Source organism: Burkholderia sp. Tr-20355, from assembly GCF_017104685.1.
Lineage (GTDB): Bacteria > Pseudomonadota > Gammaproteobacteria > Burkholderiales > Burkholderiaceae > Burkholderia > Burkholderia seminalis.
Genome location: NZ_JAAGPK010000053.1, coordinates 1 through 48,586, shown reverse-complemented (window position 1 = coordinate 48,586; position 48,586 = coordinate 1). Strand labels below are relative to the sequence as shown.

The 48,586-nt window shown below is 66.0% G+C and carries 35 protein-coding genes and 1 pseudogene; 11 read left to right on the top strand and 25 right to left on the bottom strand.

Going from position 1 to position 48,586, the window contains the following annotated elements:
• Positions 1-167 (top strand): annotated as a pseudogene (locus G3N62_RS16490) (CPBP family glutamic-type intramembrane protease); the annotation flags it as partial.
• Positions 168-202: 35 nt separating this feature from the next.
• On the opposite strand, the gene G3N62_RS16485 reads toward G3N62_RS16490, so the two are convergent.
• From G3N62_RS16485 to G3N62_RS16465, 5 genes are all read right to left on the bottom strand, one after another.
• Positions 203-1,183, bottom strand: coding sequence for an aldo/keto reductase (locus G3N62_RS16485; protein ID WP_059556625.1), 981 nt, complete (start codon positions 1,181-1,183; stop codon positions 203-205).
• A gap of 145 nt (positions 1,184-1,328) precedes the next feature.
• Positions 1,329-2,009, bottom strand: coding sequence for a MarC family protein (locus G3N62_RS16480; RefSeq protein WP_034191227.1), 681 nt, complete (start codon positions 2,007-2,009; stop codon positions 1,329-1,331).
• A 127-nt stretch (positions 2,010-2,136) separates the two neighbouring features.
• Positions 2,137-2,937, bottom strand: a complete 801-nt coding sequence (locus tag G3N62_RS16475; protein WP_049036087.1) for an enoyl-CoA hydratase-related protein — start codon at positions 2,935-2,937, stop codon at positions 2,137-2,139.
• Between the two features lie 38 nt (positions 2,938-2,975).
• Positions 2,976-4,298, bottom strand: coding sequence for a phenylacetate--CoA ligase PaaK (gene paaK / locus G3N62_RS16470; RefSeq protein ID WP_124669916.1), 1,323 nt, complete (start codon positions 4,296-4,298; stop codon positions 2,976-2,978).
• A 55-nt stretch (positions 4,299-4,353) separates the two neighbouring features.
• Positions 4,354-5,910: a 3-hydroxyacyl-CoA dehydrogenase gene (locus tag G3N62_RS16465; RefSeq protein ID WP_034187869.1), complete on the bottom strand. Its 1,557-nt coding sequence runs from the start codon at positions 5,908-5,910 to the stop codon at positions 4,354-4,356.
• A 549-nt stretch (positions 5,911-6,459) separates the two neighbouring features.
• On the opposite strand from G3N62_RS16465, the gene G3N62_RS16460 reads away from it, so the two are divergent.
• Entirely contained in the window at positions 6,460-7,548 is a 1,089-nt protein-coding gene (locus tag G3N62_RS16460; protein ID WP_034187870.1) for an ionic transporter y4hA, read from the top strand.
• Between the two features lie 90 nt (positions 7,549-7,638).
• On the opposite strand, the gene G3N62_RS16455 is transcribed toward G3N62_RS16460, so the two are convergent.
• From G3N62_RS16455 to G3N62_RS16420, 8 genes are all read right to left on the bottom strand, one after another.
• Complete coding sequence (locus tag G3N62_RS16455) at positions 7,639-8,772, bottom strand: transporter substrate-binding domain-containing protein (protein WP_124669915.1); 1,134 nt, start codon at positions 8,770-8,772, stop codon at positions 7,639-7,641.
• A 20-nt stretch (positions 8,773-8,792) separates the two neighbouring features.
• Positions 8,793-9,563: a hypothetical protein gene (locus G3N62_RS16450; RefSeq protein ID WP_034187872.1), complete on the bottom strand. Its 771-nt coding sequence runs from the start codon at positions 9,561-9,563 to the stop codon at positions 8,793-8,795.
• Positions 9,564-10,200: 637 nt separating this feature from the next.
• Complete coding sequence (locus G3N62_RS16445) at positions 10,201-11,055, bottom strand: amidohydrolase family protein (protein WP_124669914.1); 855 nt, start codon at positions 11,053-11,055, stop codon at positions 10,201-10,203.
• A complete protein-coding gene (locus G3N62_RS16440) occupies positions 11,052-12,074 on the bottom strand; it encodes an NAD(P)-dependent oxidoreductase (protein WP_124608823.1) in 1,023 nt (340 codons plus the stop codon). The genes G3N62_RS16445 and G3N62_RS16440 overlap by 4 nt, the downstream gene beginning before the upstream one ends.
• Complete coding sequence (locus tag G3N62_RS16435; RefSeq protein ID WP_034187876.1) at positions 12,071-13,153, bottom strand: LacI family DNA-binding transcriptional regulator; 1,083 nt, start codon at positions 13,151-13,153, stop codon at positions 12,071-12,073. Before G3N62_RS16435 ends, G3N62_RS16440 begins: the two co-directional genes overlap by 4 nt.
• Before the next feature lie 8 nt (positions 13,154-13,161).
• A complete protein-coding gene (locus G3N62_RS16430; RefSeq protein WP_124669913.1) occupies positions 13,162-15,048 on the bottom strand; it encodes a TRAP transporter large permease subunit in 1,887 nt (628 codons plus the stop codon).
• 3 nt (positions 15,049-15,051) lie between these two features.
• Positions 15,052-16,083: a TRAP transporter substrate-binding protein gene (locus tag G3N62_RS16425; RefSeq protein WP_034187878.1), complete on the bottom strand. Its 1,032-nt coding sequence runs from the start codon at positions 16,081-16,083 to the stop codon at positions 15,052-15,054.
• 276 nt (positions 16,084-16,359) lie between these two features.
• Positions 16,360-17,268: a LysR substrate-binding domain-containing protein gene (locus tag G3N62_RS16420; RefSeq protein ID WP_034187879.1), complete on the bottom strand. Its 909-nt coding sequence runs from the start codon at positions 17,266-17,268 to the stop codon at positions 16,360-16,362.
• Between the two features lie 113 nt (positions 17,269-17,381).
• Between G3N62_RS16420 and G3N62_RS16415 the strand changes: the two genes are divergently transcribed.
• A complete protein-coding gene (locus G3N62_RS16415; RefSeq protein ID WP_124608820.1) occupies positions 17,382-18,320 on the top strand; it encodes a 2-hydroxyacid dehydrogenase in 939 nt (312 codons plus the stop codon).
• A 76-nt stretch (positions 18,321-18,396) separates the two neighbouring features.
• The gene (locus G3N62_RS16410; RefSeq protein WP_124669912.1) at positions 18,397-19,761 is read left to right on the top strand and encodes an MFS transporter; all 1,365 of its coding nucleotides are present in this window, start codon (positions 18,397-18,399) and stop codon (positions 19,759-19,761) included.
• A 27-nt stretch (positions 19,762-19,788) separates the two neighbouring features.
• Here G3N62_RS16410 and G3N62_RS16405 read toward each other — a convergent pair whose 3' ends face one another.
• Complete coding sequence (locus G3N62_RS16405) at positions 19,789-20,757, bottom strand: LysR family transcriptional regulator (protein WP_034187882.1); 969 nt, start codon at positions 20,755-20,757, stop codon at positions 19,789-19,791.
• 364 nt (positions 20,758-21,121) lie between these two features.
• On the opposite strand from G3N62_RS16405, the gene G3N62_RS16400 reads away from it, so the two are divergent.
• The 4 genes from G3N62_RS16400 (at position 21,122) to G3N62_RS16385 (ending at position 25,390) form a co-directional block, all read left to right on the top strand.
• Positions 21,122-22,297 (top strand): HPP family protein, encoded by a 1,176-nt coding sequence (locus G3N62_RS16400; protein ID WP_124669911.1) that lies wholly within the window; start codon positions 21,122-21,124, stop codon positions 22,295-22,297.
• A 123-nt stretch (positions 22,298-22,420) separates the two neighbouring features.
• On the top strand, positions 22,421-22,834 hold the full coding sequence (locus G3N62_RS16395) for a helix-turn-helix domain-containing protein (protein ID WP_034187884.1): 414 nt from the start codon (positions 22,421-22,423) through the stop codon (positions 22,832-22,834).
• A 20-nt stretch (positions 22,835-22,854) separates the two neighbouring features.
• Positions 22,855-24,642, top strand: coding sequence for a chloride channel protein (locus G3N62_RS16390; RefSeq protein ID WP_124669910.1), 1,788 nt, complete (start codon positions 22,855-22,857; stop codon positions 24,640-24,642).
• 412 nt (positions 24,643-25,054) lie between these two features.
• Entirely contained in the window at positions 25,055-25,390 is a 336-nt protein-coding gene (locus G3N62_RS16385) for a hypothetical protein (RefSeq protein WP_021162025.1), read from the top strand.
• 88 nt (positions 25,391-25,478) lie between these two features.
• Here G3N62_RS16385 and G3N62_RS16380 read toward each other — a convergent pair whose 3' ends face one another.
• Both G3N62_RS16380 and G3N62_RS16375 read right to left on the bottom strand, forming a co-directional pair.
• Entirely contained in the window at positions 25,479-25,799 is a 321-nt protein-coding gene (locus tag G3N62_RS16380) for a pyrimidine/purine nucleoside phosphorylase (protein ID WP_006478890.1), read from the bottom strand.
• A gap of 173 nt (positions 25,800-25,972) precedes the next feature.
• Positions 25,973-26,875, bottom strand: coding sequence for a LysR substrate-binding domain-containing protein (locus tag G3N62_RS16375; protein ID WP_049034222.1), 903 nt, complete (start codon positions 26,873-26,875; stop codon positions 25,973-25,975).
• A gap of 180 nt (positions 26,876-27,055) precedes the next feature.
• Here G3N62_RS16375 and G3N62_RS16370 point away from each other — a divergent pair, with 180 nt between their 5' ends.
• Complete coding sequence (locus G3N62_RS16370) at positions 27,056-28,240, top strand: M20 aminoacylase family protein (RefSeq protein ID WP_124669909.1); 1,185 nt, start codon at positions 27,056-27,058, stop codon at positions 28,238-28,240.
• A gap of 42 nt (positions 28,241-28,282) precedes the next feature.
• On the top strand, positions 28,283-29,602 hold the full coding sequence (locus G3N62_RS16365) for an MFS transporter (RefSeq protein WP_069704662.1): 1,320 nt from the start codon (positions 28,283-28,285) through the stop codon (positions 29,600-29,602).
• 619 nt (positions 29,603-30,221) lie between these two features.
• On the opposite strand, the gene G3N62_RS16360 is transcribed toward G3N62_RS16365, so the two are convergent.
• From G3N62_RS16360 to G3N62_RS16320, 9 genes are all read right to left on the bottom strand, one after another.
• Positions 30,222-30,476 carry a PAAR domain-containing protein gene (locus tag G3N62_RS16360; protein ID WP_124669908.1) on the bottom strand — a complete coding sequence of 85 codons (255 nt, stop codon included), beginning with the start codon at positions 30,474-30,476 and terminating at the stop codon, positions 30,222-30,224.
• Between the two features lie 136 nt (positions 30,477-30,612).
• A complete protein-coding gene (locus G3N62_RS16355) occupies positions 30,613-31,407 on the bottom strand; it encodes a hypothetical protein (RefSeq protein ID WP_206141259.1) in 795 nt (264 codons plus the stop codon).
• Positions 31,392-34,325, bottom strand: a complete 2,934-nt coding sequence (locus G3N62_RS16350) for a glycoside hydrolase family 19 protein (RefSeq protein ID WP_124669906.1) — start codon at positions 34,323-34,325, stop codon at positions 31,392-31,394. Before G3N62_RS16350 ends, G3N62_RS16355 begins: the two co-directional genes overlap by 16 nt.
• A gap of 60 nt (positions 34,326-34,385) precedes the next feature.
• On the bottom strand, positions 34,386-36,890 hold the full coding sequence (locus G3N62_RS16345; RefSeq protein WP_124669905.1) for a type VI secretion system Vgr family protein: 2,505 nt from the start codon (positions 36,888-36,890) through the stop codon (positions 34,386-34,388).
• A 784-nt stretch (positions 36,891-37,674) separates the two neighbouring features.
• Positions 37,675-38,778 (bottom strand): porin, encoded by a 1,104-nt coding sequence (locus tag G3N62_RS16340; RefSeq protein ID WP_034187891.1) that lies wholly within the window; start codon positions 38,776-38,778, stop codon positions 37,675-37,677.
• A 63-nt stretch (positions 38,779-38,841) separates the two neighbouring features.
• Positions 38,842-39,261, bottom strand: coding sequence for a DoxX family protein (locus G3N62_RS16335; RefSeq protein ID WP_034187892.1), 420 nt, complete (start codon positions 39,259-39,261; stop codon positions 38,842-38,844).
• Positions 39,262-39,433: 172 nt separating this feature from the next.
• Entirely contained in the window at positions 39,434-40,711 is a 1,278-nt protein-coding gene (locus G3N62_RS16330) for a cytochrome c (protein WP_034187893.1), read from the bottom strand.
• A 2-nt stretch (positions 40,712-40,713) separates the two neighbouring features.
• Entirely contained in the window at positions 40,714-42,333 is a 1,620-nt protein-coding gene (locus G3N62_RS16325) for a GMC family oxidoreductase (RefSeq protein WP_034187894.1), read from the bottom strand.
• Entirely contained in the window at positions 42,333-42,839 is a 507-nt protein-coding gene (locus G3N62_RS16320; RefSeq protein ID WP_049028374.1) for a sugar dehydrogenase complex small subunit, read from the bottom strand. Before G3N62_RS16320 ends, G3N62_RS16325 begins: the two co-directional genes overlap by 1 nt.
• A gap of 305 nt (positions 42,840-43,144) precedes the next feature.
• On the opposite strand from G3N62_RS16320, the gene G3N62_RS16315 reads away from it, so the two are divergent.
• The coding region (locus G3N62_RS16315) for an MG2 domain-containing protein (RefSeq protein ID WP_206141258.1) at positions 43,145-48,586 on the top strand (5,442 nt) is incomplete at its 3' end.

Here is a 48,586-nt window from a genome sequence, read left to right as displayed (position 1 = left end):
ACGCGGCCGGCGGCTGGCAATGGATCGTGCTCGGCACACTGGCCGGCGCCGGCTACGGCCTCGCGTGGCGGCGCGGCGGCCTGCTCGCAGCCGCCATCGCGCATGCGGGGCTGAACGTCGTCCACTTCGGCCTGTTCACCTACCCGATGCTCGCCGCCGCGCGCTGAACGCGGTGCGCGGCGGCGCCAGCGGGGCCGCTCGATCAGTTGAACCCGGCGACCGCGTGCGGCACGTACGGGCGCTCGAGCGTGGCGATTTCGTCGTCGGTCAGCTTCAACTCGAGCGCGCCGAGTGCGTCGTCCAGCTGCTGCGGCTTCGAGATGCCGACGATCGGCGCGGTCACGCCGCGCTTCTGGGCCACCCACGCCAGGGCGACCTGCGCCCGCGGCACGTTGCGCGCGGCGGCGATCGCCGCAACGGCGTCGACGATCGCCTTGTCCGCCTCGATCGTCGCGTCGTACAGCCGCTGGCCGACGTCGTCCTTCCGCTGCCGTTCCGACGATTCGTCCCAGCTGCGCGTCAGCCGGCCGCGTGCGAGCGGGCTCCACGGAATCACCGCGATGCCTTCGTCCTCGCACAGCGGCAGCATTTCGCGCTCCTCTTCCCGATACAGCAGGTTCAGGTGGTTCTGCATGCTGACGAAGCGGGTCCAGCCGTTCTGTTTCGACATGTGCAGCGCCTTCGCGAACTGCCACGCGAACATCGACGACGCGCCGATATAGCGTGCCTTGCCGGCCTTCACGACGTCGTGCAGCGCCTCGAGCGTCTCCTCGATCGGCGTGCCGTAGTCCCAGCGGTGGATCTGGTAAAGATCGACGTAGTCGGTGCCGAGCCGCTTCAGGCTCTGGTCGATGTCCGTCATGATCGCCTTGCGCGACAGGCCGGCGCCGTTCGGCCCCGGGCGCATCCGGTAGAACACCTTGGTCGCGATCACGACGTCGTCGCGCTTCGTGAAATCGCGCAGCGCACGGCCGACGATCTCCTCCGACGTGCCGTCCGAGTACATGTTCGCGGTGTCGAAGAAGTTGATGCCGGCTTCGACCGCCCGCTGAATGATCGGGCGGCTTTCCGCTTCCGGCAGCGTCCATGGGTGCGTGCCGCGCAGCGGCTCGCCGAACGTCATGCAGCCCAGCACCAGCTTCGACACGTCCAGCCCGGTCGACCCGAATTTCACGTATTCCATTGCACGCCTCGCCACTCAAATTGGGATTGCGGCGACATGCGCGTCGCGCATCCGCCGGACGTCGCATGGTATCCCGCGCCGCGCGAACGCGTACGGCACGCGCACGCGTGCAGGCTGCGTGAAAGGATGAACCGGGACGATCCGGTTACTTGGCCTGGTCGGCGATCGGCTGCAGGAACGCGGAGAAACCGGTCAGCATGATCTGTACGCCGATGCACAGCAGCAGGAACGCCGACACGCGCTTCGCGACCTTGGTCCCTTCGCTGCCGAGGTAGCGCGCGAGCAGCGCGGAGCGGCTATAGACCTGCCAGATCACGACCGCGACGAGCACGGAGACGGCGATCGACACGATGCTCGACAGCATGAACTCCGACAGCTTGTGCGTGCGGTTCGCGTTCAGCGCGATCGCGGTGGCGATCGAGCCGGGGCCGACCGTCAGCGGCACGGTCAGCGGGAAGAACGCGCGCGTCATGATCGCGTTCGCGTCGATCGGCTTGACCGGCGTGTCGCCGCCGCCCGGGCCGCCAGGCCCGTCGGGCTCGTTCAGCATCTGCCAGCCGGCCACCGCAACCGCGAAGCCGCCGCCGATCCGCAGCGCTTCCATCGAGATGCCGAAGAAATGCAGCACCGGCGTGCCGGCAAAGAACGCGACCAGCAGCACGACGAACGAGTTGAACGCGACCTTTCTCGCGAGCAGGTCGCGCTCGTGCTCGGTGAGCGCCTCGGTCCGTTCGAGAAACAGGAACGCGATGCCGATCGGATTGATGATGCCGATCAGGCCGGTGAAGCCGAACAGGATCTCGGAGATAAGGCGGTTGACGATCATCGTGCGAAGCATCGGTCGGGGCTGGGCCGGCAGCGCGCCGGGGGTCACGCATTGTAGAGCAAGCGCCCGCGCCCGAGACGCAATTCGCGGACCGGCCCGTTTCGCCGCCGATCGGGGTCGCGCCGCCTTACTCGGCGCCCGCCTCCCAGGCCGGCGGCCGCTTCGCGAAGAACGCGGCGAAGCCCTCCTTCGCTTCCGGCGTCGCCCGCACGCGGGAAATCGTCTGCGCGGTGAATGCCGCACGCTCGTCCGACGGCGGATACTCGCCGATCGCGTCGAAGAAGCGCTTGATCTCCATCAGCGCGTGCGGGCCGTTGCGGCCCAGTTCGGCGAGCGTGCGGTCGAGCGTTTCGTCGAGCGCATCGAGCGGCACGGCCTGGTGGATCAGGCCGATCGCGACGGCTTCGGCGGCGGCGAGCTGCGTCGCGGTCAACGCGAGCCGGCGCGCCTGGCGCTGGCCGACCGCCTCGACCAGATACGGGCCGATCACGGCCGGCAGGATCCCGAAGCGCGCCTCGCTGACCGAAAAGCGCGCGTGGTCGCTCGCAATCACGATATCGCAGGCGGCGCACAGGCCGACGCCGCCGCCGAACGCGTGGCCCTGCACGCGTGCGAGCGTCGGTTTCGGGCACTGCCGGATCGCGCGCATCATCGCGGCGAACCGCTCGGCGTCGCGCAAGTTCGCGGCCGCGTCGTTCGCGCTCGCCCGCTGCATCCACTGCAGGTCGGCGCCCGCGCAAAATGCGCGGCCGTCCGAACGCAGCACGATCGCGCGTACGTCGTCGCGCCGGCCGAGCGCCGTGAACGCATCGGTCAGCTCGGCGATCATCGTCTCGTCGAACGCGTTGAGCACGTCGCCGCGCTGCAGCGCGACGGTCGCGATGCCGCGCGCATCGACCGTGACGGCCAGGGTCTTCAATCCATCCATCGAACAGGTTTCCTCGGGGTGAACGGCAAATATCGGCATCAGGCGGCCTGGCGACGATCGATCACGCGACGCGCCTTGCCGGTCGCGGTGGCGGGAATGCCGCCGGCCGCCAGCACCGTCACGCCGGACGACACGCCGACCATCGTCTTGATCCGGTGCTGCAGCTCGCGCGCAAGCGCCGCGCGATCGCCGTCGGTGACGGACGCCGCCACCTCGGAGCGCAGCTCGACCGCGAGGTCGAGCCGGTCCATGTGACCGTCGCGCGACAGCGTGATCTGGAACTGGCCCGACAGCTGCGGCAGCGCGACGACGATCTCCTCGATCTGGCTCGGGAACACGTTCACGCCGCGCACGATCAGCATGTCGTCGGAGCGGCCCGTGATCTTCGCGAGACGGCGCATCGCGCGCGCGGTCGGCGGCAGCAGCGCGGTGAGGTCGCGCGTGCGGTAGCGGATCACCGGCATCGCCTCCTTCGTCAGCGACGTGAAGACGAGCTCGCCCTCGCTGCCGTCGGGCAGCACTTCGCCCGTGACGGGATCGATGATCTCCGGATAGAAATGGTCTTCCCAGATCACCGGGCCGTCCTTCGTCTCGACGCATTCGCATGCGACACCCGGGCCCATCACTTCCGACAGCCCGTAGATATCGAGCGCGTCGATGCCCACGCGCGTTTCGACCTCCTCGCGCAGCGCCTGCGTCCACGGCTCGGCGCCGAAGATGCCGATCTTCAGCGACGATTCGGCCGGGTCCATCCCCTGCCGCACCATCTCGTCGATCAGGTTCAGCATGTACGACGGCGTGACGAGGATGATCCTCGGCTCGAAATCGCGGATCAGCTGCACCTGCTTCTCGGTCTGTCCGCCCGACATCGGCACGACCATGCAGCCGAGCCGCTCGGCACCGTAGTGAATCCCGAGACCGCCCGTGAACAGGCCATAGCCGAACGCGTTGTGCAGCGTGTCGCCCGGGCGGCCGCCGGCCGCGCGGATCGAGCGCGCGGTCACGTTCGCCCAGGTGTCGATGTCGCGCGCGGTGTAGCCGACCACCGTCGGCTTGCCGGTCGTGCCGCTCGATGCGTGGACGCGCACGACCTGCTCGCGCGGCACCGCGAAGAGCCCGAACGGATAGTTGTCGCGCAGGTCGTTCTTGGTCGAGAACGGGAATTTCGCGAGATCGGCGAGCGACTTCAGGTCGTCCGGATGCACGCCGGCCGCGTCGAACGTGCGGCGGTAGTGCGGGACGTTGTCGTACGCGTGGCGCAGCGACCACTTGAGGCGCTCGAGCTGCAGCGCCTGCAGTTCGTCGCGGCTGGCGGTCTCGATCGGTTCGAGGGCGGCGGCGGGATGCGTCGGGTGAGTCATCGGGGTGCTCCTCCAATGGAGTGATGTCGTTATCGTGTTCGAAATGGCAAGACGATCACGACCGGAACGTCCGGCCGGCCGCGTGCAGCGCGGCGATGCGCGGCGACACGCGATAACGGTCCTCGCCGTAGCTCGCCGCCAGGTTCGACAGCACGCGAAACACGCGGCCGATGCCGATCGCATCGGCCCACGCGAGCGGGCCGCACGGGTAGTTCACGCCCTTTTCCATCGCGAGATCGAGATCGGCGGGCGAGCACACGCCCTGGTTCACCGTGTCGGCCGCCTCGTTCGCGAGCATCGCGACGGTACGCATCGCGATCATCCCCGGCACGTCGGCGACGCCGACGACGCGAAAGCCCGCCTGCTGGAACAGGCCTACCGCATCCGCATAGGCCGCGTCGCCGCACTGGAGCGCGCGCGTCAGCGCGACGAGCCCGGCCTGCGCGTAATCGCGCGCGAGGTCGACGAGCACGAGATCGGCCACGCCCGTCTGCGCGGCGCGCGCGGTGGCGGTGCGGCCGTCGGTCAGCGCGATCGACGCGCGGCCGGCCGTCGCGAGCAGGTCGTCCTGCTGCATGCCCGCCTGCCGGGCACCCGGGATGCGTTCGGCGAAGCGCGCATGCAACACGGCGGCCGGGCCGTCCTGCGCGAACAGCACGACGTCGGCCGGCGCGGCGCGCGGCGGTTCGAGATCGGGCGCGGGCGGCGTCGCGCCATCTGCATACGAATAGAAGCCGCGCCCCGACTTGCGCCCGAGGAAGCCCGCGTTCACGAGTTCCTGCTGGATCAGCGACGGCGTGTAGCGCGGATCGTTGAAGTACGCGCGGAACACCGATTCGGTGACCGCGAAGTTCACGTCGTGGCCGATCAGGTCCATCAGCTCGAACGGCCCCATCCGGAAACCGCCGGCCTCGCGCATCACCGCGTCGATCGAGGCCGGTGCGCCGCCCTGCTCGTTCAGCACGCGCAGCGCCTCCGCGTAATACGGCCGCGCGACGCGGTTCACGATGAAACCGGGCGTCGATTTCGCCATCACGGGCCGCTTGCCCCAAGCGGCGGCAGTCGCGTAGAGCACTTGCGCCACATCGGCAGCGGTCGCCAGCCCGCTGACCACTTCGACGAGCGCCATCAGCGGCGCCGGATTGAAGAAATGCAGGCCGGCGACGCGCCGCGGCACGCGCAGCCCGGCCGCGATCGACGTGATCGAAATGGACGACGTGTTGGTCGCCAGCATGCAGGCGTCGTCGACATGGCGTTCGAGCGTTGCGAAGATCTCGCGCTTCACGTCGAGCCGCTCGGCCGCCGCCTCGACCACCAACGCGGCGCCCGCGAAGTCGGCCAGCGCGCGCACCGGACGGATCCGGTTGCCCGCCGCATCGGCGTCCGCCGGTTCGAGCCGGCCTTTCTCCGCGAGTCGCGCGAACTGTGCGCGGATGCCCGCGAGCGCCTTGTCGCAGGCCGCTTCGCTCAGGTCGTACAGCAGCACCGTGTGGCCGGCCGCGGCCGCGACCTGCGCGATGCCCGCCCCCATCGCGCCGGCGCCGATCACGCCGACGACGGCCGACGGCGCCAGCGCGCCCGAGTTCACCGATTGTGCAGAGGAAACAGCCATCGCTTGCGATCCGTCATGAAGTGGAGGTGCGAGCGATTATAAACCGACCGGTCGGTATATTTATGTCAGGGCGTGCCCGAATGTGTCGTGCAAGAGACCGTTACGGAGACTGCAAAGATAAAAAATCGAAAGATCGGGGCACTTTTTGTGAACCGAAAGGTCAACGTAAGGGTTCGAATATGAGATAGTGACCCCGGAACGCCTGATAAAATTCGACAAACCGCCGGATTTCAGGGGGAAACCGCGTGTCACGCCGCCACCGCCGTCCATCGCCGGCCACCCTTGCGGGGTCGGAGCCGGGCCTACGGCCCGCGCGTCGTCCCGTGGACTCGCCTCGCCGTCCGCGGCCGGCCGCCTTGAACCGTTTCATCCAGCGACGGGCTTCGGCCCGCCCGCGCCCCTCGCCGCCTCACCGCGGCGAACCCAGGGCAGCGCATTGCGCACTGCCCCCCTTCGGTTTCATCGTCCTCGTTCGGCGGATAGTACGGCCGGGCTTCGTCAACCCGTGACGGCGCGTCGCGCGCCGCCACTCGCACCAGGAAACCCTCCATGCCGCTCTCGTCCAACCAGCTCCCGCGCTGGACCCTCTTGGCCCCGCTTGCCGCCTGGCTGGTACTCGCGCTGTCGCGCGTCGTGCCGGCCGAAGGCCTCGTCATCGCGGTGCTCGCCGCCGCGCTCGCCGGCGCCGTGTTCGCCGCCGTCCATCATGCGGAAGTCGTCGCGCATCGCGTCGGCGAGCCGTTCGGCACGCTCGTGCTCGCGGTCGCCGTGACCGTCATCGAGGTCGCGCTGATCGTGTCGGTGATGCTCGGCGCGGGCCCCGAGAAATCGGGCCTCGCACGCGATACCGTGTTCGCCGCCGTGATGATCATCTGCAACGGCATCGTCGGCATCTGCCTGCTGGTCGGCGCATGGAAGCACGGCGAGCAGGACTTCCAGGGGCGCGGCGCGAGCAAGGCGCTCGCGGTACTCGCGTCGCTGTCGGTGCTGTCGCTCGTGATGCCGAACTACCTGAACGCCGCGCCGGGCCCGTTCTTCTCGAAATCGCAGCTCGCGTTCGCCGGCGTCGCGTCGCTCGTGCTGTACGGCGCGTTCGTGTTCGTGCAGACCGTACGCCACCGCGACTACTTCCTCGCCGCGCACGACAGCGCGAACGAGGCGGTGCACGCGGCAGCGCCGAGCAACCGCACCGCGGTGACCAGCATGATCCTGCTGTTCGCGAGCCTCGTCGCGGTCGTGCTGCTCGCGAAGCTGCTGTCGCCGGCCGTCGAGCATGCGGTCATGAAGCTCGGTGCGCCCGAGGCCGCGGTCGGCATCGTGATCGCCGCGCTCGTGCTGCTGCCGGAAGGGCTCGCCGCCGTCACCGCCGCGCGCGCGAACCGCCTGCAAACCAGCATGAACCTCGCGCTCGGTTCGGCGCTCGCGAGCATCGGGCTCACGATCCCGACCGTCGCGGCCGTGTTCATCTGGGTCGGCCAGCCGCTCACGCTCGGCATCGGGCCGATGGAAACCGTGCTGCTCGCGCTCACCTTGCTGGTCAGCACGCTCACGCTCAGCCAGGGGCGCACGACGGTGCTGCACGGCGTCGTTCACCTCGCGCTGTTCGCCGCGTACCTGTTCCTGTCGATCACCCATTGACGCCCGAAAACGCGCGGCCCGGCGGATCACCTCCGCCGGGCCGCGCTCGTTTACGTCCCTTCACCCGCCCGCGTTCACGTCACGCCATCGTTACCGGACCGGAATCACGAGATGCTGGCCCGCCAGGATCAGGTTCGGATTGGCAAGGTTGTTGCGGCGCTGGATCTCGCGATAGCGCTGGCCGCTGCCGAGCTTGCTCGCCGCGATCATGTTTAGCGTGTCGCCCGCCTTCACCACGTACGTATGTTCGCCCGATGCGGCCGCGGTCGTCACCGTCTGGTCGCTGACGAAGTATTTGCGCAACAGGTCGAGATACTGCGGCGACTGCTTGAGCTTCGCGATCGCGGCGTTCAGGTAGATCAGCAGATCCTGGTCGTCGGCGCGCACGCCAATCTTGTACGCGATGCTCGAGCCGTCGAGCTTGGTCACCGCGAATTTCAGGTCGGTATTCCTGATCGAGCTGACCGCGAACGGATAGTCGTAGATGAACGCGTCGACCGTGCGGCCGTCGATGCTCTTCGCGATGAACGCCGGATCGGAATCGTCGACCTCGACGAAGTGCACGTTCGGATACTGGCGCGTGACGAACGCGCGCACGTCGGGGTCGCCCTTCAGGATGCCGACCGTCTTGCCGACGAGATCGTCGGTCGAGCGGATCGCCGAGCCTTGCCGCACGATCAGCGAATAGCCGAAATCGTCGACGTACGGCACTGAATAAACGACGCCGGCCGGCGAGTTGTCCGGGAACGTCAGCCCGTCCATCGCGACGTCGACCACGTGGTTCCCCTTCGCGTCGGTATCGAGCAGCTGTTTCGGCACGCCCGGATACGTGTCGACCTCGTGGCGCGTATCGACGACGACCGGCTTGCCGCCGCGCGAGAACGACGGATCCGCGAACAGCAGCCGCGCGAATTCGACGTTGAAGCCGTGCGGTGCTCCCTTGTCCTCGCCGAAGAACGGCTCGCTCGGGTTCTGCACCGAGATTCGCACGATGCCGTTCTCGGCAATCGATTTCAACGTGCTGGCCTGCGGCGTGAAGCCGGCCGGCAGCACGTTCGCCGACGGCGGTGTCTGCGCGGACTGCCCGGTGTCGACATTTTGCGCGGATGTCGAGGACGGTGCCGCGTCATGCGCGGGAATCAGCGTCGACAGGCCGCCCTGATGCACGATCCATACGCCGACGAGCACGACCAGAAACGCGATTGCGCCAAGAAGTTTTTTCATGGTTGAGGGCCTGCGGGAAGTTATTGTTGTTTGGACGGCAACTGCGCGGGGTTCGCCGCATCGAGTCCGGGCGCGCGGCCGCCGTTCAGCACCGCCTGCTGCTGCGCCTGCTTGACCTCGGGGTTATCCATCAGCGACGTCTCCATCTCGGAGAACGCCTTGTTGACCGAGCGCATCACCGAATCGACGGCCACGTCGGTCTTGATCTGCTCGAACGTATCGGACGCCTGCCGGCCCGCGAGCTTGTTCATCTTCTGCGCCGCCTGCGACATGTCCCACATCGCCTTCGCGCGGTCGATCGCCGCCGCGAAATTCTTCAGTTCGACCTGCACCTGCTTGTAGCGGCCCTCGCGAAACGCGAGCAGCTGCTTCATCGTGTCGAGCTGCGCGCGAAAGCGTGGCGCGTCGTCCGGGTACTGCTTCTCGAACAGTTCCGTCTTGCCCTCGAAGTTCTTCACCTCGGTACGAAACGCGGTGATGCTGTCCGCGAACTTCTGCGCGTCCTGGCGCTTTTCCGCGAGCTGGTTGATCAGCGTCTCGATCGGATTCGACTGCGCCTCCTCGACGATCATCTTCACCTTCTGGTTCGCGAGCTTCATCGCGACGACCGGCGCCAGATAAATCGCGCCGAGACCGATCACGCCCGCCGTGACCAGCGCGATCACCCCCTTCAGGATGAACAGCGCGGCCGGTGCCGCGATCGCGACGCCGGCGACGATGATCGCCCACTTGATCAGCTTGACCTTGCCACTCCCCGAACTGCCGTTTGCTTCATTCGAAAGCTGCGACATGAGTTTTTCTCCTGGAACCTCGAACCGAACTGCGTACGTGTGCTTTTTCAAGCTCAATCGAAATGCTTCGGACTCCGGTGCCGCCCGGCAGACAGGCAAGCCGGCGGCGCAATGCAAGGATGGGCGCGTGCGGACGTCACGAGACGCCGGTGTAGGCGCCGTTCGGAATGCGGTGATCGGGGGCGGCGTGCGACGGAGCGATGCGGCAGGCCGAACCGGCGCCGTTCATCGTCGCGGCCCGTGCGCGGACGGGAAAGTGTACCGACGTGCGGTACGAAACGGGATGACGGATACGTGACGCGGCGGGCGTCGGGTGAAGCGTCGTCGCGGCGCGCGAACGGATGCGGCGCCGGTATTCCGGTACGAGGGCGTAAAGGCTCATCGTTGTTCTTTTGCGTGTCGCGGGTGCAGGAACCGCGCGGCCGGCGCGTCCCGCTCCAAATGCACGAACGTATCCTGCGCCGACCGGCATTCAGCGTCAAGCGGTCGGCATGGCCCGTGGCTTTCCCGATCGAAAGCGTGCACCGCACGTCAACTTTCAACGCCGTAAGCATGTTGCCGGCACGGCAAGCGCCCGTGCCCAGTCAGGATTGCTTGGCATCGTCCCGCAGCCTGCGGCCGGCCGGTCGACCGGCAGCTACGTCGCGGCGTCGGGCGAGGTGCGCGCATCGAACCCGTAGAGCGCCGCCGGATTGTCGACGAGAATCGTACGGGCCGCCGCGTCGTCCGCGGCACAGGCGTACAGCCAGCCCAGCAGGTTTGCATCGTCGGGCACTGGCGACGCATTCGGGTGCGGCCAGTTGCTGCCCCACACGCAACGCGCCGCGTGCTCGCGCGCGAGCACCGCGGCGAGGCGCGTGACGTCGCCGTAACCGGGCGCACCGGACTGCGACGTTTCGTAAGGCGCGGACAGCTTCACCCACACGTGGCCGCGATCGAGCAGGCGCCGCAACGCGACGAACGCCGGCGCCTCCGTTTCAACCGGCGTCAGGAACTTGCCCGTGTGATCGATCACGACACGCGCCGGTAACGACGCCAGCATCGACCCGACGTCCGGCAGCGTCCGGCCGTCGAGCTGCACGTCGACGTGCCAGCCGAGCGGCGCGATCCGCGCGGCCAGGCGTTCCAGTTCGTCCCAGCGCGCGACGCCACCTGCGAGCGTCATGAAGCGCACGCCGCGGATACCGGCCGCGTGCAGCCGCTCGAGCTCGGCGTCCGGCACGTCGACCGGCACCGTCGCGACGCCGCGCGCCTGCGGGCCGAACGCGGCCAATGCGTCAAGCGTGCAGCGGTTGTCGAAGCCATAGCCGGTCGGCTGCACGACGACCACACGCGTGAGACCGAGCGCCTGTTGCATGCGCCGATACGCGTCCACCGGCGCATGTGGGGGACGGAAGGTCGCCGTCGGCGCGAGCGGATACGCATCGTCGTAGATATGGATATGGCAATCGCACGGGTTCGGCGGCCGACTGCCCGTCGTGTCGTGCGTCATCGCATGCCCCGTGCGGCAGACGCGACGGCCGAACGCCAGCGCTCCAGCCGCGTCGCCTGCGCCGCGTTGACGGCGCCGGTCGGCACGCGCCCATCGAGCAGCGCGGCGAGCTGGTCGACCGTCTCCAGCGCCTGATGCTCGATCGCCGGCAGCGTCAGCCCGCCGATGTGCGGGGTCGCGATGACGCGCGGATGCGCGGCCAGCGCGGGCGTCGGCATCTGGTCCGCCGCGCGGCCGACGTCGAGCGCGCAGCCGGCCAGCCGGCCGCCGTCGAGCGCGTCGGCCAGCGCCTGCTCGTCGACGAGTTCGCCGCGGGACGCATTGATGAAGCACGCGCCCGGCTTCATCGCGGCGAATGCCGCCGCATCGATCAGGTTCGCGGTGGCCGGCGTGGCCGGGGCAAGGCAGACGACGTAATCCGCGTCGCGCAGCAACGTGGCGGAGTCGACCTGTTCGAGCGGCCGCGCATCGACCTGCACGTACGGATCGCTGACGAGCACGCGCATGCCGAGCGCCGTCGCGATCGGTGCGAGATGGCGCGCGATCTGCCCGTAGCCGATCAGGCCGAGCGTGCTGCCGCGCAATTCGCGCCCCATCCGGGGCGCGGGCGGCGCGCCACGATGGTACGCGTCCGCGTAGCCGCCGATCCCGCGCGCGAGGTCGATCATCGCGCCGACCACCCATTCGGCGACGGCCGGCCCGAAGCCGGGGCTCGCCTGCGTGACCAGCACGCCGAACGCGCTCGCCGCGGCGACGTCGACCGTGCGGATGTCGACCGCGCAACGCAGGAACGCGGCGAGTGCCGGCAGCCCCGCGAACAGCGCGCGCGGTGCCGGGGTCTGCCGGTACGCGACGATCGCGTCGCATCCCTGCGCGGCGGCAATCAGCTCGTCCGTGTCGAGTTCGCGATCGTGCGGGTTGCAGGCGACATCCGCGATCGCGCGCAGCGCGTCGAGCGCCCTGGCGCCGAAGTAGTGGTCGATCATCCCGACCGGATGCGTGACGTAGACGCGCGTCATGCGCGGCCTCCGCTCGTGCCGGCCGCATGCGGCGGCGGCGCCACCGACGCGCGCTCGACGAGCGTCACGTCCGCGAACACGCATTGCCCGGCGGCCGACGGCGCGTCGCCCTCCTGCCGCATCACGCGCCGCACCATCTCGCCGGCCATTTCGGTAACGGGCAATTGCACCGTGGTCAGCGCCGGCCACGAGATCGCCGACAGGAAATGACCGTCCATCCCGACGACGGATACATCGTCCGGCACCCGCAACCCGCCGTCGCGCAGCCCCGCCATCAGGCCAAGCGCGAACAGGTCGTTGACCGCGACGATGCCGGTCGGCCGGGCGGGATCGGCCGCGAGCTCGACGCCGAGCGCACGCCCGACATCGACGATCACCGAATCGCCGTATTCGTTGGCGGGGCCGCCGTCGAGCACGCGCGCCTGGGTGGCGCCGCCCGCCTCGCCTGCCACGGCGAGAAAGCCGCGGATCTTGTCGCTGCGGCTCACGGTGATGCCGGCCACCGTCGCGAACGCGAGCCGCGTATGGCCCGCCTCGACGAGGCGGCGCGTCGCGAGCCGCGCGGCCGCCTCGTTGTCGGCCGTCACATGGTCGACCTTCGATGGCTCGCCGGGCGTCGCGCGGCGGTCGTAGCTGACGACCGTCATCCCGCGTTCGGCCGCGCGCTCGAGGTGACTTTCGTCGGCGAGCGACGAGATCACGATCACGCGCCGCACGCCATGCGCGTAGAGATCGTCGAAGAACGACGCCTCCTTGCGCGCGTCGCGATACGTGTTGCCGATCAGCACGCGATGACCGTACTGTTCCTGCGCGCAGGCCTCGACCTCGCGCGCGATGTAGCCGTACATCGGGTTCGCCATCGACGGCACCAGCAGCCCGACGAGCGGCGTCTGCCCCGTCTTGAGCTGGCGCGCGAGCGTGCTCGGCCGGTACCGCAGCGCGTCCATCGCGGCCTTCACGCGTTCGAGCGTTTCCGGCTTCATCTGATCGGTACGGCCGTTGAGCACGTTCGAAACCGTGCTGACCGAAACGGCCGCATGACGGGCCACGTCCTGAATCGTACTCATGTCGTCTTGCATGGAACGGGCTACAGGCCGAAACGGGCCGGCAGCCACAACGAAAACGCCGGTGCGAAGATCAGCGCCACCAGGGCGACGAACAGCACCAGCAGGTATTTCACCATCGGCCGGGCCACGCGCCCGACCTCGGTGCCCGTGATCGCGCATGTCGTGAACAACCCGAGGCCGACCGGCGGCGCGAACAGCCCGAACCCCATCGCCACCACCACGACCGTACCGAAATGCAGCGGGTTGATGCCGAGCTGCAGCGCGATCGGCGCGAGCAGCGGCCCGAAGATGATCAGCGCGGGCGCGCCTTCGAGCACGGCGCCGAACACGATCATCAGCAGCGCCGACAACAGCAGGAACATCGTCGCGCCGTACTGATGCGCGAACGCCGTCATTGTGCCCGAGACGAGCGCCGGAATCTGCTCGATCGACAGCGCGAACGACACGCTCGACGCCGCCGCGACGATGAACAGGATGCCGCTTGCCATCGATGCGGCGCGCACGAACACGCGGCCGACCGAACGCCACGTCAGTTCGCGGAACGCGAGCCAGCCCACGACCAGCGCGTAGACCACCGCAAACGCGGACACCTCGGTCGACGTCGCGACACCCGACGTCACGCCCTTGCCGATCATCGCGACCATGACCAGCGCGACGAGCGCGCCGCCCGCGAGCGGCAGCCACGCGCGACGCTCGACGAACACCTCGGCCACGTCGATCTTGCGCCCGGTGATCACCGTCACGACCGCGAGCGACGCGGCCAGCACGGCCGCCGGCACGATCCCGGCGACGAACAGCCCGGCGATCGAGATGTTCGCGACGAAGCCCATGATGATCATGTTCACGCAGGGCGGAATCGTCTCGGCCATCACCGCGCTGCACGCGAGCAGCGCGGCGGTTTCGTTCGGGTCCTGCCGTGCGCGGCGCCCGGCGGGCATCACGACGCCGCCCACCGCCGCGATATCGGCCAGCTTCGAGCCCGACACGCCGGAAAAACACGCGGTCGCGAAGATCACGATCAGGCCGAGCCCGCCCCGCACGCGTCCGAACATCCGCAGCAGCAACTCGACGAGCCGCGCGGACATGCCGTTGGACTCCATCAGCAGCCCCGCCAGCACGAAGAACGGCACCGCCAGCAGCACGAAGTGATCGGCACCGGCCATCACCTGTTGCGAGTAGACGAGCAGCGGCAGCGTCGGATCCGCGAGGAAATACAGCAGCGCGGAAAACGCCAGTACGAACCCGATCGGCACGCCGAGCACCAGCCCGCCGACGAAGCCCGCGACGAGCAGCGTGCCCGGCGCGACCGCATGCGCGGGCCACAGTGCGTTCCAGCCGTACACGGCGACCGCGAGCGCCGCACAGCACGCGAACGTGCCGATCACCCGGCGGCGCGGCGCGTTCAGCGCATTGGCGAGCGCGAATACCGTCATGAACAGCGCGCCGAACATCATCGGATACCCGTTGATCCAGCCCGGCAAGCCGCCCGTCGTCATCTGGTCGTACGAATCCGCGAGCAACTGGCACGACGACACCAGCAGGTTCAGCGCGACGGCCGCCACGATCCAGTGACCGACCTGGATCAGCGCGCCCTGCCAGCGTGCCGGCAGTCGGCCGCGAAACACGTCGATGCCGACATGCTGGCTGCGCCCCAGCACCGTCGCCGCGCCGAAGAACACCAGCACGATCATCAGCGCACTGGCCACTTCCTCGGCCCAGTCGACCGGGTCGTGCAGGAAATAGCGGAACACGACCGACACGAACACGACGAGCACGTCGACGGCGAGCACCGCCGCCGACAGGATTTCAATCCAGCGCAGCGCCGCATCGAGCACGCGGGCGGCGCGATGCGCCGGTTGGCCTGCAGCGGGCGCCGACGCGGCACCCGAGACGGAATGCATGTCCATCGCTCAACCCCGCGCGGCGGCGATCGCCGGAAACAGCGGCGCGGTGGCCGGATACTGCTTCGCGAACGCGACATACAGGCGGTCGCGCATCGTCTGCCGCAGCACCGCGCGCTCGGCATCGGCCAGCGGATAAAACGACATGCCGCGCTGCTTCAGCGCCTGCTCCGCCTGCGCGGCCTTCTGCGCGGCAATCGCACGCTGCTGCACGGTCGCGTCGGCCACCGCGCGCTCGAACGCCGGCCGCAGATGAGCCGGAATCCGGTCGAGCGCACGCCGCCCCATCACGACGGTCATCGCCGCGAACACGTGGTGCGACTGCCAGCACGACTTCACGGTCTCGTCGAAGCGGCTCGCGAGCACCGTGGCGGGATCGTGTTCCAGACCGTCGACGACGCCCGTCTGCACGGCCATGTACAGCTCGCCGAACGGAATCGGCGTCGGCACCGCGCCCATCGCCTTGAAGGTGTCCATGAACGCGGGCGTCGGCAGCACGCGCAGCTTCGTCCCCTTCAGTCCCGCCAGCGCCGTCACCGGCTGCTTCGTGAACACGCAGCGGCCGCCGAAATGCGAGCCCCAGGTCAGCACCGAACATCCGGCGCGCTTTTGCAGCAGCGTGTTCAGGCTCGTGCCGACCGGCCCGTCGAGCGCCTTCGCGACATGCGCGTAGCTGTCGAACAGGTAGCCGAGATCGAGCATCCCGAGCTCCGGCGCGATCGTGGCCCAGATCGACGAGCCCGCGATCATCATGTCGATCGCGCCGATCTTGACCTGCTGCACGACGTCGTTTTCCTTGCCGAGCTGGCTGTTCGGAAAGTAGTCGACCCGGATCGCATCGCCCACGCTCGCCTTCAGGTTCGCGGCGAGACGCTCGTACCACACGTAGTGCGCGGCGTTCCGGTCGGCCGGCATCGACGACGAGCAGCGCAGCGCGACGACCGGCTGCTGCGCGCGCACGCTTTCCGGCAAGCCGCCCGCGGCCGCGAGCGTGGCCGCCGACACCGTCTGCAGGAAGCGCCGCCGGGTGTAGGTATTCATGAGCCGTCTCCTTTGCAGTGCGCCTCGCGACGTCACTGTATCGATTTAGTGTATCGATACAGTAATACGATGACCGATAAGGAAAAATGAGGGTTTCCCCTGCCTAAAATGAAAACCAAGGGGGCGTGCAGCGCGTTTTTTCGCGAAAACCGGACAAAAATTGGCCGCTTCCTGCACATTTTCGGCTGCAGCCGAAACAATTCGAACGGCGGATCGAATCGTCAGACGACAGACTTTTCGGCGCACGCCGGCGCCCGCTCGTGCGAGCAAACGCCGCTAGACGCCCACGTCGTCCGTGCTCTCGGTCAGAAACCGCTCGACCATCGCGTTGAACACCGGCAGCGCCGGATTATCGTTGTCCGCCCGCCACGCGAGATACAGCTCGGCCGCGACATTGACGCCCGCCAGCGGCCGGAACACCACGCCGTCGACGTGAAGCTCGCGCGCCGATGCCGGCACCAGCGCCGCGCCGAGCCCCGCGCGCACGAGGCCGAGGATCGTATGCGTCTGCCCGACGTAATGCAGGTAGTTCGGCAGCCGCCCGGCGCCCGCGAACATCCCCGAGATCATGTCGTGGAAGTACTTCCCCTCGTTCGGCGAGTACGCGATGAACGGCTGCCGGTCGAGCTCGTCGGGGCCGATCTGCTCGTAGCCGGCGAGCGGCGCGCCTTGCGCGACCGCGACGAGCATCGGCTCGCGCTGCACGAGCCGGTATTCCAGCGGCTGGCGCGCCGCGCGCTGGCGCACGAAACCCGCGTCGAGCATCCGCGACGCGAGCGCGTCGATCTGCACGGTCGACACCATTTCGCGCAATTCGACGTCGACGTCCGGCAGCGCATGCGCGGCATGCGCGAGCAGCACCGGAATCATCCGGTACGCACTGACGGCCGTGAAGCCGAGCGTGATGCGGCCGGCCCCGCCGTGCGCGACGCGCTGCGCGGCCTGCTCGGCCCGTGCCGAGAATTCGAGGATGTGCCGCGCATCGCGCAGGAAGCGCTCGCCGGCCGCGGTCAGGCTGACCTGCCGGCTGCTGCGTTCGAGCAGCGCGATGCCGAGCGCGTGCTCGAGCAGCTGGATCTGCCGGCTGAGCGGCGGCTGGGTCATGAAGAGCCGCTTGGCCGCGCGGCCGAAATGCAGTTCCTCGGCCACCGCGACGAAGCAGCGAAGCTGGTGTAGTTCAATCATCCAAATCTTGAATCAATCGATAGTCTTTTGATGTTAGACCGATATCGATGCGATTCCTATACTCGGTTCCACCTGATGCACGGCCCGCGCCGAACACGACGACCGAGACCTTCATGACCATCGACATCCTGCTGACCCAGCCGCTCCCCGACACCATCGACGCCGAACTGTCCGCCCGTTACGCGGTGCACCGGCCGTATGCGGCCGCGCAACCCGACGCGCTGCTCGATCGCGTGGCCTCGCGCATTCGGGGTGTCGTGACCGGCGGCGCGAACGGCCTGTCCGCCGCGCTGATGGACCGGCTGAGCGCGCTCGAGATCGTCGCGATCAACGGCATCGGCACCGATGCGGTCGATCTCGATCGCGCACGCGCACGCGGCATCCACGTGACGACGACACCCGACGTGCTGACCGACGACGTGGCCGACATGGCGCTGGGGCTGATCCTGATGACACTGCGCGACCTCGGCGCCGGCGAGCGGATCGTGCGCGCCGGCCGCTGGGGCAAGACGGCCCAGCCGCTCGCGACGCAGGTCACCGGCAAGCGGCTCGGCATCGTCGGGCTCGGCCGCGTGGGCCGCGCGATCGCGCAGCGCGCGCAGGCGTTCCGGATGCCCGTGAGCTACTTCGGCCCGCGCGAGCACCGCGACAGCGGCTATCGCTACGTGCCCGATCTCGCCGCGCTCGCGCGCGACAGCGACGTGCTCGTGATCGCGGCATCGGCCGATCACGGCAACGTGCTCGTGACGGCCGACGTGCTCGCCGCGCTCGGCCCGCAAGGATTCCTGATCAATGTCGCGCGCGGCAAGCTGGTCGACGAGGCCGCGCTCGTACGCGCGCTGGCCGACGGCACGATCGCCGGCGCCGGCCTCGACGTGTTCGCGAACGAGCCGCATGTCCCGGCCGCGCTGCTCGAACTCGACCGCGTCGTCGTGCAGCCGCACCGCGCGAGCGCCACGCACGAAACGCGCGAAGAGATGGGCCGGATCGTGCTCGCCAACCTCGCCGCGTGTTTCGCGGGCCAGCGCCCGCCGACCAGCGTCACCGGCTGACCGCGGCGCGGCCGTACGGCCGGCATCCTCGATACGACAACCGATGCCTCCGCCCGACGGAGGCCAGGAGACACGCATGCCCAATCGATCCAGCGGCGCCGCCCTCGCCGCCTCCCCCGCCGCGTCGCGCACGATCGGCCGCGTCCGCTACACGGTCCTCGCGCTGATTTTCGCGGTCACCGTCATCAACTACGCGGATCGCGCGACGATGTCGATCGCCGGCACCGGCGTCGCGCACGACCTCGGGCTGACGCCCGTGCAGCTCGGTATCGTCTTTTCCGCGTTCGCCTGGGCCTATGCGATCGGCCAGGTCCCGGGCGGCTGGCTGCTCGACCGCTTCGGCGCGCGGCGCGTGTACGGCCTGAGCCTGCTGCTGTGGTCGGTCTTCACGATGCTGCAGGGCACGGTCGGCTGGCTCGCCGTGCAGGGTGCGGGCGCGACGCTCGCGCTGTTCGTCATGCGCTTCATGCTCGGCCTCGTCGAATCGCCGGCCTTCCCCGCCAATTCGCGGATCGTCGCCTGCTGGTTCCCGACCGCCGAACGCGGCACCGCGTCGGCGCTGTTCAATTCCGCGCAGTACATGGCCGTCGTGCTGTTCACGCCCGCGATGGCCTGGCTCACGCACGCGCTCGGCTGGGAGCACGTGTTCCTGTGGATGGGGTTGCTCGGCATCGCGCTCGCGGTGCTGTGGTTCGCGTGGTATCGCGAACCTCACGGCCACCCGCGCGTGACCGATGCGGAGCGTGACTACCTGCGCGCACACGGCGCGCTCGTCGATCTCGAGGCGAATCGCGTGCGCCACCGGCCGCGCGTGTCGTGGCACGACGCATCGCAACTGTTCCGCCATCGGAACCTGTGGGCGATCTATATCGGCCAGTACTGCATCACGGCACTCACGTACTTCTTCATCACGTGGTTTCCGATCTACCTGATCAAGGGGCGCGGGATGACGATCATGGAAGCCGGCTGGGTCGCCGCGCTGCCGGCGATCTGCGGGTTCACGGGCGGCGTGCTCGGCGGCGTGCTGTCGGACTGGCTGATCCGGCGTGGACTGCATCCGTCGAAGGCACGCAAGACGCCGTTCGTCGCGGGGATGGCGATGGCGACGCTGCTCGTGCTCGCGAACGGCGCGTCGTCGAACGCGATCGTGATCGCGCTGATGACGATCGCGTTCTTCGGCAAGGGGCTGGCGGCGGTCGGCTGGGCCGTGCTCGCCGATACGGCGCCGGAAGGCATGGTCGGGCTGAGCGGCGGCGTGTTCAACGGCCTCGGCAACATCGCCGGGATCGTCACGCCGCTCGCGATCGGCTACTTCGTCGCCAGCACGGGTTCGTTTGCCGGCGCGCTGTGGTTCGTCGCCGCGCACGGGCTGATCGGCATCGCCGCATACACGTGGCTCGCGGGCCGCTTCGAGCGGATCCGCATCGCGCCGGCCGCGTGAACGCCGCCGCCGCGCGCAGGCGGGCCGTCACGCGCGCTTGCGGCCGCCCGGTGCCGGTTCGATCGTCAGCCGCTCGAGCTCGCGCAGGTCGTTCTCCAGCGCAGGCGTGAGCGTCGTGCGCAGGTGATCGAGGAAGGTGCGGATCTTCGCGTCAAGATAACGGCGCGTCGCATACACGGCGTACACGCTCACCGTCTGCAGCCGATACTCGGGCAGCACGCGGATCAGCCGCCCTTCGCGAATGTCGTCGAGCACCGTGTACAGCGCGACGCACGCGATCCCGCGCCCGGCGCGCACCGCGACGCACAGCGCGTCCGGCACGTTGACCTGGAACGGCGCCGGCTGCAGTTCGTAGACCGCCTCCTCGCCGTCGCTGCGCTCGAGCCGCCATTCGCCGGCCGGCGACGCCGGCGTGTCGAGGCGCAGGCACACGTGGTTCGGCAGTTCGTCGGGCGTCTGCGGCGTACCGTGCCGCGCCAGGTATTCGCGCGACGCGACGAGCACGCTGCAGCTCGTGCCGCAGGTCTGCGCGACATAACCTGAATCGGGCAGTTGCGACGCCGTCACGATCGACACGTCGTAACCCTCCTCGACGAGATTCGGCATCCGCTGCGCAAGCGTCAGCTCGACCGACACGTCGGGATTGTCCTCCTGGTACCGGACGATCGACGACACGACATGGCTCTGCCCGAGCCCCGTCATCGCATGGATGCGCATCTTGCCGCTCGGCCGCAGCAGCGCGTTGCGCGCCTCGGCGTTCGCGTAGTCGATTTCCGCGAGGATCGACTTCGCGCGCTCGAAATAGCGTTCGCCGCTTTCGGTCAGACCGAGGTGGCGCGTCGTGCGATGCAGCAGGCGCGTCTGTACGTGCGCTTCGAGGTTCGAGACCGCGCGCGACACCTGCGCGGTGGTCGCGTCGATTTCCTTCGCGACCGCAGTAAAACTGCCGGCTTCGACAACGCGCACGAACAGGCGCATGTTTTCGAGCATGTCCATTGGATTGGCTTGGGGAGAGTCAGTGGGGAGGCGTCGGCGGCGCTCGCGTCAGAGGGGAAACGGAACGCGGCCGCGAACCACGTCGAATCGATCAGCGAGCCGGGGAAAAGGCGGGAGAGCGGGCATCGCGTACGTGGTTCTGGCATGACGGGGGATTCAGTGGCCGGAATTGTACGCCGCCGCAGACAAATTTGCGCGATTGTCCGCCCCCGAAGCTTTCATCGGACGAAAGGTTTTCGCAAGACTCGGGCTCCCCCGTGCGCAACGGCTTGATGCCGCGCGGCAATTTATATCACAACACGATATAATTCCGCTCTCGTCACCGCGCGTGCACCGCGCCGTCACTTTTACCGCTCGCCCGTTCATGTCACCAGGCTCCCCTCCATCGCGCCGCACGTTGCGGCAATGGCTGCACAGCTTCCTTCCGCATCCGATATCGCTTGGCTGGCGCGAGCGCCTGCGTTCGTGCACGGGTGCGCTCGTGGGAATCGCGACGGTCGGCGCCACGATGCGGCTGCTACCCGGCGAGCCGGGCCTCGTGCCGCTGCTCGTCGCGCCGATGGGGGCATCGGCGGTGCTGCTGTTCGCGGTGCCGGCAAGCCCGCTCGCGCAGCCGTGGTCGATCATCGGCGGCAATCTCGTCGCGGCGACGGTCGGCGTTGCCTGCGCGCAATGGCTCGCCGATCCGGTCACGGCCGCCGCGGTCGCGACCGCGTGCGCGATCGGCGGCATGTTCGCGCTGCGCTGCGTGCACCCGCCGTCGGGCGCCGTCGCGCTCACAGCCGTGGTCGGCGGCCCGGCCATCCACTCGCTCGGCTTCCGTTTCGTGCTGGAGCCGATCGCGCTGCAATCGGCGATCCTGCTGTCGGCCGCGCTCGCGTATCACGCGCTGACCGGGCATCGCTACCCGCATGGCGGCGTACGTCCCGAAGCGAAACCGCGGGCGGGCGGCGCCGTGCCGGCGCACGGCGGCTTCATGCGCAGCGATCTCGACGCGGTGCTGAAGCGCCGCGGCGAATGGCTCGACGTCGATCCGGACGATCTCGAAACGCTGCTGCGCGAAACCGAGATGCAGGCCTATACGCGCACGTTCGGCCAGCTCACTTGCGCCGACCTCATGACGAAACACGCGATCGAGGTCGCACCGTCGACGTCGGTAACGGCCGCGCTGACACTGCTCGACCGTCACTGCGTGAAGGCACTGCCGGTGGTCGATGGCGAAGGCCGCCTGACCGGCATCGTCACGCGCGCCGACCTCACGCGCCAGCCGCGCCGCCCGGCCCCGCTGTGGCAACGCCTGTCCGCGCGGCTGCCGCAATCGCTCGGCGGCCGGCCTGCGAGCGTCGCCACCGTGATGACGCGCGACGTCGCGTGCGCGCCGGAAACGATGCCGATCACCGCGCTCGTGCCGCTGTTCACGCATTCGGGCCACCACCACATTCCGGTCGTCGATGCGTCGCGCCGGCTCGTCGGGATCATGACGCAGACGGATCTCGTGACGGGCCTTTATCGGCAGACCCAAATGCTCGAGGCCGCGTAACGCACGTGACGCCACAAAACGGCTGACGCAGCGCGGAACATCTCCATTCCGCCCAATATCGTTTATTTATATCATGTTATGATATATTTGACGCTACCGAAACCGCCCGTACGACCGACCTCGATGAACGATACCCGACGCGCGCTGAACAAGAGCGATTTCCAGCAACTGTCCGAGTTCCGTTACCAGATGCGCCGCTTCGAGCGCTTCTCCGAACGCGCCGCGCAAAGCGAAGGCGTGACGCCGCTGCAATACCTGCTGCTGCTGCACATCAAGGGCTATCCGCATCGCGAATGGGCGACCATCGGCGAGCTCGCGGAACGCCTGCAGGCGCAGCATCACGGCGTCGTCGCACTGGTGACGCGCTGCGAAGCGCTCGGGCTCGTGAAGCGCAAGCCGAGCGAAGCCGATCGCCGCCAGGTCGAGGTCCACCTCGAGCCGGCCGGCGAAACGCTGCTCGCCCGCCTCGCGGCCATGCATCGCGCCGAGCTGAAGTCGCTCAAGGACACGTTCCAGGTGCCCCGGATCGATTACTGACCCTTGCCCTTGCCACGCCGATGAACGCACCACACAAACGCGATTTCGCGCCCAACGAACGCCTGCCCGGGATCGCGTTGCTTGCCGCCGGGATCGGCCTGCTCAGCACGCTCGCCGCGTTCGTGCTGTCGAGCCTGATCCACCTGTTCACGAACCTGTTCTTCTTCCAGCAGCTCTCGTTCGCCGACCGCTCTCCGGCGAACAACACGCTCGGCGCATGGGTGATCGTGATCCCGGTGATCGGCGGGCTGATCGTCGGGATGATGGCGCGCTTCGGTTCGCGGAAGATCCGCGGCCACGGCATTCCCGAAGCAATCGAGGCGATCCTGTTCGGCAAGAGCCGCATGTCGCCGAAGGTCGCGATCCTGAAGCCGCTGTCGTCCGGCGTCGTGATCGGCAGCGGCGGCCCGTTCGGCGCCGAAGGCCCGATCATCATGACGGGCGGCGCACTCGGCTCGCTGGTCGCGCAATGCGTGCACGTGACCGCCGCCGAGCGCAAGACGCTGCTCGTGGCCGGTGCGGCCGCCGGCATGACGGCCGTGTTCGGCACGCCGGTCGCCGCGGTGCTGCTCGCGGTCGAGCTGCTGCTGTTCGAATGGCGTCCGCGCAGTTTCCTGCCGGTCGCGCTGGCGTGCGCGGTGGCCGGGTTCGCACGCGCGGTGTGCTTCGGCGTCGATCCGCTGTTTCCGCTGACGACGGCCGTGCCGACGCCCGTCGCGCTGCTGTCGTGCATCGTCGCCGGCCTGCTGTCGGGCATGCTCGCGTGCGGCCTGTCGGCGGCACTCTATCGCGTCGAGGACACCTTCGCGAAGCTGCCTGTGCACTGGATGTGGTGGCCCGCGCTTGGCGCGATCGCGATCGGCATCGGCGGCTGGCTCGAACCGCGCGCGCTCGGCGTCGGCTACGACGTGGTCGGCGATCTGCTTCATCAGCACATCGCGTTGAAGATCGCACTTGCGCTGCTGGTCGTGAAGGCCGTGATGTGGGTGATCGCGCTCGGCTCGGGCACGTCGGGCGGCGTGCTGGCGCCGCTGCTGATGCTCGGCGCCGGCCTCGGCACCGTGCTGTCGCCGATGCTGCCGGGCGGCGATCCGGCGCTGTGGCCGCTCGTATGCATGGCCGCGACGCTCGGTGCCACGCTCGGCGCTCCGCTGACCGCGATCGTGTTCGCATTCGGCCTCACGCACGACGCGAACGCGCTGCTGCCGCTGCTCGCGGCGACGCTCGTCGCGCACGGTTTCTCGACCATCGTGATGAAGCGTTCGATCATGACGGAGAAGATCGCGCGTCGCGGCTATCACATCTATCGCGAATACGGCGTCGATCCGCTCGAGCGCCATGACATCGGCGAAGTCATGACGTCGGCCGACCGGGTCGTCGCGATCGACGGCGCGACGACGCTCGCTACCGTCGAGTCGCGCTACTTCGGCGCGAAGCAGACGCATCGCGCGTACCCGGTCGTGCAGCACGGCCGCCTGCTCGGCCTCGTCGATCGTGCGACGCTCGATGCGCAGCGCGCAGAGGCAGGCGCCGAGTCGCCGATTTCCGATGCATTCGCCAACCGCGTGCCGGTCGTCGCGCTCGCGCACGAAACGTGCCGCGTCGTCGCATCGCGACTCGCGATGCTCGGCCTCGAACGCCTGCCCGTCGTCGACGACGAGCAATCGCTACGCGTCATCGGCATCGTGTCGCGCAGCGACCTGATCAAGCCCGCGCGCCATCACTTCGACGACGAACAGAAGCGCGAGCGCTTCCGCCCCATCGTCCCGGTCAACCTGCGCGACGCAGGCACCCGCGAGGCGGGCTGATGCCCCCGCGTGCTGCATCGCATTCGGTCGCGTCCCGCGTTTAAAGTTGGTTAACAGTTCGACGGGCGAAAGTTTGTCATGATGGTGTCCATGCGACGGGGCCATCAATCAGCCATTCCACTTCGCCATCTGATAAAGAGTCGCGGCACGGCATGCACGCACATGCCGTTTGCCGCGGCCGTCACGACACCACACGACCGGACCGCGCGCCGACCGGGCAACACATGACGTCGAGTCGCAGACGACGCATGCCGCATCGCAGCAACGCTGCACAGCACCGGAGCCGCCATTTGGCAAGCGCGTTAACAACTTGTTTCGGAATAGCCGGAACCGTGCTCGCCCGATGCGATCTCACTAGCACGCAGTACTACTGCGGATCCCACCTAATCAATCACGACTCGAGGGAGATAACGTGAACGCGAAATACTTACCGCTCATCGCATTGACCGTGGCATTTTCTGCTCATGCAGCCGATTCTGCCCTGCAGAACGTGGGACAAAGCCAAAAGCCCGCCGACCAGGTCGCGCAGTGCATCGCCAAGACGTGGGCCGACAAGTCGCAACAGCAAGTGACGTCGCAGTACGAACTGGCGAACGGCCTCGCCATGGCCGTTTATGCACCGGGCCAGCAGCCGCCGAACGGCGCTGCCGCCGTGGTGCGCCCGGCCAACGCCGCGAACGCGAAAACCTGGGTCGGTTTCCGCGGCGGCGATGCCTCGTCGGCCGGCGACATCAACGCCTGCCTGTAAATCGAACAGGCGCTCCGGATGGCCTTGCGCCATCCGCTTGCGACAAGCCCCGTTTCGACGGGGCTTTTTCTTTTTCTGCCGCCCGCGCTTACAGGTAGCTGCAGACGTAATCGAGCGTCTCGAGCACTTCGATGTCGAAGCGGCTCTTGCCCGGCACCGAGAACGACTCGCCGGCGCCATAGGTTTGCCATTCGCTGCTGCCGTCGAGCTTCACGCGGCACTTGCCGGCCTGCACTTCCATCAATTCGGGCGCGTCCGTACCGAAGTTGAGCGCGCACGGCAGGATCACGCCGAGCGTCTTGCGCGTGCCGTCCGGGAAGAGCACGGTATGCGACACGCACTTGCCGTCGAAATAGACGTTCGCGCGCTTGACGACCGATACGTTGTCGAATTGGGTTGCACTGGTCATGTGATGCCTCTGATTGCTGGATGCCGGATAGTGATGGATTGGAGGCCGGCCGGAGCGGCGGGCCGGCCGATATCATACCGGCTCGCGCGGCATACGTCGGAACGGCCGGCCGCCGGTCGCTTGTCGGGGTGGTCATCATCAGGATGACTACATGATTGCCGTGGAACTCGGGTTCACCGCAACCCCTTGCGCCGCGCGGAATCGCGCAAGCAGTCGAGCAGCATCGCCGCGGCCGGCGTCAGCGGGCTGTCGCGGCGCGTGACGACCTGTACCGAGACACCCGGCAGCCGCTCGCGAATCGGCAACACCGCGAGCTGGTCGCGCGCCCACTCGCCCTGCAGCAATTGCTCGGGCATCGATGCGATCAGGTCGCAACCGGTCATCAGGCTGTGTGCGAGCCCGAAGCTCGGGCATTCGACGACGCGCGCCGGCACCGGCAGCCCGTACGCGACGAATGAATTGAACAACACCTGCGTCGAGCTTTCCGGCGACGGGTTCATCAGCCAGTCGGCGTCGACGAGATCGGCGAGCGACGTGGCCGACGCGAGCGGATGCCCCTTGCGCGCGACGATCAGCGAGCGGCTCGCGTAAAGCTCCGCATGGTCGAACTCGGCCGCCAGCAGTTCGGGGACGACGACCGCCACCGCGAAATCGAGCGAGCCGTCGTGCAGGCGCGGCAGCGCGACGCCCGGAAACCCTTCGATCAGGTTGACGCGCGCCACTGGGAAGCGGCGCCGGAATGCCCGAAACGCGTCGGGCAGGATCGTCACCGCGGCCGCCGGTGTGATCGCCGCCGACACGGAGCCCGTCATCGCCCCCTGTGCCTGCTCGATGTCGTCGCGGGCGCGCTGCATTTCGGCGACGATCAGCCGCGCGCGCACCTGCAATTGCTGGCCGAACGCGGTGAGCTGAACGCCGCGCGCGGTACGCACGACGAGCGACACGCCGAGCGCGATCTCGAGTTCCTTGACCGCCTTCGTCAGCGCCGCCGGCGACACGTTCAGGCGCCGTGCGGCCGCACGGATGCTGCCTTCTTCGGCAACGGTGACGAACGCTTTCAACTGATGGTATTTCATGGCGGCAACGCGTGATCCGTGGAAACCCCGTGCATCGCGGCGTTACCGGCTCAGGGTATTCCCGAGCGGCAACCGGTGGTGTGCACCAAAGCAATTTATCAGCTTCTGGTACGCAAAAGAAATTTATATGCTTGCTCGTCATATACGCGTCAAACGCCCTTCGGCCCCACTGGAGACCCCATGCTGCAAGCCGTGAACCCCGTCATCCCCGGTATCGCCGCGATCGCTCCCGAGCTGGTCGAGGTGCGCCGCCGCATCCACGCCCATCCCGAGCTCGCGTTCGAAGAGACGCTCACGAGCGACCTCGTCGCCGAGCTGCTCACCGGCTGGGGCTATGAAGTGCATCGCGGCATCGGCAAGACGGGTGTCGTCGGCGTGCTGCGCGAAGGGCAAGGCACGCCCACGGTCGGGCTGCGCGCCGACATGGACGCGCTGCCGCTCGCCGAAGCCACGGGCCTGCCGTACGCGAGCCGCCATGCGAACAAGATGCACGCGTGCGGCCATGACGGCCATACCGCGATGCTGCTGTGCGCGGCGCGTCACCTCGCGGCGACGCGCCAGTTCTCCGGCACGCTGAACCTGATCTTCCAGCCGGCCGAGGAAAACTTCGGCGGCGCGAAGGCGATGATGGACGACGGCCTGTTCGACCGTTTCCCGTGCGACGCGATCTTCGCGATCCACAACATGCCGGGCCGCGCGGCCGGCGACATGGCCTTCCGCACCGGCGCCGCGATGGCGTCGGCCGACCGCGTGACGATCACGCTGCGCGGCATCGGCGGCCACGGCGCGATGCCGCATTTCGCGCGCGATCCGATGTCGGCCGCGGGCAGCATCATGGTCGCGCTGCAGACGATCGTCGCGCGCGAGGTCGACGCCCAGCAGGCGGCCGTGATCACGGTCGGCAGCGTACAGGCCGGCGAGACGTTCAACATCATTCCCGAGACCGTCGTGATGAAGCTGTCGGTACGCGCGCTGAACGCCGACGTGCGCGCGCTGCTCGCGCGCCGCATCGAAGCACTCGCGAGAGGCCAGGCGGAAAGCTTCGGCGTGAGCGCGGAAGTCGACTACGACTACGGCTACCCGGTGCTCGTCAATCACGCGGAACCGACCGCGTTCGCGGCCGACATCGCGCGCCAGATGCTCGGCGCCGAACGCGTCGAAACCGAAGCCGCACCGCTGATGGGCAGCGAGGATTTCGCGTTCATGCTCGAAGCGCGCCCCGGCTGCTACGCGTTCATCGGCAACGGGATCGGCAGCAAGGGCGGCTGCATGGTGCACAACCCCGGCTACGACTTCAACGACGACATCCTCGCGATCGGCGCCAGCTATTGGGTGCGCGTCGCCGAAGCCTGGCTCGCCGCCTGACGGCCCTTCATCACGCAGTTTCGCGCTTATCGGGGGAACCCCATGGAAACGTCTGCACTTCCGTTCGCCGGTACGCCGGTCGATGCCCGCGCCGCCGCGAAGAAACGCCGGCTGATCGCGGCCGCCGCCGTCGGCAACGCGCTCGAGTTCTACGACTTCACGGTCTACAGCTTCTTCGCGATCCTGATCGGCAAGCTGTTCTTTCCCGTGCATTCGCCGTTCGGGCAGTTGATGCTCGCGGTCGCGAGCTTCGGCGTCGGTTTCGTCACGCGTCCGCTCGGCGGGCTCGTGATAGGCATGTACGCCGACCGTGCCGGCCGCAAGAACGCGATGATCCTCACGCTGCTGCTGATGGCGCTCGGCACCGCGACGATCGCGGTTGCACCGACCTTCGCGCAGATCGGCATCGCCGCACCGCTGCTGCTCGTGCTCGCGCGCCTGCTGCAGGGGTTCGCGTCGGGCGGCGAAGTCGGCGCGTCGACGACGCTGCTGCTCGAGCAGGCGCCGCAGCATCGGCGCGGCTTCTACGCGTCGTTCCAGTTCTCGAGCCAGGGGCTCGCCGCACTCGCCGGCGCGCTCACCGGCGTTGCACTGACGTCGACGCTGAACGCCGCGCAACTCGAAAGCTGGGGCTGGCGCGTGCCGTTCATCATCGGCACGCTGTTCGTGCCGCTCGGCTACTGGCTGCGCCGCACCGTCGAGGAGGTACCGGCCGCCGCACCTGCCGCCGCGCACGACGAGCCGGTCGCGTCGCTGCCGCTCGCCGACGTGCTGCGCCATCACGGCAAGGCGGTGTTCGCGGGCCTCGGCGTGACGATCGGCGGCACGTCGATCCACTACATCATCGTGTTCTACATGGCGATCTACGGCGTGCAGGTGCTGCATCTGCCGACCTGGCTGTCGATGACGGCCGGCTGCGTCGCCGGCGCGATCCTGATGCTCGTGACGCCGATCGGCGGCCACCTGTCCGACCTGTTCGGGCGCAACCGGATCGTCTGGTGGACGCGCATCGCGCTGATGGCCGCGATCTACCCGGCGTTCATCGCGCTGAACCGCTGGCCGGGCGCCACGTCGCTGCTGTCGATCATCGCCGCGCTGTCGATCGTGCATGCGATCAACATCGGCGCGACGGGGGCCATGCTCGGCGAGTTGTTCCCGCGTGCGGTGCGGGCGACGGGCGGTGCGCTGGTGTACAGCGTGGGCGTCGCGATCTTCGGCGGCTTCGCGCAATTTTTCGTCACGTGGCTGATCGCGGCAACCGGGAATCCGAATGCGCCGGCGTGGTATGCGATCGGTTGCGGCGCGATGACGTTGCTCGCGATTCGTTGCATGGATGAAAAGGCGGGGAAGGCGTTGGACTGAGCGGTGGGGGGATGCCCGGTGTGTGAAGCGTCATTGACGCCGCGCGCATCGGACATCATTGACCAATGCACAACACCACGATCACCCTTCCGGCGACCACACGCACGATCGCCTTCGGCGGGCCCGTGCGGCGAGTGCGCGCAATATCGTAGCGTCACCGATTCCCACAGGCCCCACCGGTTCCGGACGGGGTCTTTTCGATTCTCCTTCTGCATCGGCCACTCAGGAGAAACGTAATGTCCGACACCGTCTCCCCAAAACGAGCGCTGCTTTCGCTCAACATGCAGGCGGGATGTTCCACGATTCCGATCGTCCGCATGGCAGCGAACGCTTGCTGGCCAACGTCAACCGGTTGATTTGTCCTGCGTACGACGCCAGCGGGCCGATGTTCGCCGTGCGTTACACCAGCCCTCCCGGCTCGCCGATCGCACCCGACTCGCCGTGCTGTTGCCGGAACTCTCGATCGATAAGGCACGCGACATCGTGTTCGCCAAGACCCGACCGAGTTGCTTCGCGGGCACGCGGCTGGTATTGGTGAGATCGCGATCGTCAGGGTGAAGACGCAATACTGCATGGGCACGGCCGCATTAATGGCCGGGCCTCGCGCTGCTGTTTAGCGTCACCCGAGACTCGAAATCAGATGACAGCCGCATGTAGCGCGATGGCCGTGTCGTGCAACCGGAATGCCGTCGTCCTTCATCGATTCGTCGCCTTCCTCGACGAGATTCGGCGACACCTCAGGATGCTGCGGACACGACACGCGGTCGCCTTTACGGGCGACGTAGCGGCCATCAAATTTCATCGATGACGAGCCAGTTTCGACTTTGCCTCCGTGGTCCGTAGAATCACCGACTCGAACGAAATTAATGGACATATCTCACCCTATCTCGGATATCCGAGTTCACGACAACAGAAATTCCACCCTATATTCATAATTTCACACCCCCACCTAACGCCATTCAATCTCAATACCTTACCCATCGACTCAGCATCTTTTAATGGAATCCGATCTACTCGCATATAGCCAAGTCTTCACATTTAATCCATTTGAGTATAGCACCATGCCGCCTCGTAAAATATTTTACAAGATACCAAAGGCCGTTTTCACTATTGAAATCCGCGAGCTGAACTCTATCCCCTCTCAGCAAATACATTTTTGCCAAGGAAGAACCCGAATGGTCATCGTATAATCCAGCCTTATCCGCAACAACCGTCGTAATTACCGGCGTGCGCTTCACATAGCCCCGCTGATTGGTGACGATTATTTTTTCAGAAATTTTCCCATCAGCGTACACAGAACGAGAAACCTCATCACATCCAACACACGCATCACTTATTGCGATTTGATATCCTCCATTCTCGAGTTTATAGACATCCTCATATTGCTTTCCATCAAACCGATACGAACTAATCAATCTACCCCCTTCGACTCGAAAATTACATATATCCCGATCCGAGAATCTCAAGACGGAAAATCTGCGCGACGTACGATCATAAGAGAAAAATTTCGAACAACCATCCGCCCCACCACTCGTGGCTGCAATTTCTTTACTTCCATCTTTATAAATATCAACAATAGCCAAATTCTCGTAACCGTCCTCAATGGCCTTTTTTAGATCGCCGGCTGGCTCAATGCTTCTGCACGTTGACGAACCGCTACAATCACGGATTTCCCCTTTTTTATTTATCGAGAGTCCATTGGAAATCTCAGCAGAAGCAACTGACGACACAATCACAAAGATCGCATAAATCAAGCCAAATTTTAGCAACATATTTATTTTTAAAATCATCAAACCAATCCCCACTCTTTCTTGATTCGATCAAAAAGCTCCTGGCGCTCGGGCAATCCATTATGTCCACCATTAACGGCCAGCGTAACCAATCTGACATTATTTTTCTCGTGATCCACGATGATATTTATATCGCCCTTGGCGTCATATTTTTCCGAAATCGCTCCTTTGTTGCGCCAGTACCAGCAAGATGCGTCAATAGCGTTTTCCATATCGGTAGCAATAAGCTCAGGATCGGTTACAAAATCGATCCCCCTGTGAGCCGAGTATGCTGCATAGTTATTTTTCCATGTCAGTTGAATTATTCCCCTCCCCTTGTATTTCGGCCCATCCCCGAGATTAGTATTTCCATTTTTAATAGCATCCGGATGCACCCCGGGATTATAACCCTCGCCAGAGGCGAACTCTATTGTTGTCTCGAATCTAGCCGATTCATGGAAGCATTGCGCGAGAAAATGAGCTTTATGATAACAACCGACAATTCCATATTCCTTAAGTTTATTATTAAGCAGCGAAACGAATTTATATTTTTCGTATTTATATATATTCGGGTATTTTTCCGGAAACTCCTGCACAAAGGTCCTTGATCCGCCTTTCCCAGTAAACCAGTCTCCCGATTTTCCGTACATCTTTTCCAATAGCTCGACCGTAATTGCACAGCAATCCGTGTTCGCAAAATTCCCCAGCAACCCAATCGGATGGAAGTGCCAAGGCGAGAGGTCCGTAGGAAAGCCATCAACTCCCTTGACTTGTTCCCACCACTGAAGCTTGGCAAGCCGATCAAGTTCCGTCTTCCACATCTCGGTCTGCTTCTTCATGAGCGGGGTGAGTTCCTCCCACTTGCCCATACCGCCACCCCATTCGGTTTCATTGCGCACAACAAGGTGCGAAACCGCTTCAGCCATCCACCGCGTTTCCAGCGCATGCTTCAGTTCCTGTGCAGTCACCTTCCCGTCGTGGTTCGTATCGATCGCCGTTTCAAGTTTCGTGATGAGTTCGCCAGCGTTGACCTTCCCCGCCGCGCCCTTGAACTCGGTACCTTCCTCATCCGCCAGATATTGTTCGGTCGTATGGATATGGCGTTTGAACATGTCGGCAGGGCTGACGCTGCCGTTGTCGACCAATTCGAAACCCGGCCATTCCCAAGGGCTACGCAACTGCACGCCGTCATGACTGGTATCGCATACCCATCCTTGTCGTGCGGAACCGTCCTTCGAACCAATCGTGATGTTCCACCAGTGATGCCCCTTGTCGTCGATCGCGACATTGTCCGCCCCAAGCTTGTCGAGACCCGTACGGCGGAGCACATCCCGGAAATCCGCTTCCGGCCCGCTTGCCTTGGAAACGTCCAGCGGAAAGTTCTGCCATCCCGCGACATTCGCCGTGCTGATCGTGTTCGCGAGACTGCTTTCAACCCACATCGGGTTCCCAACGTCCGCGAAGGTTTGTTTGGCCTTCTGCTTGCCTTTCGCGGGCACAGTCATCACGCTCTTTGGCTGCACCTTGATCCAGCGCGAACCCTTTGCGTCGCCTATCGGTACAAGCTTCAATCCGGATTGGGTCAGTTTCTGATCCGGCGCGGGCACTTCGCTGACCAGCTTGGCCCCCGGCTCGATTTCCAGAAGCGGTTTGTTTTTATCGTTCAATTCTTTCGCATGCGCACGGCTTTGATCGATGAAGTCTTTCAGGTCCGGCCCCGCGAACACTTCGAGATGCAACATCGGATAGTTCGGCTTCGGCGGTATCGGGCTCGCCTTACTGGGCCATTGATACTGGCCGACATGCGCGACGACTTCGCCTGCCTTGACGCGCTGCGGCTCCTTCAGGATCACTACCGTATCGAGCGGTTTCGGATCGACAACAGCGTCCAGGTCCCCTTTGAACACGTAGCTCCACGGCGCTTGGGGGGACACCGGCTTACCGACTTCGGCAGACAAAACCGTGCCCGATTTAATGGACTTGATCTTGATCCAGTCCAGGTGTGTGGGATCGCCTTCGCCCGCAACGATTTCGGCCCCCATCGGTAATATCCCGATAATCTTGCTCTTTCCGTTCGGCAACTCTCGAATGTGCAAGCCTGTCTCCGGCGCTGGAGGAGTGGCATCTTGACCGCTATCTGCGGGCGGAGGCTCGTTCTGGTTCGTGTTGTTGACAGGCAGATCGTCGGCACCATTGATCCGCTTCGCGGATGGCTGCGCAGGCGCCTTCCGCTTCGGAACGGTTTGCTTGTCCTTCGCCTTGCCGCCCACTCGATAGTAGCGATCGCCTTCCCAATACGACATCGGTACCGGAAGCGCCGGGTCAGGCTTCGGGTTCGATTTCGCCTGTTCAATTGCTTTCTGATAGCCGGCCCAATCCATCGTGTGCATGTACAGGCTGAAGAACACGAGGGATTTGTCGTTCGCCGGTTTGCCGTTGGACGGCGCGTTATTGGCAGGGGCGGCTGTCGGGGGCGCGGTGTCAGTCGATGCAGGCGCGGGGGCCGATGCGGGAGCCGATTTCGCGGATTCCTTCGTGGCCGGCTTCGGCGGCAACTTCAGTTCGTGGCGGACCAGTACAAAGCCGGTCGAGTAGTGCGCCCGACCAGCATTGTTCGGGTACGTCGTTTCCTCGTATTTCGCGTTCAGCCGATACGCCACGATTTTGCCGTCCGCAATCGCGCGCACGCCGCTGTCCTGCTTCAGCATTTCCGCGCTGCCGTCGGCGAAGTGCACGCCACCGTGCCACATGCCGCTGACGCCGAGCGGATAAAAGCCGTTTTCGCACTTGGCCAGCGCCCTGAAATAGGTCATCGGGTCGGCCGCGTCGTTCTTGCCTACCGGCGTGAACGGGTAGGCCCAGCTCAGTGCCGTATCCGCCGGTTCCGCAGGTTTGGTGGCCGATTTTGGGGCGGACGCCGGATGGTGCTTCTTTTTAGGCATTGTCTTGCTCATGATTCCCGACTCGGATTCGGTTTCAGGATTTTTTGTATTGGAACGATCCCGCCGCGCGGTTTAACCGGAGAACACGGTGAAACGACCGCCGTCGGCCGATACCGGCGACGAATGCAGCGGGTTTCGCAGCGCGCCGCTTGCCGCTCCCGCTTTCTCCCAATCCGCACACTTTTCTACAATCTGGCCGGAGGTTGCGTTCTCGATCATGTTCGCCGTCAGTTTGATGTACGAACCATTTGCGCCGATCCAGATTTCGTCAGCCGACAGATACATCCTCTTGCCCGCCGTAATTTTCACGTCTTGCGATGCGGCCAAGCTCATCGAATCGTTCTGCGCCTGAAGGTCTATCGGCCCGCTCCCCGCGTAGATCTTGACACCGAGTTTTTCCGCAAAGAGGCTGATTCGCTCCAGCACACTGGCGAGCAATGCTCGCCCGGCCGCGAGGTTGATGTTCTCGCCGGCAACCACATTGGCTTGCTTGTTTGCCGTAACGTGTGCCGACCCTTGTGTCGATACGGCAATGCCTTCCGGACTCGACAGCAGCATGATCGGCTTCGCGAAGCCGTTCGCGTTGCCCGTGCCACCGCCTGCCGTGCGCCCCCCCTTGATCGTGCCAGCCACCGGGTGCCGCGTTGCGTCCGTGAAAGTTTTCAGTGCATCGTGGCCGTCTTGCTGACTCTGCGCCCGATTCGTCTGGCTCGCCTGCGACGTCGTCGCCAGCATCGCTTCGGCGCGAGTAAGCTGTTCGGATGCCGCCGCCGCACGCATCGGTTGCGTGGCTGCCGGTTGCGTCGACACATAGAGCCCTTGTTCGGCCCGCACCGCACCGTAGCCCAATGACTTGAGGTCGAAGCCCTGTCCGATGAATGCACCGCGCGTGTTGCCCGAATGCTGGATCAGGTAGCCCAGGTGCAAATGCGAGCTGTAACTCGTCGAATACAAGTGCACGCGGTTCTGCCCGCTGGCGTCGTCCATCATCAGCTGGTTATAACCTTCGCCGCCGTATTCGCGCGACAGCAAGCCCGAGGTCAGCCCGTGCGTGTGCCATTCCGGCATGCTTTCGCCACCGTGCATTCTCGACAGAATCACGGGGCGATCGCAATCACCGTTAACGAAGCCGATCAGGACTTCGTCGTTCTTGCGCAGCGGAAACATGCCGCCGCGCTTGTGGCCCGCATCGGGCATCGCCGCGCGTATCCACGCCGAGACGTTCTGGTCGCCGTCATTGAGTCGATCGGATGTCAATCGAACCTTCGCTCGCAACATCGCATCCGTATGGATTTCCTCGCTGCCCGGTCCGCCGACAATGCCGGTCTGAAGCTGCATGACGGGCCTCTTGTGTTCGAACGGACTGCGAAACGCGACGCGACGCCGCTGCGCTTCGATTTCGACGTGGAAAAATCCAACGCCACCGTCGGTATGGCGCACCACCGAACCTGCACCATTCGTACGCACTTGCTCGACCTCCGCGCGCACGCTCTTGCGAAAGCGCATCAGGTTTTCCAGCCCCGGCACGTTATTCTGGATGAGCCAGCTCACGGAAAGAATCGCCATCTCGCGATCCTGTTCCAACTGCGCATCGTGCACCGGGTGCCCGGTCAGCAGACCATAGCGACCCGGCCATGCGCAACGCAGTGCACCCACTCCGTAGAAGCGCTGAGCGCGTGAGCGCCATTCCTCGGCGATAAAGTTCGCTTGAGCCTCGCCCATGTCGCGATCCGACCACGTGTGCGACCCCGTGTATTCGTATTGCTCGCCCAAGCCTGGAACATCGTCGAGATCGAATGCGGGCATCGTGACGTGTTTGGAAAGATCCGGACGCTTGTAATCGAACGTGCCCGTGTCGAGTTCGGCGGACTGGATTTCTTGCGAATCGATCCATTCGCTCAGGCCGTCGAATTCCTCGTCCTGCACCGAACCGCTAAACGAGATGGTCCTGCGCTTCAATTCGGGAACTGAAAAAAGGTCGTCCATGATGACGACCCGATGCGACTTTCCGTCCGGTGCAATGTCGAAGCGCGGAAACAGGCCGAGTTCCTCAAACGTGCGGTGGACGTAGTTCCAGTCGGATTCCCATTGCATGCGCTGAGAATACGAACGTAGCGCTCGACGCAATTGCCAGGTCACGTTACCGGATGCCTGCGGATACTTTGCGAGCACGTCGGACACGGTTTGCTGTGCGGGCGCCTCGACCCAGTCCCGACGGTCGCTGCCCAGCCGAAGCAGCGCGAGGAACGAATTGAACCGAAGCTGGTAGTAGGTGTTGGCACCGTCCGCGCCCAAGCGACTGAACGCAGTCACATAACCGTGAATCGGCATTTCGCTGCCGTCCGTCTGCCGAATCCACAGCGTCACGGATTGCCGAATCAGGGCCTTGGCCTGAATCAATTCGAGCCGGGTCGAGGTTGCATCGATCGTGAATTCGAAGTCTCGCCCCAAGCACGCACGCCCCCGGACATAGAGCGGAATCAACCGGTCCTCGCCAAGCGGCGTGTCAAGACGGACAATCCGTCCGTGTTGCGTGTATTGCGCGCGCAGCGCCTTGTTCAGCAAATCGGAAACCATCAGGCTACCCCGTACCATGTAGTAACAGAAACGACCGCCGGGCAACGCCACGAGCTGATTGCTATCTCGTCAAAAGAGGAAAAGGCCCGGAATTGCCACCACTGGTGAGAACCTTCGGGCACCGGCGCGATTCAAACCACTGAATCGGACCGAATCGGCATTCATCGCATCCAATCGTGATCCGTCCCGTCGTACGCTGATGATGCTTTCCCATTCAGCGTCGCAACGCGCCGGAATGAATCCCGCACAACTTACATCCTGCTTTCGATTGCGGCAATGTCGCGGGAAGCATCGGCTCGCGACTGGTCGAGCAGCTGCATTCGGCAGCGTCGGCAAAGTCGTGATTGCCGGGATGAAGATGGACATGGCATGCCGTACGGGCGCCAGCCTCGGTTTTCGTGCGGTAATGGTCGCCTGTGCACGATCTTCATGGACACGTCCGTGCTGTCGGCCGAACGGATCGAATAGTGGCGATATCAGTTGATAGCGACCAATCGCGGATCCGTTGTCTGCTTCGGATTTCCGGACCGTAAACGTTTCGGAGTGTGAATCCATCGAGTGCGCATCACCGGCAGCGCACTACTCAGGTACGCCATACGCTATGAGCGAACCGATGGCCGCTCGATGTACGGCAGCGATATAACAGCCGTCCCGGCTCGCAAGATGCATTCGAATTCCGCGTCGACACCAATATGCTCGCCGCAATCATCTTCGCAGTCGCCGTAAACGCAAAAAAGGCACGAGTGCGACCACCCGTGCCTTTTACGTATCTGCCGTTGCCCGCTTAGAACGTATGCATCATCCCCACATACGCCCCCGTCTGCGACTCGCCCGCCAGCGGGCTCGTGCCCGACGTCGCATCGCGCGGCGTCGCGAGCAACGAGAAGTTCGAATTCCCGCCGTTGCGCACATACGCGACCGTGCCGTACAGGAACGTGCGCTTCGACAGGTTGTACGTGGTGCCGAGCACGTACATCATCGCGTGCCCCGACGGATCGTGCGATGCGTCGCTGCCGCCGTCGCCCACCTTCACGTAATAGCCGCCGGCCGTCACGGCCCATTGCGGATTCGCCGCATAGGTCGCGCCGAGCCAGTAGTGATCGGCGCGATCGGCCACGCCGGCCGGGCTGTCTGGCGCCTGGTAGTGCGTATACGCGCCCTGGATCTTGAACTTCTGCACCTTCACGTTCGCGCCGACGAAATACTCGCGCGACGCGGTGAAGATGTTGCTGAACTTGCCGTTGTTGTCGCGCAGTTCGTCGTAGATGCCGCGTACGTCGAGCACCGGCGAATGGTACGAGATCATGATCCCGTCCGAGCGGCCGAAATCGTCGGCCGCGCCGTAGTTGAAGCCGCGCGACTGGTTGCCGAACGCATACTGCGCCTGCACGTCGAAGCCGCCGATCACCGGGCTGTGATATTCGATGTTGTTGCTGCTCTGCTGCCAGTTGCGGCCACGCACGAGCGACGCCGACGAAAACGCCTGCTGAACGAACGGGTCGAATTCCCACACGCCGTCGCTGTCGATGAACAGGTTGCGGCCGGCCTGCAGTTGGCCCCACGTGTTGCTCTTCAGCCCGACATACGCGCGGCGGGACCACATGCGACCGCCGCCCGTCGTGCCGTTCATCACCTGGAACGCGGTTTCCAGGTTGAAGACCGTCGACAGCCCGCCGCCGAGATCCTCGACGCCCTTCAGGCCGAACATGCTGGTGCCCCAGTCGCCGCCTTCCGCGCTCCAGCGCGACTTGCTTCCGTTCGGCGTCGCGATGTGATTCAGGTATTCGATACCGCCGTCGATCCGGCCGTACAGCGTCACGCTCGTCTGTGCAAAGGCGGCCGCCGGTGTGGCGGCCGCGATCAGCCATGCGAAATGTTTAAGTCGCAAAATGATGCCCCCTCGGAGTCTCGACCTTCCCGCGCGCGCCCCATGCGCGCGCCCAGGGTCCGTTTATCCGCGATCGATCGAATATCGACCGGGGCCCGCTGCGCACAGTGCAAGCAAGCCGCCCGCGATCGCGATGTTCTTGTAGAAATGAATCATGTTGTTGATCTGCTCGCCGCCCGTCATCGTCCAGTAGTGGTGGCCGATGATGCCGGTGCCGATCGTATAGAGCGCCAGCAGCAGCGCGAGCGGGCGCGTCTGGAAGCCGACCAGGATCGCGATGCCGGCGAACAGCTCCATCACGACGGAGATCGCCGCGGACACGATCGGCGCGGGCGCGCCCTCCGAACCCATGAACGCGATCGTACCGGAGAAGTCGACGATCTTCTTCCAGCCGAACATCACGAACAGGATCACGAGCAGGATTCGGGACAACAGCAGCAGCACATCGCGCTGGGACGCGAGAAACGGTTGATTCGGTGTCATGGTCTCGATCAACGAAAGCGATGCACGGTCTACGCGCACCGGATTGCCAACGATCCAGGACGGGCGGCCGCCTGCGCCGCCCGCCCCGCTCTGCAACAACCGGCATCGGGCCCGCCCGATGTGCTGTGCGCCTCCTCTTGTCTATTGTTGCCCTGCTTCGCCGCGCGCCGCGTCAGCGCAGCTTCGCGACGTCCTGCTCGGTCACCTTCGCGGCCGGATTGCCGAACTGCCCGGTCAGGTAGTTCGTCAGCGCGGCGATCTGCGCGTCCGACAGCTCGTGACGGAATGCCGGCATCCCGACATCCTCGCTGCCGGCCTTGCGCTGCACGCCGTTCAGGATCACCTGCACGAGGTTGGTCGGATTCGGCGCGCCGACCGTCGAGTTGTGGAACAGCGGCGGGTAATAACCGTCCGGCGTGCCCTTGCCCTGCATCTGGTGGCACGTCGCGCAGTTGCCGAGGTACAGCCGCGCCGGATCGATGCCCGACGACGCGAGCGCGACGCCGCGCAGCTTCAGCCCGTCCTCGGCCGGCTTGCCCCACGACGAGCGCGACTGCTTCGCGTCGCCGCTGGCCACCGCCGGCACCGTGCGGATGTACGTCGAGATCGCGCCGATGTCCGCTTCCGTCATCTTCGAGAAGCTGTGCTCGATCGCCTCGGCCATCGGGCCGGCCGCCTGCGCGAGGCCCGGCACGCTGCCGGTGCGCAGGTACTGGACGAGCTGCTGCTGCGTCCATCCGCCGATCCCCGCGTTCGGGTCGGACGTGATGTTGTAGCCGTCCCAGCCTGCGAGTACCGAACCCGACAGGAAGCTGCCGCCGGTTTCGTCGAGCGATTTCTCCTGCATCGCGATGCCGCGCGGCGTATGGCACGTGCTGCAGTGCGCGAGGCCCTGCACCAGATACGCACCGCGGTTCCATTCGGCGCTCTGCGCCGGCTTCGGCTGGTACACGCCGTCCTTCAGGAACAGCCAGTTCCAGACCTTCAACGGCCAGCGCATGCTCAGCAGCGCGGGAATCTCGTTCTTCGGCGGCGCCTGCTTGACCGGCTCGACGCCGTGCATGAAGTACGCATACAGCGCCTGCACGTCGTCGTCGTTGATCTTCGCGTACGACACGTACGGCATCGCCGGGTACAGGTTGTCGCCGTTCTTCGAGACGCCGTGGCGCACCGCGCGCTCGAAGTCGTCGAACGTCCAGTTGCCGATGCCGGTATCCGGATCGGGCGTGATGTTGCTCGTATAGATCTTGCCGAGCATCGGCACCGGCATGCCGAGACCGCCCGCGAACGGCTTGCCGCCCTTCGCGGTGTGGCACGCCATGCAGTCGCCCGCGATCGCGAGGTATTCGCCGCGCTTGACCTGCGCCGGATCGGCCGAGTCGGCCGCGCGTGCGAAACCCGGCAACGCGAGGCAGCCGGCAAGGAGGAAGGTGAGAGTAGATTTCCGCACGGTCAGACTTCCTTCTTCAGCGTGTCCGACATCCGCAGCGCAAGCGCCGCGATCGTCAGCGTCACGTTTACCGTACCGACGGTCGGCATCGTCGAGCTGCTCGAGATGAACAGGTTCGGATGGTCGAACGTGCGGCAGTCCTTGTCGACGACCGAGTCGCGTGCATCCGCGCCCATGATCGTCGCGCCCGTGATGTGGTTGTTCGGCGCGAACTCGTCGTTGAAGACGACTTCGGTGCCGCCCAGCACCTTCGCGGCCGTCGCGTAGACCTCGCGCGTGTGTACGGCGCCGCGCTTCACGTAATCGTCGATCGCGTACGTGATCTCGGGGCGCGGGATGCCGATCGCGTCGGTGGCCGTCTTGCTCGGCACGATGCGGTTCTCGGGCTGCGGCAGGATTTCGTGGAAACAGTCGAACTGCACGTAGCGCGCGGAGCGGTCGCGGATCTGCGCGTCGAGTTCCGCGGGCTTCATCAGCTTGCCGGCCTTGAAGATCTTCTGCGTCTCCTGGTTGATGCGCGACATGTTCGACAGGTGGATCTTCTTCGCGGCTTCGGTCGCGCGGAACGGGCCGTCGCGGAACCCGATCAGCGACGTCATCTCCTGCGGGCCGCGGCCCGGCCACAGCTTCTCGTTCGCGTAGAACGACACGCCGGTGCCCGGATGGTCCATCAGGTTGCGGCCGACCATGTCGGAGCTGTTCGCGACGCCGTTCGGGAAATCGCGGTTCGCGGACATCAGCAGGATCTTCGGCGTCTCGATGCCGTTCGCGGCCACGACGAAGTACTTGCCCTCGACGCGATGGTCGGCCCCCGTCTTGTCCTTGTAGATCGCGGCGACGATGCGCTTGTCCGGCCCGGTCTCGAGCTTGTAGACGACCGCGCTGTCGATCAGCTTCGCGCCGGCCTGCTCGGCCTTCTCGACGTGCACGATGCCGTTGTACATCGCGCCGATCGGGCAGATCGGCATGCAGTTGTTGTTCCCGCAACAAGTGGGCCGGCCGTCGTACGGGCGGCTGTTGCGCGCGACGGGTTCGGTCACCACGTGGAACTTCGGGTCATAACCGTTGAGCGCGCTCTTGATCGTCTGCTCGTTGAACGACAACGGCAGCGGCGGCATCGGGTACGGCGCCTTGCGCGGCGAGTACAGGTCTTCCTCGGGGCCCGGGCCCCACACGCCGAGTTCCTCCTCGGCGCGCTGGTACCAATGCTCGAGGTCGTCGTACTGGATCGGCCAGTCGCGGCCGACGCCGTACACGGTCTTCATCTTGAAGTCGTTCGGGATGAAGCGCCACGCCGACGCGGCCCAGTGCCACGTTGTGCCGCCCACCGCACGGATGTACTGCGAGTTGAACTTGTGCTCGCCCTTCAGGATCAGGTAGTCGTTCGGCGGGCCGTATTCCGGATGCGGCGCCCATGCGCTCGACGGGTACGGCGCCATGAAATCGGTCTTGTCGACCTGGTTGCGAAAGCGCTCGACGATGTCGCCGCGCGGCATGCGCGGGCCGGCTTCCAGCAGGATCACGGACTTGCCGGCCATCGCGAGCTGGTGGGCAACGATCGCGCCTGCGACACCCGATCCGACGACGACGACGTCGGCTTTTTGCGTATCGGTATCGGCCATCAGGCTTGCCTCTCGATCGGTTTTTCGGCCCAGAAGCCGGGTTTGTTGGGGCAATACGAGGGAATCACGAGCGTATCGGAGACGACGCTGAACATTAATGCTTCTTCGTAGGTAATCACGACGTTGTCGACGATGCCGAGATACCACGCTTCAAGAATCTTCAGCGCGAGCGCTTCCTGATCGGGGTTCAGCGAACCGGACGCAAGTGCGCCGGCGAGTTGCGGCAGGCTGTCGGCCGTCTTGAACGAGCCCTTCTGCAAGGCCTGCAGGAAGCGTTCGCCGAGCACGCGGCTCAGCCCCTTCTTGCCGGTCAATGCTTCCGAGAGCGTCATGAACGTATCGAGCGGCGCTGTGCCGGGATCGTCGGCCAGGGCCCGCAACGCCAGCGAGCCGGTGAGGCCCGCCGCCGTCAGCGCCAGTGCGCCCTGCAGCCATTGACGCCGTGTGATGCCGCTTGCGGTTGCGTCGCTTTCGCGACGCGAGTGGGGAGTGTTGTCGTTGTGCATGTTTCCTTCTCTCGAACACCGGATTCGGGAAAACCACGCTTGATATTTCTCAAACATTGGCGCGGACCTGAAATGTACGCGCACAAATCGGATCGAACAATCTTTTTATAGTCCATTTAATGTTCCGCAATCCGAGACAATCGAAATTTCGATGCATTTTTGTGTCGTCGGCGCGACAAATCTGCGGCGCGCAACCCCGGTGTCGCATGCCGGCGACACCCCGCGCGCCGCGATGCGCGCGCATGACGGTCGGTTAGAATCGCGTGCAATCAAACAGAAAGCTTCCCTCCGAGGGCAATCGAGCGATGAAGCAGCACGACAAACACAACAAAGCCGATCGAACCGACCGCACCATCCGGCTGCTCTGGCGCATCGGCGCCGTCGCGGCGCTCGGCGGCGCAGCGGCGCTTTCGCTGCACGCGGGCGCGGCGCGCACGGTGAGCGTGTCGCCGCAAGGCACCGTCACCGAAGTCCGGCAGAGCGTCGTCAAGTTCGACGAACCGATGGTCGCGTTCGGCTCGGCCTCCGCGCCGAACCCCGCCCGCGTGACCTGTAACGACTCGACGGCCGCGCGCGGCCAGGGTCACTGGCTCGACGACAAGACCTGGGTTTACGACTTCGAAAACGACCTGCCGCCCGGCGTGCGCTGCTCGGTCGCGCTCAACGACACGCTGCGCTCGGTCGCCGGCAATGCAGCCAGCGGCCCGCGCCGCTTCACGTTCCAGACGGGCGGCCCGTTCCCGGTGTCGGTGCGCCCCGGCTCGCGGGAAATCGAGGAACACCAGGTTTTCGTGTTGAAGCTGAACGGCCCGGCCGAGCCGCGTTCGGCGCTCGCGAACATCTGGTGCGAAGCGGCGGGCATCGGCAACCGCATTCCGGTCACGGCCGCCGACGACGATACGCGCAACGCGCTGCTCGATCATTTCGGGTTCAAGAAGGAAGCCGCGCGCGTGCTGACGCTGTCGTGCTCGCAGGCGCTGCCGGCCAGCGCGAAGATGCAGCTCGTCTACGGCAAGGGCGTCGCGAGCCCGAGCGGCATCGCGAACGAAACCGAACGCCGCTTCGATTTCACCGTACGCGCGCCGTTCGCCGCGAGCTTCTCGTGCGAACGCGAGAACGCGAAGGCGCCCTGCACGCCGCTGCGCCCGCTCACGCTGTCGTTCAATGCGCCGATCTCGCGCAAGAACGCCGAAGCGATCAAGCTGCGCGGCCCCGACGGCTCGCTGAGCCCGACCTTCGCGGCCGACGACCACAGCGAGGAAGTGACGACCGTCACGTTCAACCCGCCGCTGCCCGCGCAGGCCGGCCTGACGATCGAACTGCCGTCGGGCCTGCGCGACGTGACCGACCGCTCGCTGTCCAACGCCGACCTGTTCCCGCTGGCGACACGCACCGCGCCGATGCCGCCGCTCGCGAAATTCTCGTCGGGCACGTTCGGGATCGTCGAGCGCTTCGCCGAACCCGACACGCCCGCGCTCGTGCCCGTCACGCTGCGCAACGTCGAGGCCGACCTGCATATCGCGGGCCTCAACGCGGGCGGCGCGCAATTCGCGAACCTGAAGGTCGAGAACGATACGGCGATTCGCCAGTGGATGCGCACCGTCGACCGCTTCGACAACTGGTCGATGACGGCCGGCTCGATCGACAGCCAGATTCCCGGCCTGCTCGACCGCAAGGGCCAGCACCCCGTCTACGTGCCGCTCGAAGCCGGCGAAAAACAGCCCGCGCCGAAGAATCGCCGCATCGACGTGCGCTCGCTGTCGCTGCTCGAGGGCGAGCCCGGCGCGCAAACGCTGACGCTGCCGCAGGCCGATCCGAAGACGCTGCGCCCGTTCGAAGTGGTCGGCGTGCCGATCGACAAGCCCGGCTTCTACGTGCTCGAACTCGCGTCGCCCGCGCTCGGCCGCTCGCTGCTCGCGAAGCCGTCGAGCATGTACGTGCGCACCACCGTGCTCGTGACGAACCTCGGCGTGCACCTCAAACAGGGCCGCGAGAACAATCTCGTCTGGGTCACGACGCTCGACAAGGGCAAGCCGGTGCCGAACGCGCAGATCCGCGTGTCGGACTGCAACGGCGACGAAATCGCGGCCGGCACGACCGACGCGCAGGGCCTGCTGAAGATCGACGGGCCGTTCGAGCCGAAGCGCGCATGCAGCTCGTCGGAGCAGCGCTTCGACGACTACTTCGTATCGGCGCGCGTCAACGATCCGAAAACGGGCCCCGACATGGCGTTCGTCAGCTCGGGCTGGAACCGCGGGATCGAATCGTGGCGCTTCAACGTGCCGACCGACACCGACAGCGCGCCGACCGTGCGTGCGCATACGGTGTTCGACCGCACGCTGCTGCGCGCCGGTGAAACCGTGTCGATGAAGCATTTCATCCGCACCGAGACGCTGCAGAGTCTCGCGTTCCCGTCGCAAACCCCGACGCGCGTGACGATCCGCCATCTCGGCACGGGCCAGACGTACAAGCTGCCGCTCACGTGGGCGGCCGACCATAGCGCGGACACGCAGTTCACGCTGCCGGCCGCCGCGAAGCTCGGCGAATACAGCGTCGAACTCGAAGGCGGCCCGGAAGATGCACCGACCGCCACCTACTACAGCGGCAGCTTCCGCGTCGAGGCGTTTCGCCTGCCGGTGCTGAAAGGCTCGATCGGCGCGCGCGACGCGCAGAAGAGCCCGCTCGTCGCCGCGAAGGAAGCGCCGCTCGCGGTGCAGATCGACTACGTGTCGGGCGGCGGCGCATCGAACCTGCCCGTGCAGGTGTCGGCGCTGATGAAATGGGCATCGCCGCCGTTCGCCGATCGCTTCGAGGATTTCAGCTTCACGCCGTACCGTCCCGACTCGAGCGACGGCAACGCCGACGACGATTCGCAGGACGGCGACAACGCGTCCTCGTCGAACCACGATCCCGACGCGACGAAGCTGATCGCCGACAAGCTGCCGCTGACGCTCGACCGCAACGGCGCGGGCTCGGTCACGCTCAAGGGTCTGCCCGACGTCGACGCGCCGAAGCGCATCGCGCTGGAAGCGACGTTCGCCGATCCGAACGGCGAAGTGCAGACGATCCGCGGCGACACGATCCTGTGGCCGGCCGCGGTGGTGGCCGGCATCAAGGCCGGCCGCTGGGTGTCGGTCGGCCAGCGCGTGCCGGTGCAGGCACTGGCGGTCGATTTGCAGGGCAAGCCGCGTGCGTCCGTGCCGATCGAGATCAAGGGCGTCGCGCACATCACGACCTCGTCGCGCAAGCGGATGGTCGGCGGCTTCTATACGTACGACAACAAGAGCGACACGCGCGAGCTCGGCGTGCTGTGCTCGGGCAAGACCGACGACAAGGGCCGCATGGCCTGCGACGCGACGCTCGAACAGGCCGGCAACGTGCAGCTGATCGCGGTCGCGAAAGACGGCGACGGCCGCACGTCGAATGCGTCGACGTCGGTGTGGGTCACGCGCGAGGACGAACTCTGGTTCGGCGGCGACAACACCGACCGGATCGACGTGATCCCCGAGAAAACGTCGTACGAACCAGGCGAAACGGCCCGCTTCCAGGTGCGGATGCCATTCCGCTATGCGACGGCGCTCGTCGCGGTCGAACGCGGCGGCGTGATGGAAACGCACATCGTCGAGCTGAACGGCAAGAATCCGACCGTCGACCTGAAGGTCGGCGATTCGTGGGGGCCGAACGTGTACGTGTCGGTGCTCGCGCTGCGCGGCCGGATTCGCGAGGTGCCGTGGTATTCGTTCTTCACGTGGGGCTGGAAAGCGCCGGTCGAATGGGCGCGCGCGTTCTGGCGCGAAGGCCGCCACTATGAAGCGCCGACGGCGTTCGTCGACCTGTCGAAGCCCGCGTTCCGCTATGGTCTCGGCGAGATCAAGGTCGGCACGGGCGTCCATCGCCTCGGCGTGACCGTGACGACCGACGCGACGCGCTACACGGTGCGCGGCAAGGCGCAGGCGCACGTGAAGGTCACGCTGCCGAACGGCCAGCCTGCACCGGCCGGCACGCAGATCGCGGTCGCGGCCGTCGACGAGGCGCTGCTCGAACTGATGCCGAACAACAGCTGGGACCTGCTCGACGCGATGCTGCGCCGGCGCGCGTACGGCGTCGAGACGGCCACCGCGCAGATGGAGATCGTCGGCCGCCGCCACTTCGGCCGCAAGGCCGTGCCGGCCGGCGGCGGAGGCGGCAGCGCGCCGACGCGCGAGCTGTTCGACACGCTGCTGCTGTGGAATCCGCGCGTGACGCTCGATGCAAGCGGCAGCGCGACCGTCGAGGTGCCGCTGAACGACGCGCTCACGCGCTTCCGGATCGTCGCGATCGCGGCGGTCGGCCCCGACCGTTTCGGCACGGGCAGCACGTCGATCCGCAGCACGCAGGATCTGCAGTTGATCTCCGGCCTGCCGCCGCTCGTGCGCGAAGGCGACGCGTTCCGCGCGCAGGTCACGCTGCGCAACACGACCGACCGCGCGATGCAGGTCGTCGTGACGCCGCGCGTGACGGGTCTCGACGTCGCGCCGCAAACCGTGTCGCTCGCGGCCAATACGGCAACCGAGGTTGCCTGGACCATCACCGTGCCCGAGCAGGCGCTCGATGCGGCCGGTGCGCTGAACTGGCGCATCGAGGCGGCCGAGCAAGGCGGCAAGCGCGCGTCCGACGCGCTGGCGGTCGCGCAGAAGGTCGTGCCGGCCCTGCCGGTGACCGTGCAGCAGGCCACGCTCGCCCAGGTCGACGGCACGCTGACGGTGCCCGTGTCGGCCCCGGCCGGCGCCGTGAACAACGCGCAGGGTTCGCCGCGCGGCGGCATCGCCGTCTCGCTGCAGTCTAAGCTCGCCGATGGCCTGCCCGGCGTGCGGCGCTGGTTCGAGCGTTATCCGTACCGTTGCCTCGAACAACAAACGTCGCGCGCGATCGGCCTGCGCGACCCGGCGCAATGGCAGGCGCTGATCGCCCGCATGCCGGTCTACCTCGACGGTGACGGGCTGGCGAGCTATTTCCCGCCGTCGTCCGACGATTCGCACCACGGCAGCCCGACGTTGTCGTCGTACCTGCTCGTGGTGTCGGACGAAGCCAGCCGCCTCGACCCGCGCTTCGCGCTGCCGGAAGACCTGCGCACGCAGCTCGAGGCCGGGCTTGCACGCTTCGTCGACGGCCGCATCGAGCGCAACGCGTGGGCGCCGCGCCAGGATCGCGACCTGCGCAAGCTCGCCGCGATCGAGGCGCTGTCGCGCTTCGGCGCCGCGCAGGGCCGCATGCTCGGCTCGATCGAGATCGCGCCGAACCAGTGGCCGACGTCGGCGGTGATCGACTATCACGCGATCCTGACGCGCGTGAAGGACATCCCGCAGCGCGACGAGAAACGCGCGCAGGTCGAACAGATCCTGCGGGCGCGCCTGACCTACCAGGGCACGCAGCTCGTGTTCTCGACCGCGCGCGACGACGACCTGTGGTGGCTGATGACCAGCAACGAGACCAACGCCGCGCGTCTCGCGCTGGAATTCGCGGGCGACCCGGCATGGAAGGACGAGATGCCGCGGGTGACGGCCGGCCTGCTCGCGCTGCAGCGCCAGGGCGCATGGCAGACGACGACGTCGAACGCCCTCGGGCTGCTCGCGGTCGAGCGCTTCTCGCGCACCTACGAGAGCACGCCGGTCGCCGGCGCGACGAAGGTCGCGCTCGGCGGCGACGAGCGTTCGATCTCGTGGTCGCAGGCGCCGGCGCCTGCCGACACGCCGGCGTCGGCCACCGCC

Bases quoted from the DNA above. Each gene is read 5' to 3' on its own strand.
- G3N62_RS16410 (WP_124669912.1), top strand. From the start codon at position 18,397: ATGCCCAATCGATCCAGCGGCGCCGCCCTCGCCGCCTCCCCCGCCGCG.
- G3N62_RS16365 (WP_069704662.1), top strand. From the start codon at position 28,283: ATGGAAACGTCTGCACTTCCGTTCGCCGGTACGCCGGTCGATGCCCGC.
- G3N62_RS16375 (WP_049034222.1), bottom strand. From the start codon at position 26,875: ATGAAATACCATCAGTTGAAAGCGTTCGTCACCGTTGCCGAAGAAGGC.
- G3N62_RS16485 (WP_059556625.1), bottom strand. From the start codon at position 1,183: ATGGAATACGTGAAATTCGGGTCGACCGGGCTGGACGTGTCGAAGCTG.
- G3N62_RS16325 (WP_034187894.1), bottom strand. From the start codon at position 42,333: ATGGCCGATACCGATACGCAAAAAGCCGACGTCGTCGTCGTCGGATCG.
- G3N62_RS16450 (WP_034187872.1), bottom strand. From the start codon at position 9,563: ATGTCGCAGCTTTCGAATGAAGCAAACGGCAGTTCGGGGAGTGGCAAG.
- G3N62_RS16435 (WP_034187876.1), bottom strand. From the start codon at position 13,153: ATGCAAGACGACATGAGTACGATTCAGGACGTGGCCCGTCATGCGGCC.
- G3N62_RS16405 (WP_034187882.1), bottom strand. From the start codon at position 20,757: ATGGACATGCTCGAAAACATGCGCCTGTTCGTGCGCGTTGTCGAAGCC.
- G3N62_RS16370 (WP_124669909.1), top strand. From the start codon at position 27,056: ATGCTGCAAGCCGTGAACCCCGTCATCCCCGGTATCGCCGCGATCGCT.
- G3N62_RS16395 (WP_034187884.1), top strand. From the start codon at position 22,421: ATGAACGATACCCGACGCGCGCTGAACAAGAGCGATTTCCAGCAACTG.
- G3N62_RS16415 (WP_124608820.1), top strand. From the start codon at position 17,382: ATGACCATCGACATCCTGCTGACCCAGCCGCTCCCCGACACCATCGAC.
- G3N62_RS16445 (WP_124669914.1), bottom strand. From the start codon at position 11,055: ATGACGCACGACACGACGGGCAGTCGGCCGCCGAACCCGTGCGATTGC.
- G3N62_RS16480 (WP_034191227.1), bottom strand. From the start codon at position 2,009: ATGATCGTCAACCGCCTTATCTCCGAGATCCTGTTCGGCTTCACCGGC.
- G3N62_RS16320 (WP_049028374.1), bottom strand. From the start codon at position 42,839: ATGCACAACGACAACACTCCCCACTCGCGTCGCGAAAGCGACGCAACC.
- G3N62_RS16345 (WP_124669905.1), bottom strand. From the start codon at position 36,890: ATGGTTTCCGATTTGCTGAACAAGGCGCTGCGCGCGCAATACACGCAA.
- G3N62_RS16380 (WP_006478890.1), bottom strand. From the start codon at position 25,799: ATGACCAGTGCAACCCAATTCGACAACGTATCGGTCGTCAAGCGCGCG.
- G3N62_RS16425 (WP_034187878.1), bottom strand. From the start codon at position 16,083: ATGAATACCTACACCCGGCGGCGCTTCCTGCAGACGGTGTCGGCGGCC.
- G3N62_RS16460 (WP_034187870.1), top strand. From the start codon at position 6,460: ATGCCGCTCTCGTCCAACCAGCTCCCGCGCTGGACCCTCTTGGCCCCG.
- G3N62_RS16440 (WP_124608823.1), bottom strand. From the start codon at position 12,074: ATGACGCGCGTCTACGTCACGCATCCGGTCGGGATGATCGACCACTAC.
- G3N62_RS16360 (WP_124669908.1), bottom strand. From the start codon at position 30,476: ATGTCCATTAATTTCGTTCGAGTCGGTGATTCTACGGACCACGGAGGC.
- G3N62_RS16400 (WP_124669911.1), top strand. From the start codon at position 21,122: ATGTCACCAGGCTCCCCTCCATCGCGCCGCACGTTGCGGCAATGGCTG.
- G3N62_RS16455 (WP_124669915.1), bottom strand. From the start codon at position 8,772: ATGAAAAAACTTCTTGGCGCAATCGCGTTTCTGGTCGTGCTCGTCGGC.
- paaK (WP_124669916.1), bottom strand. From the start codon at position 4,298: ATGACTCACCCGACGCATCCCGCCGCCGCCCTCGAACCGATCGAGACC.
- G3N62_RS16465 (WP_034187869.1), bottom strand. From the start codon at position 5,910: ATGGCTGTTTCCTCTGCACAATCGGTGAACTCGGGCGCGCTGGCGCCG.
- G3N62_RS16390 (WP_124669910.1), top strand. From the start codon at position 22,855: ATGAACGCACCACACAAACGCGATTTCGCGCCCAACGAACGCCTGCCC.
- G3N62_RS16475 (WP_049036087.1), bottom strand. From the start codon at position 2,937: ATGGATGGATTGAAGACCCTGGCCGTCACGGTCGATGCGCGCGGCATC.
- G3N62_RS16350 (WP_124669906.1), bottom strand. From the start codon at position 34,325: ATGAGCAAGACAATGCCTAAAAAGAAGCACCATCCGGCGTCCGCCCCA.
- G3N62_RS16335 (WP_034187892.1), bottom strand. From the start codon at position 39,261: ATGACACCGAATCAACCGTTTCTCGCGTCCCAGCGCGATGTGCTGCTG.
- G3N62_RS16430 (WP_124669913.1), bottom strand. From the start codon at position 15,048: ATGGACATGCATTCCGTCTCGGGTGCCGCGTCGGCGCCCGCTGCAGGC.
- G3N62_RS16420 (WP_034187879.1), bottom strand. From the start codon at position 17,268: ATGATTGAACTACACCAGCTTCGCTGCTTCGTCGCGGTGGCCGAGGAA.